This is a genomic window from Variovorax sp. GW821-FHT09B05, assembly GCF_059418265.1.
The window spans coordinates 1-54,810 of the sequence record NZ_JBWKPN010000011.1; the positions used below are offsets into that span (position 1 = coordinate 1).

Below are 54,810 nucleotides of genomic sequence, written 5' to 3' on the forward strand. Positions count from 1 at the left end.
CGAAATAAAGGAGGAGCCGAAGGCGGGGGACATTCGCGGAGGGAAGTACCCGCTGTCCTGTGCACGCGCCCCGAACCTTCGCACCCCGAAACTAGCGCCCGACACCAGCGAGAGACAGCGAGATGAACCTCCTCGCCTCCATGCGCTACCTCGTAGCCCTCAGCGAACACAAGCATTTCGGCCGCGCCGCCGCCGCCTGCCACATCACCCAGCCCGCGCTGTCGAACGCCCTGCGCGCACTCGAGTCCGAATTCGGCGTCGTCATCGTCAAGCGCGCCCGCGTCTACGTCGGCCTCACGCACGAGGGCGAGCGTGTGCTCGCCACCGCGCAACGCATGCTGCGCGACAACGAAGTGCTGCTGCAGGAATTGCGCAGCGAGGCCGGCGAGCCGCGCGGCAGCCTGCGCATGGCGGCCGTGCCCACGGCGATACCCATGCTCTCGCGCTTCGCGGCCATGCTGCACCAGCGCCATCCGGGCATCGTGCCCGGCGTCATCTCCATGAGTTCGCAGGAACTCGAGACCGGCCTCGAGAGCCTCTCGGTCGATCTCGCGCTCGGCTACACCGAACGCATGCACATGCCCGGCATCAAGCTCACTGCCTGGCCGCAGAGCATCGAGCATTACTTTCTTCTGCGCCGCGCCGCCGTGCCCTCCGACGACCAGCTGCGCATCGGCAAGCCCCTGGCCTGGGCCGAGGCCGCGAAGCTGCCGCTGTGCCTGCTCACGCCCGACATGCACAACCGCGCCATCGTCGACCAGGCGCTGCGCGAGGCCGTCGGCACCGTCGTGGCGCCGGCCATCGAGACCAACTCCGTGCTCGCGCTCGTGCTGGCCGTCATCGCCGGCACGGTCAGCAGCGTGCTGCCCGGCGCCATGGTCGCGGCCGTGCGCAGCTACCGCGAGCTCGAGGCCCTGCCGCTGGTGGCACCCGAGGTTCTCACCCCGATCGGCTTCATGACCCAGGACGGCGTGCGTGCCTCGCGTGCCCTCGAGGCCGCGCTGGCCTTCCTGCAGACGCCCGAGTGGCTCGCCCAGGCCGCGCTGCACAGCGGCACGCTGGGCGAATAGCGCGGATGGCGGTCGCCATTTAGTTCTTGAATCGGCCCATGCGCCGATCGAATTTGACGGCGCATGGCCGCGCCGCCCACACTCCGCCGCCGGAAATTTTCAACAGTCCGTTTTTCCAGATCCGGCAATTTAGGAGTGATATGGCAGGTTCAACTGCAGGCGTTCTCGAGGGAGATCGCATCCAAGGCTCGGGCGCCGCGCCCGGCTTCCTCGACAAGGAACGCATCATCGCCGGCCCCGGCTACAACCGCTGGCTGGTCCCGCCTGCAGCATTGGCCATCCATCTGTGCATCGGCATGGCCTATGGCTTCTCGGTGTTCTGGCTGCCGCTGTCGAAGGCGCTCGCCACCGCCGGCACCGGCGCCCAGGCCTGCGCGCGCGAGATGAGCTTCTTCGCCGAGCTGTTCGCCACGAACTGCGACTGGCGCGTCGCCACGCTGGGCTGGATGTACACCCTGTTCTTCGTCTTCCTCGGCTGCTCGGCGGCCCTGTGGGGCGGCTGGCTCGAACGCGCAGGTCCGCGCAAGGCCGGCGTGGTGTCGGCCCTGTGCTGGTGCGGCGGCATGCTGCTGTCGGCGCTGGGCATCCACCTGCACCAGTTCTGGCTCATGATCCTCGGCTCGGGCGTCATCGGCGGCATCGGGCTGGGCCTGGGCTATATCTCGCCGGTCAGCACGCTCATCAAGTGGTTCCCCGACCGCCGCGGCATGGCCACCGGCATGGCCATCATGGGCTTCGGCGGCGGCGCGATGATCGGTTCGCCGCTCGCGGTCGACCTCATGAAGCGCTTCTCGGACGCCCACGACGTCGGCGTGATGCAGACCTTCGTCGTGATGGCGATCGGCTACTTCGTCTTCATGATGGCCGGCGCGCTCGGCTACCGCGTGCCGCCCACGGGCTGGAAGCCGGCCGGCTGGACGCCGCCGCCCGCGCAGACCAGCAACGCCATGATCACGCAGCGCCACGTGCACGTGAAGAAGGTCTGGGGCATTCCGCAGTTCTGGCTCGTGTGGCTGGTCCTGTGCATGAACGTGAGCGCCGGCATCGGCGTGATCGGCATCTCCTCGCCGATGCTGCAGGAAGTGTTCGGCGGCGCGCTGATCGACCTGCCGGCAAAGTTTGGCGAACTCGACAAGACCCAGCTCGCGGCCATCGCGGTCGTGGCCGGCGGCTTCACCGCGCTGCTGTCGCTGTTCAACATCGGCGGGCGCTTCGTCTGGGCCAGCCTGTCCGACAAGCTCGGCCGCAAGCTCACCTACACCGTGTTCTTCGTGCTCGGCGCGGTGCTCTACGCGAGCATTCCCTCGTCGGCCGGCGCGGGCAGCAAGCTGCTGTTCGTGGGCGCGTGCTGCGTCATCGTCTCGATGTACGGCGGCGGCTTCGCCACCGTGCCGGCCTACCTGGCCGACCTGTTCGGCACCCAGTTCGTCGGTGCCATCCATGGCCGCCTGCTGACGGCCTGGGCCACGGCCGGCATCCTCGGCCCGGTGGTCGTGAACTACATGCGCGAGTACCAGCTCGGCCTGGGCTTGCCGCGCGAGCAGGTCTACAACCAGACCATGTACATCCTCGTGGGCATGCTGGTGATCGGCTTCATCGCCAACCTGCTGGTGCGCCCGGTGGCCGACAAGCACTTCATGAGCGACGCCGAGCTCGCCATCGAGAAGAAGCTCGCGCACGAGAAGGCCGCGGCCTCCGAAGTGGGCGAGGGCTCGGGCCGTGCCGACACGGTGAGCCCGGCGGTCGTGGTGCTGGCCTGGGCGGCGGTGGGCATTCCGCTGGCCTGGGGCGTCTACAAGACGCTGATCAGCGCGGCCAAGTTCTTCCACTGAACCCCCGCCGGGGCCCGCGGCCCCGGCTTCGTCGTCAGCGCCCCGAAGGCTGCGCCGCGAACACCTCGATCGCGGCCAGCCGCGCCACCGAACGGCCCGGCTTCTGGTCGCCGGCCACCACCAGGCGTGCCGCGCCGTTGCGGCCCAGCGGCGTGCCGTTGCGCGCATAGGCCAGCAGCGCCGTCCTGTTGCCGAACTCCGGCGACATCTCCCCCAGCGACACCACCGCGCGGTAGCCGTCGCTGCCGATCGCCACCACGTACATCGACAGCAGCGGGTTGCGCACGCGCGCATCGGCCTGCAGCCCGACCGCGGGGTCGTTGAGCAGCGACCACAGGCTCACGCCCGTGTAGGTGTCGGCACCGACCGTGAGCGTGGTCGCGGGCATGGCGCGCAGCTCGGCGAGGTCGAAGCGCGCGCTCCTGAGTACCGCCCCCGAGACCGTGAAGGCCGGCGAGGCCTCGTCGCTGGTTGAGGGGCCATGGCCCGTGGCCGCGGCCGGTGCGGTGGGCGGCGTGCCGGCGCAGCCCGCGAGCAGGGCGACGATCGCGGCGATGCCGAGCAGCCGGCGCGCGGTACTGCCGGGGGCTTCGAGGGACAGGGGGCGCATGGTTCGATTCCTCATCCGATGGCCAGCCGGCGTGGGTCGGCCCTGGCGCTGTGTTCATTCTGACATGACGACTTCGACGGGCGAGGCCGCGCCATCGGGTAATCCGGCGGCCGGCCCGGCCGCCGCATCGTTTACCCTTCTCGCCCACGTCCGCGCTTTTTCCGTCCGCCATGAAATCCAAAGTCCAGTTCCGCCTGCGCGTCTACCGCGACGACGTCATCGCCATCGGCCCCGGCAAGATCGCCGTGCTCGAGGCCGTGGCCGAGACCGGCTCGATCTCGGGCGCGGCCCGGCTGTTGGGCATGTCGTATCGCCGTGCCTGGATGCTGATCGACGAGATGAACCATGCGCTGAGCTCGCCCGCGGTGAACACCGCCGCCGGCGGTTCGCACGGCGGCGGCACGGCGCTCACGCCCGTGGGCGAGGAGATCGTCAAGCACTACCGCGCGATCGAGAATGCCGCGCGGCTGGCCACGGCCGCCGACATCCGCGCCCTCACGCGGCTGCTCGCGCCATGAGCGCCGAAGCGCGCGACGAGATCGTGCTGCGCCCCGTGGGCGTGGTGCGCAGCCGCTTCACCGAGGCCACCGGCATGCCGATCCAGACCGCGGGCGCGCCCGAGGAGACGGGCCGCGTCGAGGTCCACCCCGAATTCGCGCCGGGGCTGCGCGACATCGAGGGCTTCGACTACCTGATCCTGATCACGCGGCTGCATGCCTGCGAGAACGAGAAGCTCGAGGTCGTGCCCTTCCTCGACGATGCCTCGCACGGCGTCTTCGCCACCCGCGCGCCCGCGCGGCCCAACCGGCTCGGGCTGTCGATCGTGCGGCTCACGGCGGTGGAGGGCCGCATCCTGCATTTCAGCGGCAACGACATGATGGACGGCACCCCGGTGCTCGACATCAAGCCCTACGTGCCGCGCTTCGATGTGCGCGAGACCGAGCGCGTGGGCTGGTTCGGCGCGCGGCTCGAGCGCTTGCCCGACACGCGCTCCGACGACCGGATGCGCTAGCCGGCTTCCGGCGGCGGCGGCAGCGCGCCGGGCGACGCCACCCACGGCGCCTCGCCCTGCCAGCACGACCACACGTTCTGCGACAGCGTCTCGCGCGGCTGCGGCGGTGCCTCCGCGATCGTGCCCACGCTGATGAAGCCGACCAGCTCCTCGCCGGGCTGCACGCCGAGCTGGCGTGCCAGCGTCTCGTCGAAGCAGCGCTCGCCGCTCAGCACGATCGCGCCGTAGCCGAGTTGGTGCGCCGCGCTCAGGATGTTGCCGAGCGCCGCGCCGGCACTGAGCCACTGCTCGCGCGCGGGCACCTGGCTGCGCGGGCGCGGCGAGACCACGAAGGCCAGCAGCAGCGGCGGCCGCAACGCGTGCTCGCGCGCGCGGCGCAGGTCGACGGGGCTCGCGAGCGGGTCGCGGCGCAGCTTCTCCTGTTCGAAGCAGTCGGCCAGCGCCTCGCGGCTCGCGGGCCTGAACTCGATCACGCGCCAGGGGTGCAGCGCGCCATGGTCGGGCGCGCGCAGGCCGGCCTGCAGCAGGCCGTCGAGTTCCTCGGGATTGGGGCCGGGCGGCCGCAGCCGGCGCGGCGAGACCGAACGCCGCGTCAGCAGCACTTCGAGGATGCGCTCGGCACCCGTCATGTGGCGCCACCTCATGGTCAGCGCTGCGGTTCCCCGTGTTCGAGCCGCTCGACCCAGGCGGCCTTGCGGCGCAGCACCTCGCCGATGTCGTGCGCGTCGGCCTGGCCGACCAGGAAGGACTGGCTCTCGCCGCCCGGCGCCACGATCGACAGCACCACGCCGCCGTCGTCGTCGAGCGTGCGCTCGACGCGCCATTCCTGGACCTGCGTCACCTGGCGCAGCTCGGGCCGGCCGGAGATCGAGCGGACAACGGTGTCGTGGGCGGAGGCGCGCATGGTCGGCGGTCGGTCGGGGTCCTCGTGGGACATGGGGTGGATCTGGCGCCGCGGCCCCGGGGGTAAAGGTCTGCGACGCTGTATCTGCCAGTATATGGAGGAGCCTTGGGATGTGCACCCTTCGCACCCTCGATGCACACTGGATTTACCCTAATAAAACCTGGAACCCGTGTTCCATCGCCGAGCCGTGCCGGCGCGTCATGCAACAATTACGCCGTATCTTCATGAACACGACGCAATCGCTCATCACGCAGACCGACTGGCATCCGCTGGTGCTGTCGATCCAGGTCGCCAGCGTGGCGACGGTGCTCGCGCTGGTCGTCGGGCTGGCGCTGGGCTGGCTGTTCGCGCGCAAGCGCTTCTGGGGCCACAGCGTGCTCGAGGCGGTGTTCATGCTGCCGCTGGTGCTGCCGCCCACGGTCATCGGCTACGGCATCCTGGTGGTGGCGGGCCGGCGCAGCCCGCTCGGGGCCTGGCTGCGCGAGCACTTCGACTACACCATCATCTTCAGCTGGCATGGCGCCGTGGTGGCCTCGGCCGTGGTCGCACTGCCGCTGGTGCTCAAGTCGGCCAGCGCCGCCTTCGCGGGCGTCGACCGCTCGCTCGAGGCCGCGGCCAGCACCCTGCGGCAGTCGCGCTTCTCGGTGTTCGTGCGCGTCACCCTGCCGCTGGCCTGGCCCGGCATCCTGGCCGGCACGCTGCTGGCGTTCGCGCGCGCCATGGGCGAGTTCGGCGCCTCGCTGATGGTGGCCGGCTCGATTCCGCAACAGACCCAGACCCTGTCGATGGCGATCTACGACGCCGTGCAGGCCGGCCACGACGACCTCGCGCTGCTGCTGGTGATCGTGACCTCGCTGCTGTCGATCACGGTGCTGGTGCTGTCCAACCGTTTCTTTTCCCTTCGCTGATTCATCCAGGAGCTTCGCATGCGTTCCATCCGCGCCTTGTCGTCCCTCGCCCTCGCTTCCGTCCTCGCCCTCGCGATCCCGCTGGGCGCCGCCGCGCAGCAGATCACCGTGTCGGCCGCGGCCAGCCTGACCGACGCCTTCAAGGAGATCGGTCCCAAGTTCGAGGCCGCGAAGGCGGGCACCACGGTGCGCTTCAATTTCGCCGCCTCGGGCGTGCTGCTGCAGCAGATCGGCCAGGGCGCGCCGGTCGACGTGTTCGCGAGCGCGGACCAGGAGACCATGAACCGCGGCGTCGAGCAGAAGCACATCGACACCGACACGCGCAAGAACTTCGTCAGCAACAGCCTGGTGCTGATCGAGCCGTCGAAGGACGGCGTGGGCGTCAAGAGCCTGCAGGACCTGGCCGGCCCGGCCGTGAAGAAGATCGCCGTGGGCAAGACCGCCACCGTGCCGGTGGGCCGCTACACCAAGCAGGTGCTTGATGCCGCCAACCTCTGGACCACGCTCGAGCCCAAGTTCGTGCAGGCCGACAGCGTGCGCCAGGTGCTCGACTACGTGGGCCGCGGCGAGGTCGAGGCCGGCTTCGTCTACCGCACCGACGCGGCCGTGATGGGCGACAAGGTCAAGATCGTGCTCACGCCCAGCGGCAACAGCCCCGTGACCTACCCGATCGCCGTGGTGGCCGAGAGCAAGCAGAAGGCCGTGGCCAAGGACTTCATCGATTTCCTCTCGAGCGACGCGGCACAGGAGGTGCTCACGCGCTATGGTTTCGGCAAACCATGATTGATGTCGATCTGAAGCTCACGGTCACCGACGGCAGCCGCCGCTTCGACCTGGCCGCGCGCTTCTCGACCGACGTTCCCTTCGCCGCGCTCTACGGTCCCTCGGGGGCCGGCAAGTCGCTCACCCTGCAGGCCATCGCCGGCCTGCTGCGCCCCGCGGGCGGCCATGTGCGGCTCGACGGCCGCACGCTCTACGATGCCGCCGGCGGCATCGACGTGCCGGCCTCCGAGCGGCGCGTGGGCTACCTGTTCCAGAACTACGCGCTGTTCCCGCACCTCTCGGTGCGCGAGAACGTGGCCTTCGGCCTGACCTCCTGGCGCCGCCGTCGCCTGCCGCCCGACGAGGCCGACAACGTGCAGTCGCTGCTCGATCGCTTCGGCCTGGCCGCGCTGGCCGACAGCCGGCCGCAGAAGCTCTCGGGCGGCCAGCAGCAGCGCGTGGCGCTGGCGCGCGCGCTGGCCTGCCGGCCGCAGGTGCTGCTGCTCGACGAACCCTTCGCGGCGCTCAACCCGATGCTGCGCGCCGAGCTGCGCGAAGAACTCGCCGAGGTGCGCCGCGCCTGGGGCATTCCGGTGCTGATGATCACGCACGACATCGAGGACGTGCTCGCGCTGGCCGACGTGGCCTTCGTCTACAAGGACGGCCAGGTGGTGCGCGAGATCGACCTGCACACCGCCGAGAGCCGCGAGCTCTCGCTGCGTGAGGCGGCCGGCGTGCCGGTCGTGGCGGACACGCCGCTGCGCAGCAAGCTGCGCGGGCTGCTGATGCAGGACGCGCCGGGCGCCTGAAGCGGCTCACGCAGCCACGAGCTGGCGCACCACGTCCTCGAGCGTCACGCGCCCCTTGCGCACCGACGCGGCGTCGCCCTCGAATGCGATCCAGCCTTCGTTGAAGCCGTCGAGCATCTGGATGCGCGGTACCGGGTCGCGCATGCCCTGTTCGCGGAACAGCGCGCCCCAGGTCTGGCGCGGCACGGCCTCGGCCTGCACCGGCCGGCCGAGCACGCGTGCGAAGGTGGCGGCGATCTCGTGCTGCGTGACGCGCGCCGGCCCCTCGAGCTCGACCACGCGCCGGCCCTGCCAGTCCTCCTGCAGCAGCTCGGCCGCCACGCGGCCCACGTCGAGCGTCGAGACCATCGGCACCGCCCGATCGAGCGGTTGCAGGAAGCCGGGCAGCACGCCGCGCTCGCGCGCCGGTGCCACGTCCCAGGCCAGGTTGTCGAGGAACCAGGCCGGCCGCAGCAGCGCGAGCGGCAGCGGCAGGGGCGACAGGCCTTCCTCCATCAGCGAGCGCTGGCTCAGCAGGTTCGGCTGCGTGGCCTGCGCGCCCACGGTCGAGAGGCAGACCACGCGCGCGGGCCGCGCCGCCTCGAGCGCCTGGCGCACGGCCGCGATGACCGCGCGCGCTTCGGGAAAGCCCGGCAGCGGATCGAAGCACGGCGGCGGCAGCACGAACACGCCGGTGCAATCGGCGAAGGCGCGCGCCAGCGCGTCGGCGTCTTCCATCTCGGCGACGGCGACCTCGCAACCGAGCGCGGCCCAGGGCCGGGCCTTGTCGGCATCGCGCACGACGGCGCGGACTTTCTGGCCCGAAGCGAGCAGGGCGCGCGCGGCGGCGCCGCCGACCTTGCCCGTGATTCCAGTGATGGCATGCATGTGATTTCTCCTTGAACGAATGCGACGGGGTGAATGCTAGGAATCGCAGGCCTTTGAGTAAATGCCGGGCAGCTCATATCATTCATGACTCCAAATCACGGATGAATCCATGGCCCTCGACGGACGACTGCTTTCCAACGTCAGCGTGCTGGCCGCCGTCGTCGATAGCGGCAGCTTCGCCAAGGCGGCCGATGCGCTGGGCGTCACGCCCTCGGGCGTGAGCCGGGCCATCGCGCGGCTCGAGGCGCGCATCGGCGTGCGGCTGCTCGACCGCACCACGCGCTCGCTGGGCCTGACCGACGAGGGCCGCGAGCTCTACGCCAGCATCAATCCGCTGGTGCTCGGCATCGAGGACGCGGTGACGCGCGCCAGCGGTTCCGCGGGCGCGGTGCAGGGCCGGCTGCGCGTCAACGTCGACGCCTTCACCTCGCGGCTGCTGCTGGCGCCGCACATCCACCGCTTCGTCGAGCGGCATCCGCAGCTCTCGCTCGAGCTCATCGCGCGCGACCAGCTCGGCGACCTCGTGGGCGAGGGCTTCGACATCGCGCTGCGTTTCGGCACGCCGCCCGCCTCCTCGCTGGTGGCGCGCAAGCTGATCGAGACCCGCGTGGCGACCGTGGCCGCGCCCGGTTACCTCGCGCGCCATGGCCGGCCCGCGAAGCCGGCCGAGCTCGCCCGGCATGTCTGCATCCAGGTGCGCGATCCGCTGACCGGCCAGCCCTTCGCCTGGGAATTCCGCCGCGGCCGCAAGGCCATCGAGGTGCCGACCGCGGGCCGGCTGCTGCTGACCGATCCCGGCACGATCCTCGGCGCCTGCGTCGCGGGCGCGGGCATCGCGCAGATCAAGGCGCTGGGCATCCAGGAACTGCTCGATGCCGGGCAGCTGGTCGACCTCTTTCCCGACTGGCCCGACGAGCGCTTCTCGCTGCACGTGCTGTATCCCTCGCGCCACCTGCCGGCCGCCAAGGTGCGCGCCTTCATCGGCTTCGTCGAGGAGCTGCTGGCGCCGCGCGCCGCGGGCTGAACCGGCGCGGCGCGGGCCCCGTCATTTCCGTTTTGAATCGGAGCATGTCCCGATTCAATTTGACGCTCCCGGCGCGCGCGGCGAACACTCGGCCGCATGAGCATTGGCGATATCGGCGAACAGAAGATCGAGTTCTACAAGGGCCCCGCGGGCGGCTGGGGCGCGCTGCGCAGCGTGAAGAACACGCTGCTGCGGCAGGACATTCCCATCAAGGGTGCGAAGACCCTGCTGTCGGCCAACCAGCCCGACGGCTTCGACTGCCCGGGCTGCGCCTGGCCCGACCGCAACCATGCCTCGACCTTCGAGTTCTGCGAGAACGGCGTGAAGGCCGTGGCGGCCGAGGCCACCGCGCGTCGCGCCGGGCCCGAGCTGTTCGCGAAGCACACGGTGGCCGAGCTGATGCAGCAGAGCGACTTCTGGCTCGAGGACCAGGGCCGGCTCACGCACCCGATGGTCTACGACCGCGCGAGCGACAAGTACCGCCCGATCGAATGGGACGCGGCCTTCGAGCTGATCGCGCGTCATCTGAACGCGCTGCCCGATCCGAACCAGGCCATCTTCTACACCTCGGGCCGCGCCAGCAACGAGGCCGCCTTCCTCTACCAGCTGTTCGTGCGCGAGTACGGCACCAACAACTTCCCCGACTGCTCGAACATGTGCCACGAGCCCAGCGGCAGCGGCATGCGGCCGCAGATCGGCGTGGGCAAGGGCACGGTCACGCTCGACGACTTCGACAAGGCCGACGCGATCTTCATCTTCGGCCAGAACCCCGGCACCAACCATCCGCGCATGCTCGGCGAGCTGCGCGCGGCCTCCAGGCGCGGCGCGCGCATCGTGAGCTTCAACCCGCTGCGCGAACGCGGCCTCGAGCGCTTCCAGGATCCGCAGAGCAAGCTCGAGATGGCCACGCTGGGCTCGACGCCGATCAGCACCCACTACTACCAGCTGCGCGTGGGCGGCGACTTCGCGGCCCTCAAGGGCATGATGAAGCACGTCATCGAGCGCGACGACCAGTCCATCGCCGCCAACGGCGCCTCGCTGCTCGACCGCGAGTTCATCGCCACCCACACCACCGGCTTCGAGTCGTTGGCCGCCGACCTGCGCGCCGAGTCGTGGGAACTGCTCGAACAGGAATCGGGCCTGTCCGAGGCCGACATCCGCGCCGCGGCCGAGGTCTACCTGGGTGCCAAGCGCGTCATCGCCTGCTGGGGCATGGGCATCACGCAGCACCAGCATTCGGTGGCCACGATCCAGATGATCGTCAACCTGCTGATGCTGTGCGGCCACATGGGCCGCGAGGGCGCGGGCGCCTGCCCGGTGCGCGGCCACAGCAACGTGCAGGGCGACCGCACCATGGGCATCTGGGAGAAGCCGCCGGCCGCGCTGCTCGACCGGCTGCAGCAGGTGTTCGGCTTCGAGCCGCCGCGCGAGAACGGCTTCGACACCGTGGAGGCGATCCAGGCCATGCTCGACGGCAAGGGCCGCGTGTTCTTCGCGCTCGGCGGCAACTTCGCGGCCGCCACGCCCGACACCTACCAGACCTGGAAGGGCCTGCGCCAGTGCGACCTGACGGTGCACGTCGCGACCAAGCTCAACCGCAGCCACGTGGTGCACGGGCGCGAGGCGCTGATCCTGCCCTGCCTGGGCCGCACCGAGATCGACATGCAGGCCGCCGGCGCGCAGGGCGTGACGGTGGAGGACTCGATGAGCATGGTGCACATCTCGATGGGCATCAACCCGCCGGCCTCGGAGCAGCTGCTGTCGGAGCCCGCCATCGTCGCGCGCCTCGCGGCCGCCACGCTCGGTGCGCGCAGCCGCACGCCGTGGCTGTGGATGATCGAGGACTACGCGCGCATCCGCGACAAGATCGAGGCCGTGTTCGACGACTTCGCGGACTTCAACACGCGCGTCGCCACGCCCGGCGGCTTTCGCCTGCGCAACACCGCGAGCGAGCGGGTGTGGAACACGCCGCAGCACAAGGCCGTGTTCTTCACCCATGCGGTGCCGACCGACACGCCGGTGCACCGCGCCCGCGCGCGCCACAGCCGCAAGGGCGATGCGAAGGTCTTCACCCTGCTGACCACGCGTTCGCACGACCAGTACAACACCACCATCTACGGCATGGACGACCGCTACCGCGGCGTCTTCGGCCAGCGCCGCGTGGTGTTCATCCATGCCGAGGACATCCGCGCGCTGGGCTTCAAGGACGGCGACTGGGTCGACATCCTCACGGTGTGGGACGACGGCCAGGAGCGGCGCGCCGACCGCTTCAAGCTGGTGGCCTACGACATCCCGCGCGGCAACCTCGCGGCCTACTACCCCGAGACCAATCCGCTGGTGCCGCTGTCCTCGGTGGCCGAGAACGCGGGCACGCCGACTTCGAAGTCGATTCCCGTGATGCTGGTGGCGCACCTCGCGCAGGCCGAGGAAGGCCCGGCCTCGGTCACGGGCGAAGAGGTCGCGGCCTGAGGCTCGCGCGCGCCATGTCCGACGCAACGAACGACGCCCTGCCGCTGCCCGCCGCGATCCTGCTCGCGCTGGCCGAGTTCGAGGCCGAGGGCCTGGAGAGCGTCTCGCTGCCGCGCCTGGGCAAGCGGCTAGGCCAGGGCGCGAGCGTGCTGATGCGCCAGCTCGCGCTGATGGGCGACGCGGCCATCGGCGGCGTGCCGGGGCCGGGCTGGATCGCGGTCGAGCGCGATGGCGAGCGCTGGCTGGCGCGCCTCAGCGAAGCCGGTCGCGCGCTGGCCGAATCCCTCGTCAGCGACGCGCCCGCCGCCTGAGCCCCTGGCCCGCCGTGGCGGGCAGGCCCACAATAGGCGACCACCCCCTTCGCTCCCGCGCCATGTCCACCGACACCGAACTCGCACCGCTGCCCTCGATCTCGCGCCTGGGCGTGCGCGTCTATGGCGAGGCCGGCGCGCCGCCCGCCGGCATCGCGCGCGAGGACACGCTCGCGGCCGAGGTGCCGGTGGCGCTGGTGTTCAACGGCATCTCGCATGCCGTGATGATGGCCACGCCGCAGGAGCTCGAGGACTTCGCGCTGGGCTTCGCGCTCAGCGAGGGCATCCTCGACGCCGCCGACGACTGCCGCGGCATCGAGGTCGAGGCCGTCGATGCGCACGATGCCGGCCTGCCCGAGGGCATGCCCGGCGTGGAGGTGCGGCTCGAGATCTCCACGCGCGCCTTCGAGCGCCTCAAGGGCCGCCGGCGCAGCCTCGCGGGACGCACCGGCTGCGGCGTCTGCGGCGTCGAGAGCTTCGCCGCGCTCGACCTCGCGTCCGAACGGCTGCCCGCGCACGACTGGCTGGCGCGCATCGACCTGCCCACCGTGCTGCGCGCCTTCGCGGCGCTGCCCGCGCGCCAGCTGCTCAATGCCAGCGCCGGCGCGATCCATGCCGCGGGCTGGGCCACGCTCGAGGGCGAACTGGTCGAGGTGCTCGAGGACGTGGGCCGCCACAACGCGCTCGACAAGCTGCTGGGCCGGCTCGCGCGCACCGGGCGCCTCGGCGAGCCGGGCTTCGTGGTGCTGTCGAGCCGCGGCAGCCACGAGCTGGTGCGCAAGTGCGCGCGGCTCGGCATCGCGGCCATGGCCACCATCTCGGCGCCGACCGCGATGGGCGTGCGCATGGCCGAGCTCAGCGGGCTGCGGCTGTGGGGGCTGTGCCGCGCGCCGCGCGGCGTGCTCTATGCCGACGGGCTGGCGTCGCCCTCGAGCGCGCGCACCGCGTCGGCCAGCGCCTCGATGCCCTGATCGCCGAGGTCGGCCGCGGCCACGCGGCGCCGGGTGGCCCAGGTCTTGAAATGGCGCTCCTGCGACTTCTCGTAGTGCGGGTCGTAGTGCAGCGCCATCAGCTCGGCGAAGAGCAGCGGCAGCTGCGCCTCGTGCGCCCACTGCTGCCAGCGCGCCACCGTTTCCTTGCCCTGCAGTTCCTTGAGCAGGCCGAGCTGGCCGGCCAGCGCCGCGCGGTCGTCGCCGAGGTAGGCGTAGTCGCGCAGCAGGTAGGCCAGCCGCGCCTCGGGCGTGGCCACCACCTCGATGCAGGGCGCGGCGCGCATCTTCGCCACCAATGACAGCGGCAGCGAGAGCCGGCCGATGCGGATGCTCTCGCCCTCGACGTACAGCGGGCGTGTCAGATCCACGGTTTCGAGCACCGTCGCGATGCGGGTCTCGAAATGCTTCTGCGAGGGTTGCGCCACGCCCGGCAGCGAACCCAGCAGCGAGCCCTTGTGGTGCGCGAAGTCCTCGAGGTCGAGCACCTGCTCGCCGCGCGCGGCCAGCGCATGCAGCACGCGGGTCTTGGCGCTGCCGGTGGCGCCGCAGATCACGCGCAGGTCGAGCCGCGGCGTCAGCGCATCGAGCTGCGAGATCACGTGGCGCCGGAAGCTCTTGTAGCCGCCCGCGAGCTGCTGCGCGTCCCAGCCCACCAGCCGCAGCCAGGTCACCATCGAGCCGCTGCGCATGCCGCCGCGCCAGCAGTAGACCAGCGGCTTCCACTTCTCGGGCCGGTCGGCCAGCGTGTCGCGCAGATGTCTCGCGATGTTGGCCGCGACCATCGCGCCGCCGATGCGGCGCGCCTCGAAGGCGCCGGTCTGCACGTAGACGGTGCCGACGATGCGGCGCTCCTCGTCGTCGAGCACGGGGCAGTTGATGGCGCCCGGGATGCGGTCGAGCGCGAACTCGGCCGGCGAGCGGGCATCGATGATCGTGTCGAAGGCGTGGCGGTCGACGACCCGCACGGGCTGGCGGTGACTCATGGCGGGAACCTCATGCCCCCGATTGTCGCCCCGAGGCTTCAGGCGTAGGCGGGACCGAGTCCCCGGCGCAAGCGAGCGCTCGCGAAGTCCACCAGCGTGACCAGCACGAACATCGCGAGCAGCACCGTCATCGCCTGCTGCTGCTGGAAGATCGAGAGGTGGAAGTACAGCAGTTGCCCGAGCCCGCCGCCGCCCACGAAGCCCAGCACCGCGGCCATGCGGATGTTCATCTCCCAGCGGTAGAGCGTGTAGGCCACCCACTGCGGCAGCACGATCGGCAGGCTGGCATAGCTGAAGGCCGCGACCGGGCCGGCGCCCGAGAGCGTCAGCGCGTGCTCGGGTTCGCGCGGCGCGTTCTCGAGCGCCTCGGCGAACAGGCGGCCCAGCACGCCCGTGGTGTGCAGCGCCAGCGCGAGCGCGCCCGCGAAGGGCCCGATGCCCGCGGCCAGCACCATCAGCGCGGCCCAGACCAGCTCGGGCACGCTGCGCAGCAGGTTGAGGACGAAGCGCGCCGTGTGGCGCGGCAGCCAGCCGGCGCGGCCGGAAGCGGGCAGCGCGAGCAGGGCACCCGCCAGCGCCGCGAGCACCGTGCCGAGCGCCGACACCGCGAGCGTCTGCAGCGCGCCATGGACGACCTTGGCGAGGAAGCCGCCCGAGAGGTCGGGCGGGAAGAACTCGGCGATGAACTTGCCCATGAGCGCGAGCGACTCGGCTGAGCCCAGCGCGCGGTAATCGATGCCGAGGTAGACGAAGCTCGCGACCACCGCCGCCGCGATCAGCAGCAGCGCGATGCGGCAGCGCAGGCAGGGCGGTGGGCGTGGCGGCAGGTTCATGCGAGCAGCCTGCGCAGCGCGTTGCTCAGCACGTCCGCCAGCAGCACCAGCAGCAGGAACACCAGCAGGATGCTGCTGGCCTCGCCGCCGTTGAGCATCTTCATCGACTGGTCCATCAGCTGGCCCAGCCCGCCCGCGCCGACGAAGCCCATCACCACCGAGGCGCGCACCGCGCATTCCCAGCGGTACACGGTGTACGAGGCCAGCTCCTGCGCCGTGTGCGGCAAGAGGCCATAGCACAGCGCCGCGAGCCGGCCGCTGCCGGCCTCGAGCAGCGCGCGCGCGGGGCGGGTGTCGGTCGATTCGAGGATCTCGGCGTAGACCTTGCCGAGCATGCCGCCATAGGTGATGGCCAGCGCCAGCACGCCGGCCGCGGGACCCAGGCCCAGCGCGCGCACGAACAGCAGCGCCCAGACGATCTCGGGGATCGCGCGCAGCACCATCAGCAGCCAGCGCGCCGCCTGCCGCACGATGCCCGCGCGCACGCGGCCCGGACCGGGGCCGATGCGCGAGATCGACAGCGCGCGCGTCGTCACGAAGGCCAGCGGTGCGCCGATCAGCAGCGCGAGCGCGGTGCCGGCCGTGGCCATGGCCAGCGTCTCGAGCGTGGCCTTGGCGAGCAGCGCGAGAAAGGCGGGCGAGCCATCGGGCGGAAGGAAGCCCGCGAGAAAGCCGCCGATGACCGCGAGGTTGCCACTGCCGAACAGCGCCCAGGGCTTGAACTCGGCCAGCGTCAGCATCGGCCACGCGACGACCAGCGCGGCGAGCCCGAAGCCGAGCCGGCGCCGCGCCTGCGGATCGCGGTGGACGGCGCTCGCGGTCAAGCGCAGCCCGGCCGCTGGAAGGCCGCCTCGGCCGCGACGGGTTGCGGCGCGCGCTGCAGTGCCACGCCGCCCTCGCTGGCATAGAGCGCGTCGAGCAGCGCGGGCGTGAGCTCGGCGGTCGGCAGGTCGAACATCAGCTGCCCGTTGCGCATGCCGACCACGCGCGGAAACCAGCGCAGCGCCAGGTCCACCGCATGCAGCGAGGCGACCAGCGTCGCGCCCGTGCTTTCGCTCTGCGCGACCAGCTGGCCCACGGCGGCATCGGCCAGCGTGGGGTCGAGCGCGGAGACGGGCTCGTCGGCCAGCAGCAGCGCCGGCCGCTGGTAGAGCGCGCGCGCGATGCCCACGCGCTGCAACTGCCCGCCCGAGAGCCGGTCGCAGCGCTCGAACAGGCGGTCCTCGAGCGACAGGCGCGCCAGCACCTCGTGCGCGCCGGCCATGTCGGAAGGATGGAACAGCGAGGCCAGCGCGCGCCAGCTCGACCACTGGCCGAGCCGGCCCGCGAGCACGGCCGTGACCACGCGCAGCCGCGGCGCGATCGGCGGTGCCTGGTGCACGGTGGCGATGCGCGCGCGCAATTTCCTGAGCGCAGCGGCCGGCAGTTGCCAGGGCTGCGCGTCGAGCGTTCGCACCTCGCCTTCGCCGGGTCGCAGCGCGGCCCCGAGCACGCGCAGCAGCGTGGTCTTGCCCGCGCCCGAAGGGCCGATGACCGCGAGGCGTTCGCCGTCGCGCGCCGCGAGCGTCACCCCGGCCAGCGCGCGCTGGCCGTTGGGGTGCACCACGCCCACGCCGTCGAGCGAGAAACCCATGCGCGCTTTCTCTCCCTGGTGCTTACTTGATCAGGCCGGCCGACTTGCCCGCCGTCTCGATGCCGTCGTAGTTCGACGACTGGGTCGGGATGAACTTGCTCGCGCGCTGCAGCGCCATGATCTCCTTGTGCGCCGGGTTGGCCGGATCGAGCTTGAGGAAGGCGTCGGTGAGCTTCTTCGTGAGCGCCGCGTCGAGGCCCGGGCGCACGGTCCAGTTGTAGTCGTAGTAGGTCGGCGTGGTCGCGAGCACGCGCACCTTGAGCGCATTGGGGTTCTTGGCTTCCACCAGCTTGTCCCACACCGAGGCGTTGAGGACGCCGGCCTCGGCGCGCGAGGCGGCCACGAAGGCCACCGTGGCATCGTGCGCGCCCGAGAACGCGACCGTCTTGAAGTCCTTCTCGGGGTTGATGCCGGCCTGCAGCAGGAAGTAGCGCGGCATCAGGCTGCCCGAGGTGGAGGAGGGCGCGCCGAACGCGAAGGTCTTGCCCTTGAGGTCCGCGAGCGTCTTCGCGCTGCTGTCCAGCGGCACGATGAACTTGCTGGTGAAGACCTCGTCCTCGGCGCGCTGCACGATCGGCACCGCGCCGCCGTTGGTGCGGATGCGCGCCTGCACGAAGGTGAAGCCGCCGAGCCAGGCGAGGTCGATCTTGTTCGTCGCCAGGCCCTCGACCACGGCGGCATAGTCGGTCACGGGCGTGAACTGCACCTCCATGCCGGTTTCCTTCTTGAGGTAGTCGCCCAGCGGCGTGAACTTGCGCTGCAGCTCGGTCGGCGCCTCGTCGGGAATGGCCGAGACGCGCAGCACGCCCTGCGCGAAGGCGCCGACGGCGGCGAGGGAGAGCGTGAGCGCGAGCGCGAGACGCAGGGGCTTTTTCATGGGAAGACCTTCGGTTCGGGTGGGGGAAAAGGGGTGTGCGGCGGGCATGGAGCGGGGCGGCGCGGGCGCTTCGATAATGGCGCCTGCTCCATCCTCGACGGACTTCGACATGACCGATCCTGCCTCGACTTCATTGCTGAATCCGCTCGCGCCGCTGCGGCTCACGAGTTTCTCTCATGGCGGCGGCTGCGGCTGCAAGATCGCGCCCGGCGTGCTCTCGCAGATTCTCAAGAACCATGGCGGCGGCCTGATCCCGCCCGAGCTCATGGTGGGCATCGAGACCGCCGACGACGCGGCCGTCTACAAGCTCAACGACGAGCAGGCGCTGATCGCCACCACCGACTTCTTCATGCCGATCGTGGACGACCCCTACGAGTTCGGCCGCATCGCTGCGACCAACGCCATCAGCGACGTCTACGCCATGGGCGGGCGGCCGATCATGGCGCTGGCCATCCTCGCGATGCCGATCAACCAGTTGCCGGTGGAGGTCATTGCCGAGATCGTGCGCGGCGGCCAGGACGTCTGCCGCGCCGCCGGCATCCCGATCGCGGGCGGCCACACCATCGATTCGGTCGAGCCGATCTACGGGCTCGTCGCCATGGGCCTCGTGCATCCCGACCGCGTGCGACGCAATGCCGATGCGAAGGCGGGCGACGTGCTGGTGCTGGGCAAGCCGCTGGGCGTCGGCGTGCTCTCGGCCGCGCTCAAGAAGGAGCAGCTGTCCGAGACCGGCTACCGCCAGCTGATCGAGAACACGACGAAGCTCAACACCCCCGGCATCGCGCTGTCGGCGCTCGAGGGCGTGCATGCGCTGACCGACGTCACGGGCTTCGGCCTCGCGGGCCATGCGCTCGAGCTCGCGCGCGGCGCGAAGCTCTCGGCTGTCGTCGAATGGTCGCGCGTGCCGCTGCTCGACCGCGTCGAGGCCATGGTCGCCGAGGGTTTCGTCACCGGCGCTTCGGGCCGCAACTGGGCCGGCTACGGCGCCGAGGTCGAACTCGCCGCGGGCCTGCCGCCGACCGCGCAGGCGCTGCTCAGCGATCCGCAGACCTCGGGCGGCCTGCTCGTGAGCTGCGCGCCGGCGGCCGTCGATGCCGTGCTGAAGGTGTTCGGCGACGAGGGCTTCGACCGCGCCGCCGTCATCGGCCGCGTGGAAGCGAACGGCCCCTCGCTGCGCGTCGTCCCCTGACCATACAGTTGCCCATCGCCCAAGCTTTTGGTGGGCAGTCGCCGTAGCGAGCAGCCCGAGGTCGGTGCGAGAAGCGCAGACGTACATGGGTACGTCGAGCATCGCAGCGCCGAGATCGGGCTGCGCAGCAGGCGAATGCCCGCCAAAAGGCGGAAGGGGGAAGGAGTCGAACCTTCCCGGCGACGACTGGCGCCACCCACCGGGTTTGAAGCCCGGCCGCCCCACCAGGGACGATCCCCTCCCATGTGCACGGCTCTTCACGGCCGTGCCTCGAACAGCACCGTGTCGGGCCGCAGCAGGTGCGTGTCCTTCACGCGCCGCGTGAACCCGACCCGGTCGAAGAACTCCAGCAGCTGGATCGCGCGCTTGCGGCCCAGTCCGGTCGCGTCCCGGAAACTCGCGGCCTGCAGGCCCTCGGGCCCCTGCAGGCAATCGCGCGCGATCGCCGCCAGGCGTTCGACCGTCGCCTGCGGATAGTACAAGTCCTTGACCACCTGGAAGGCCTCGCCGCGCCGCGCGAGGCTCGCGAGCGTCTGGCGCACCACGGCCTCGCTCGCGCCGCAGTCCTTGGCGAGGTCGCGCACCCAGGGCGGATCGAAGCCGCCATCGGCCAGCTTCGGCAACAGCTTCTGCGCGAGCTTCTGCTCGGCCTCGCCGAGCCGCGCCGCATGGTCGGGGCGGTGCAGCCAGGTGCCGCTGCGCACCAGCGCGCCGCGCGCCACCAGCGATTCGACCGCATGCCGCCACAGCGCATCGCCGGTGCGCGGGCCGGCCAGGCGCTTGAGGCGGCGCGCGTCGGGGCCGACCTCGTCGGGCGCGTCGCGGTGGAAGTCGTCGAGCCGCGCCACGATCCGGGCCTCGAGCGCGTCGAGCTGCTCGCGCGCGATGGCGGTGCCGGCGACGCGCTGCGCATCGCCGGGCAGCGGCAGCGCGGCCTCGTCGGCCAGCGAGAGGGCGCGCGCCACCTGCGCGGTGTCGAGGCCCAGCGGCGCATGGCGCAGCAGGGCCGCGATGCGCTCGTCGCGCGCTGCGAGGCGCCAGGCCGCGAGCGTGTCCAGACGCTCGGGCGTGCGCCGGTAGCGCACCGGCGCGAAGGGATCGAGCACGCGCGCGCCGGCCATGGTGCGCGTGGCCGAGGCATCGCGCAGCACGCCGCGGTCGCCGTGCCAGGCGGCGATCTTCTCGCGCAGCACCAGCTGCGCGAGCGCGGTCTCGCCGGGCTGCAGCAGTTCGCGGTCGAGCAGCGCGAGCGAGGCCATGGTGTCGCTCGCGCCCAGGTGCGCATGCACCGTGGTGCCCGAGCGCAACGCCTTGGCCTCGCCGGGCCACAGGCTCAGTTCGATGTCGATGCGGTCGGTGGCCAGCGCGATCGAGGGTGCGCAGATCCACTCGCCGCGATGCACCTCGTCCCTGGCCACGCCCGCGAGCGCGAGCGCGCAGCGCTGGCCCGCCTGCGCCAGCTCGGCCTGCCGGTTCTGCGCATGGATGCCGCGCACCCGCACCACGCGGTCGCCGGGCGCGATGCGCAGCTCGTCGCCCACGCGCACCTCGCCGCTGAAGGCGGTGCCGGTCACCACCGTGCCGACGCCCGCGAGCGTGAAGGCGCGGTCGACCGCGAGGCGGAAGGCCAGGCCGGGCTCGCGCGCGCGCTCGTCGCGCGCCACGGCCACGAGCCGGGCGCGCAGCGCCTCGATGCCCTCGCCCGTGACGGCCGAGACCGCGAACACCGGCGCGCCCGCCAGCGGCGTCGGCGCCAGCAGCGCCTCGACCTCGGCGCCCACCTCGGCCAGCCGCGCCGCGCGCTGCGCGGGGTCGATGCGGTCGATCTTGGTGATCGCCACCGTGGCGCCGCGCACGCCGAGCAGCGCCACCACCGCGAGGTGCTCGCGCGTCTGTGGCATCACGCCGTCGTCGGCCGCCACCACCAGCAGCGCATGCTCGATGCCGGTGGCGCCGGCCAGCATGGTGTGCAGCAGGCGCTCGTGGCCCGGCACGTCGACGAAGCCCAGCGACACGCCCTCGGGCGCGTGCAGGTAGGCATAGCCGAGCTCGATCGAAATGCCGCGGCGCTTCTCCTCGGGCAGCCGGTCGGTGTCGACGCCGGTCAGCGCGCGCACCAGCGAGGTCTTGCCGTGGTCGATGTGGCCTGCGGTTCCGATGATCATGGCGCGAGCATCACATGAAATTGCGCGTGTGCAGTTCGGACAGCCGCTCGGCCTCGGCGCGCGCGAAGCCCAGCCGCGCGAGGCGCGCGCGCCGGCCCGCCGCCATGTCGCGCTGCAGCTGCTGCACGGCCGCGTGGCCGCGCGCGACGGCCACCGGCGACAGCGCCCCCGCGGCCAGCAGCACCAGCGCGTCGAACACTTCCTCGTTGAGGCCCGCGGTGGCGGCCAGCGCGTCGTAGCGCAGCTCGATCGCGTTGCGCAGCCGGGCCTGGAACTCGGGCTGTACCGACAGCCGGTACTCGAGGTGCGCCATGCCGAAGGCCACGTGGCGCGCCTCGTCGCGCGCGGCGAGCCGCGCGATCTGCCGCGTCACCGGGTCGGGCGCATGCGCCTGCAGGAAGTTGAGCAGGTTGACGAAGCTGCCCTCGCCGAGCACGGCCAGCAGGAAGGTGGCGATCGAGAAGTCGGGCGCCTCGAACAGCGTGCGCAGCGAGGCCTGGCCGCCGGCCGTCGACAGCGCGGGCTCGTGGCCGCGCAGCGTGGCACGCCGCGTGAAGACCTCGATGTGCCGCGCCTCGTCGGCGCACTGCAGCGCCAGCAGCTGCAGCACCTCGCGGAAGTGCGGATGGATCTGGCCCAGGTGGCGCGCGGGCACCAGCAGCGCGGCGTTCTCGTTCTCGATCAGGTAGGTCATCACCTGCACCACCGCGGCCTCGATGGCCGGCGGCAGTTCGAACGGCGCCGCCCAGTCGATGGCGGTGGCCGGGTCCCACTGGGCCGCCGCGGCCTGCGCGTAGAGCTCGCCCGCGGTGGCGGCCCAGAGCTCGTGGCGCCGGTGCAGCGAGAAGAAGAAGTCGGGACTGCCGGCCTCGACCGTCGCGCCGCGCGCGGCCAGTCCCCAGCCCGGCAAGGCATCGGCCTCGGTGCCGCCAATCGCATGGCCGGTGGGCTGCGCGCCGCGCCAGCGGCCCTCGGCATGCGGGCCGCGCGTGATGCGGGCGAGCGTCATGCCCTCGTCGTCCTGCTCGAAGCGCAGCGGATGGCCCTGGCCGCGGCACCAGGCCTCCAGGTGCAACTCCCAGGCCGGCGCCGTGCCGCGCACGCGCAACTCGCCGCCCACGGGCCGCTCGGCCAGCGCGCGGCGTATGAGCAGCAGGGCGCCCTGGTCGAGGCCCAGCGACTCAATATCGATAGCCGGTGGCGGTGATGCGGCCATCGCCGTCGTAGAAACGCTCGTCGTCGACCGCGCGCTCGAGCAGCGCATAGCCGCTGGTGCGGCCGGCGCGCCATTCGCGCAGGCCCTCGAGCTCGAGCAGCGGGCGCACCTGCGGGTCGTCCCAGCGCATCGCCATCAGCAGCGACACGAAGCGCTCGATGAGCGCGGCCGGCGCGTCGGGACTGGTGGTGAAGTTGCAGTGGTCGTAGGCGCCGGTGCGCGCCAGCACGCGCGTGCTGCCCGCGGGCAGGGTGCCGTCGAGGCCGAAGGCCAGCAGGTTGCCGTCGATCAGGCAGCAGGCGTCGATCTCGCCAGCGCGCAGCGCCACGGCCGCGTCGCGCTCGCCGCCGATGTGGTCGCCATGCTTGCCGCCGAGCACGTCGAACAGGCGGGGATGGAAGTCGCGCGACTGCACCAGGCCCGCGCCGCGCAGGTGGTCGAGCGGGATCAGCGTGGCCTGCGGCGAATCGGCCGCGCCGAAGCCGATGGTCTTGCCGCGCAGCTGGTCGAGCGACTGCACCGGGCTGTCGGCGCGCACCACGATGGCCGAGCGCAGGTCGCAGTCGGTGTCGCGCATGGCCACGGCGCGCACCTGCTGGCCGCGCGAACGTGCGATGCGATCGGCGCGCACCCAGGCCAGCGGCGAGTTCCAGGCCAGGTGGATGCTGCCGTCGAACTGCGCCTCGACCTGGCGCTCGTAGTTCGAATACAGCAGGTAGTCGAAGGCCAGGCCGTGCTGCGCGAAGAAGGCCTTGAAGCCTTCCCAGATGGTGACGACCTTGGGCGCGTAGGCCACGGCGCCCATGATCAGCGTCGGTTCGGACACGGGCGCCTCCTCAGAACAGCGGCAGGCCGGTGATGGCCTTGCCGATGAAGTCGTAGAGCACGTCGGAGGTCGGCGCCATCACGCTCGAGGCGCGCGCGTCGCGGAACAGCCGCTCGATGCCCGCCTCCTTGCGGAAGGCCGCGCCGCCGCACACGCGCATCGCGGTGTCGGTGACCGTCAGCGCGGACTCGGCCGCGGCGGCCTTGACCTCGAGCACGCGCAGCATGGTGTCGGCACGGCCCGCGCCGATGGCGGCGATGGTGTCGTCGAGCAGGGCCTGCGCCATGTCGGCCTGGATGCGGGCGCGCGCGAGGTAGGCGCGGATGGTGGGCAGGTCGGCCAGCGAGCTGTCGAGGTGCACGTGCTTCGTCTGGCTCACGTGGCCGATGGCGCGCGCCAGGGCGCCGTTCATCAGGCCCACCGAGCAGGCGGCGCTGAGCACCGAGAACCAGGGCAGCACCACGCCCATCATGGTGTCGAAGCCCTTGCCGTCCTCGCCGAGGCGATCGCTCGCGGCGACGCGCACGCCCTTCGCCGCGATCGGCGTGGAGGCGTTGCCGCGCAGGCCCAGGCCGTCGAAGCGTCCGGGCTGGCTCAACCCCTCGGCCTTGGCGCCGACCAGCCACAGCGTGCTCGCGCCTTCGGCGGCCAGCGGCTTGCTCGACCACACATAGCTGTCGGCCTCGAAGGCCGAGGTGACCCAGCTCTTGCGCGCATCGAGCACCACGCCGTCGCCGTCGGCGCGCGCGGTGCCGGTGGGAGCCCAGAAGTGGCTGCGCGAGTCGGCCTCGGAGAAGGCCAGCGTGCTCAGGTGGCGGCCTTCGGCGACCGCCTTGCGCACGGCCTCGGGGCCCTGCTGCTCGAGCACCGCGGTGGCGCAGTAGTGCATGCAGACCACCATCGCGGTGGAGGGGCAGGTCTGCGCGAGCTGCGCGACCACCTGCGCGGCCTCCTTGAGGCCCAGGCCCTGGCCGCCCACCGCGGTGGCCGAGACCAGGCCGAGCAGGCCGGCCTTGCCGAGCGCCTCGATCGCCTCGCGCGGGAACCGCGCCTCGGCATCGGTGCGGGGGGCCAGCGGCTGGAGGACTTCCTTGTCGATATCGGCGAGCGCGTCGAGCGGGTTCATCGCATTCTCCTGAGGTCGGGGTTGAGGGACATCACTGGAGCCGCTCGCGCAACAGGGCGAGCTGGGCCGAGAAGGGGGCGCTGTCTTCCAGGCAGCGCAGGTCGAGCAGCAGCCGGTCCTCGGCGATGCGGCCGATGACCGGCAAGGGCAGGCCGCGCAGTGCGGTGGCGAGCGCATCGAGCGCGGTGCCGAGGCCTTTCTTCGCGGTGCCGGCCGGCGCCAGCGCGAGGCCGGCCGAGGGCAGGCGCTCGATGGGCAGCGAGCCCGAGCCGATCTGCCCGAGCAGCGGCACCACCTCGACCGTGAAGCGCGGCGCCACGGCCTCGCGCACGGCGGGCAGCAGCGCCTGCGCCAGCTCGCGGATCGCATCGGCCGGGCGCGTGAGCAGGCGCAGCGTCGGCAGGTCCTTCGCGAGGCGCTCGGGCCGCAGGTAGAGCGACAGCGTGGCCTCGAGCGCGGCCAGCGGCAGCTTGCTCATGCGCAGCGCGCGCTTCATCGGGAACTTGCGGATGCGGCCCACGGCCTCCTTGCTGCCGACGATGAGGCCGGCCTGCGGGCCACCGAGCAGCTTGTCGCCCGAGAAGGTGACCACGTCGCAGCCGGCCGCGAGCATCTCCTGCGGCAGCGGCTCGCGCGGCAGGCCGTAGTGCGCGAGGTCGACCAGCGAGCCGCTGCCGAGGTCGGTGGCCAGCGGCACGCCGCGCGCATGGGCGATGCCGGCCAGCGTGGCCTCGTCGACCGCGGCGGTGAAGCCCTGCACCGCGTAGTTGCTGGTATGGACCTTCATCACGAGCGCGGTGCGCGCGTTGATGGCGCGCTCGTAGTCCTGCGGATGGGTGCGGTTGGTGGTGCCGACCTCGACCATCTGCGCGCCCGCGCTGGCCATCACGTCGGGCATGCGGAAGGCGCCGCCGATCTCGACCAGCTCGCCGCGCGAGACGATCACCTCGCGCTCGCGCGCCAGCGCCGCGATGGTCAAGAGCACCGCGGCCGCGTTGTTGTTGACCACGGTCGCGGCCTCGGCGCCGGTGATGGTGCGCAGCAGGTCTTCGACCAGCGAGTCGCGGTCGCCACGGCTGCCGGTGGCGAGGTCGTACTCGAGGTTGTTGGGCGAGGTCATGACCTCGAGCAGCCGCTGCAGCGCGGCATCGGCCAGCAGCGCGCGGCCGAGGTTGGTGTGGATGACGGTGCCGGTGAGGTTGAGCACGCTGCGCATGCGCGGCGCGAGGCGTTGCGCGATGCGCTGCGCGAGCGTGGCGTCGAGCGCGCCGGCCTGCACCTCGGCGGCGGGCAACTGGCCGGCCAGGGCACGCGCGCGCAAGGCATCGAGCAGTGCGCGGGCCTCGCCGGCCACCAGCGTGTGGCCATGCTCGGCCACGAGGGCCTGCGCGGCGGGAGCGCGCAGCAGTCGATCGACAGAAGGCAGATCCTGGGGCCTTGCCGTCGAGCCGTGGACCACGGACTCTTCGGGCGCTGCCATCAGCCGCCTCCGCCGTCGTCGGGGATTTCGGGGTCGCCGAACAGCAGCATCAGGTTGTGGCCGCTGCGCTGGTGGCCGTTCTCCGACACCAGCAGGTCGAGCGTGACGCTCGCGAGGTCGTCGGCCACCGGTTCGACCTCGGGGTCTTTCTCCATCGCGATCTGCTTGAGGTAGTGGCCGCAGGTGTCGCAGCACTCGGCCTTGACCGCGCCCTCGCGCGCGCCGGTGGCAGGCAGCGCGACACCGGGCTCGGGCGTCAGCGATTCGAAGTGGATGCCCTTGGTGCTCTCGCAATGCGTGCACTTGATGCGCACGTAGTGCCACTCGGTGCCGCACAGCGCGCAGTGCAGGTAGCGGAAGCCCGCCTCGTCGGCGCCGATGCGCGTGATGCTCGCGGTGGGCGCGCTGCCGCAGCAGGGGCAGAGGTTGCCGGGGTCGGTGCGGCCGAAGATGTTCTCGCCATGCCGTTGCGCCACCTGCAGCACGAGCTGCGTCCAGTAGACCTGCAGGCCGGCCGCGATCAGCGGCGCGGCCGCGAGGTCGAGGCCGAACATGATGCGGCGCGACAGCCTGTCGGCCTGCTGCTCGAGCCAGTCGTCGTCCGCCGCGACCACGCGGTCGAGCGTGTCGCGTGCCGGGCCGTCGGACAGCCGCGCGCGGAACAGGCCGAGCAGGCGGCGCAGCTCGGCGCGCCAGACCGGATCGCGCGGCCAGCCGAAGGCCGGCAGCGGCGGCTTGAGCGCGCGCGACGCGGCCTCGAGCGCCTCGGCCTCGGGCAGCGCGACCGGCGCGTGGTCCTGCAGCACCTGGTGCTGGGCCTGCGCGAGGTCGGCGATGAAGATCAGGTACTCGCGCATCGGGTGCGAGGCCGCGAGCTGGCGCAGCCGCAGCTGCCGGTCGGAGAAGGCCGCGGCGCGCACCGGCAGCCGCAGGAAGGGCATCTGCCGCCCCGCCTGCATGGCGATCTGCTCGGGCTCGAGGACGCGCGTGGTGCGGATCGGTGGGCTGCTGCTCATCCGGACGACTCTACAGCGAATCGCCCGGATCGCAATGCAGGGTGGATGCTCATTCGCCGCGCGTCATCTTGCGATGCCACAGCGGATGATTGAGCTTGGCCCAGCCTTCGGTGACGGTGCCGCGCGTCATCGCGCGCAGGGTGCCCTTGACCCAGATGGCGGCATAGATGTGCGTGATCACCGAGAGGATCAGCACCACGGCCGAGGCCGCATGCACCACCACCGCGATGCGCCGCACGAGGATCGGGAAGAAGTGGACGAACCACGGGCTCCAGAACATGAAGCCCGTGACCAGCAGCAGGAGCAGGCTGATGCCGAAGGCCCAGAACACCAGCTTCTGGCCCGCGTTGTACTTGCCCACCGGCGGCATGCTCGACTTGTCGCCCTTGAGCATCTTCGGCGCGTTGGCGATCCATTCGCGGTCGCCGCGGTCGAGCATGTTCTCGCGCCACATGGTGAAGAACAGGAACGCGAAGCCCAGCACCATCAGCACACCGAGGAAGGGATGCAGGATGCGCGTCCACGGCCCGCCGCCGAACAGGTTGGTGAGGAAGAACAGCGCCGGATGGAAGAAGGCCAGCCCCGAGAGCGCGGCCGCGAAGAACATGATCGCGACGAACCAGTGGTTCATGCGCGTGGCATCGCGGTAGCGGCGAAGGTAGTAGCGGGTCATCGCGTCTCTCCTCGGGTCTCTCCTCGGGCCGATGCCGGCGGTTCCTCGATCACCACCACCTCGTCGGGCTTGCCGTCGAGGTCGGCGTCCGGATGGTCTTCCTTGGGCTCGATCGGGCCGGTCTTCATGTAGTGGAAGAAGCTGCCGACCACCGCGCCGATCATCGCCACCATGGCGAGCGGCTTGGCCACGCCCTTCCACAGCGAGACCAGCGGGCTGATCTGCGGATCCTTCGGCAGGCCGGCATAGAGGCCGGGCCGGTCGGCATGCTGCAGCACGTACATGACGTGCGTGCCGCCGACGCCGGCCGGGTCGTAGACGCCGGCGTTCGAGAAGCCGCGTTCCTTGAGGTCGACGATGCGTTCCGAGGCGTACTCGTGCATGTCCTCCTTGGTGCCGAAGTGCAGCGCGCCCGTGGGGCAGGCCTTCACGCAGGCCGGTTCGAGGCCCACGCCCACGCGGTCGGAGCACAGCGAGCACTTGTAGGCCTTGTTGTCGGCCTTGCTGATGCGCGGCACGTCGAAGGGGCAGCCGGTGACGCAGTTGCCGCAGCCCACGCAATGCTCGCTGATGAAGTCGACGATGCCGTTGGCGTACTTGACGATCGCGCCCGGCGAGGGGCACGACTTCAGGCAGCCGGGGTCGTCGCAGTGCATGCAGCCGTCCTTGCGGATCAGCCACTCGAGCTTGCCGGCCTCGGGCTCGACCTCGGAGAACTTCATCACCGTCCATGAGGAGGGCGTGAGGTCGACCGGGTTGTCGTAGGTGCCGTGCGTGGTGCCGACCTCGTCGCGCAGGTCGTTCCACTGCATGCACGCGACCTGGCAGGCCTTGCAGCCGATGCAGGTCGACACGTCGATCAGCTTCGCGACCTGCTGCACCTGCGGGCGGTTGCGGACCTCGGGCGAGGGCGTGGTGGTGGCCGAGCGGGCGAGGATGTCTAGGGTTTGAAGAGAGGACATCGGTCAGGCCTTCTCGATGTTCACGGTGAAGGACTTGTATTCCGGGGTCTGCGTGTTCGCATCGCCCACGAACGGGGTCAGCGTGTTCACCAGATACCCGGGCTTCGCGATGCCGACGAAGCCCCAGTGGTTCGGCAGCCCCACGGTGTGGACCGTGCGGCCGTCGACCTGCAGCCCGACGATGCGCTTGGTGACGACGGCCACGGCCTTGATGAAGCCGCGCTTGCTCGACACCTTGACCATGTCGCCATGGCCGATGCCCTTCTCCTTCGCGAGCTCCTCGCCGATCTCGACGAACTGCTGCGGCTGGATGATGGCCGAGGTGCGCACGTTCTTGGTCCAGTAGTGGAAGTGCTCGGTGAGCCGGTAGCTGGTGGCCACGTACGGGAAGTCCTTCGGCACGCCGAGCCGCTCGAGGTCGCCCTTGAAGATGCGCGCGGCCGGGTTGGCGCGTGCCTTCTCGTTGTTCGGGTGCATCAGGTTGTTGACCAGCGGCGACTCGAAGGGCTCGTAGTGCTCGGGCAGCGGACCCTCGGCCATGCCGGTGGGCGCGAACAGCCGCGCCACGCCCTCGGCCGTCATGATGAAGGGCCGCACCGCGTCGGCCTCCATCGGGTTGGCGTCGGGGCGGATGTCGGGCACGTCGGCGCCGGCCCACTGCTTGCCGTTCCACGCGACCAGCGGCCGCTTGGCGATCCAGGGCTTGCCGGTGGCCGGGTCGGTGGAGGCGCCGTTGTAGAGGATGCGCCGGTTGGCGGGCCAGGCCCAGGCCCAGTTCTGCACCATGCCGATGCCGAAGGGATCGGCATTGTCGCGCCGCGCCATCTGGTTGCCGGCCTGGGTCCAGGCGCCCGCGTAGATCCAGCAGCCGCTGGCGGTGCTGCCGTCGTCGCGCAGCAGGCCGAAGCCCGCGAGCTGCTCGCCGGCCTTGGCCGTTGGCGGCTTGGTCGGGTCCTTCGGATCGAGCAGGTCGGTCAGCGCGCGGCCGTTGTATTCCATCGCCAGTTCCTGCGCGGACGGCGAGTGTGGAATCTTGTAGGGCCAGGTCAGCTTGACGATCGGATCGGGGAAGGCGCCGCCGTCCTTGATGTAGGCCTGGCGCATGCGGTTGAAGATGCCGGCCACGATCTCGATGTCGCCCTTGGCCTCGCCCGGCGGCTCCGCGCCCTTCCAGTGCCACTGCAGCCAGCGGCTGGAATTGGTGAGCGAGCCGTCCTCTTCCGCGAAGCAGGTGGAGGGCAGGCGGAACACCGTGGTCTGGATGTCGGCGGTCTTGACGTCGTGGAACTCGCCGAAGTTGCGCCAGAACTCGCTGGTCTCGGTCTGCAGCGGATCGATGGTGACCAGGAACTTGAGCTTGGAGAGCCCGTCGACGATCTTCTTCTTGTCGGGGAACGAGCCCACCGGGTTGAAGCCCTGGCAGATGTAGCCGTTGAGCTTGCCCTGGTTCATGAGCTCGAAGGCCTGCAGCACGTCGTAGAGCTTGTCGATCTTCGGCAGGTAGTGGAAGGCCCACTCGTTGTCGGCCGTGGCCGCGTCGCCCCACCACGATTTCTGCATGCTGACGAAGAACTTGGGGTAGTTCTGCCAGAAGCTCATCTGGTTGGGCCGCAGCGCCTTGAGCGCGCGGGTCTTGTAGTAGTCGGGCAGGTTCTGCTCGCTGTCACGCGCGAGCGACATGTAGCCCGGCAGCGAGTTCGACAGCAGCCCCAGGTCGGTCAGGCCCTGGATGTTGCTGTGGCCGCGCAGCGCGTTCATGCCGCCGCCCGGCACGCCGATGTTGCCCAGCAGCAGCTGCACGATGGCGCCGGTGCGGATCATCTGCGAGCCCTGGCTGTGCTGCGTCCAGCCCAGCGCGTACATGATGGTCATGGTGCGCGTGGGCACGCTGGTGCTCGCGATGTACTCGCAGACCTTGAGGAACTTGTCCTGCGGCGTGCCCGTGATGCGGCTCACCAGCTCGGGCGTGTAGCGCGAGTAGTGCCGCTTCATCACCTGCAGCACGCAGTTCGGGTCCTGCATGCTCATGTCGACCTTGGCCATGCCGGCCTCGTCGAGCGCGTAGCCCCACGACTTGGGGTCGTAGTTGCGCTTCTCGGCGTTGTAGCCGCTGAACAGGCCGTCCTCGAACTTGTAGTCGGGCCCGACGATGAAGGGCGCGTTGGTGTAGTTGCGGACGTACTCGGTCTGGATCTTGTCGTTGCTCAGCAGGTAGTTGATGACCCCGGCGAGGAAGGCGATGTCGGACCCCGCGCGCACCGGCGCGTAGTAGTCGGCCATCGCGGCCGAGCGCGTGAAGCGCGGGTCGACCACCACCAGGCGGGCCTTGTTCTGTTTCTTGGCTTCGATGACCCACTTGAAGCCGCAGGGATGCGCCTCCGCGGCATTGCCGCCCATGATCAGCACGACGTCCGCGTTCTGGATGTCCTGCCAATGGTTGGTCATCGCGCCTCTGCCGAACGTCGGGGCCAGACTGGCCACCGTCGGTCCGTGTCAGACGCGTGCCTGGTTGTCGAACACCAGCATTCCGGTCGAGCGGAATGCCTTGTGCGTGATGTAGCCGGTTTCGTTGGACGAGGCCGAGGCACAGAGCATGCCCGAGCTGGTCCATCGGTTGACGGTCTTGCCTTCGGCGTTGGTGGTCTGGAAGTTGGCGTCGCGGTCGGCCTTCAGCAGCTTGGCGATGCGGTCGAGCGCCTCGTTCCAGCCGATGCGCTTCCACTCGGTGCTGCCGGGCTCGCGCACCTCGGGGTACTTCAGCCGCATCGGGCTGTGCACGAAGTCCAGCAGGCCCGCGCCCTTGGGGCACAGCGTGCCGCGGTTCACGGGGTGGTCGGCATCGCCCTCGATGTGGAGGATGTCGGACACCACGTTCTTCGCCTTGTCGCCCAGGCTGTACATGATGAGCCCGCAGCCCACCGAGCAGTAGGGGCAGGTGTTGCGGGTCTCGGTGGTGCGCGCGAGCTTGAAGTTGCGGGCCTCGGCCAGCGCGGCGGTCGGCGAGAAGCCGAGCGCCACGATGCTGGAGCCGACCAGCCCCGCGCTGCTCACGCGGAAGAATTGCCGGCGGTTCATGTCCATGACGGAACCTCCGGCGACGCTGAAGTGGGTTGTCGTTTCATCGTGGTCTTCTTCTGTGGGGTGGGAAGCGAAAGCGGATCTTCTTTTCTTATTTGGGTGCGGCGCCGTCACCACCCGTCGGAGGTGGAGTACCGCCCCCCGATGAGCCGCCGCCCTGGCCGCTCATGCCGCCGATGGCCGCGCCGCCTTCGGACGGGCCCTTGTGGGCGGAGGAGGCATCGACCGCATCGCCCGATGCGGCGGGCGTGACGCCCGTGGGGCTGGCACCGGAGGCTGCGGCGCCGGGTGCGGCACTCGCACTGGGCTTGGGATCGCAGGCGGCGAGCAGCACGCCCAGCGCGAGGCACAGGGCGAGAGTGGGCAGACGCTGACATCGTGTCATCGAGACTCCTTGGGGGAAGGGGGTCCGGCGATGGATTCTTCTTGTTCCGGCCGGCCCGGACCTGGCGCCATTGCCGGTCCGTGGAGGCTGGATGTTTGTTGCATCATGCTTCAGCAACTGTCCGCGATCAAGGCCGCGGCGGGTAGGAGAGGGCCGCAATAACCCTCGGATGCGCGGCCCGCCGGGTCGCTCGGCTATCGTCGCGGCCATGAACGCTTCCCTCCGCCTGGGTTGGCGCACGCTCTGGCGCGACCTGCGCGCCGGCGAGCTGCGCCTGTTGATCGTCGCCGTGCTGCTGGCCGTGGCCGCGCTCACGGCCGTCGGCTTCTTCGCCGACCGGTTGCAGGGCGGCCTGAAGCGCGACGCGCGCCAGCTGCTGGGCGGCGACGCGGTGATCGTCAGCGACAACCCGACGCCCGAGGCCTTCGTGGCGCAGGCCCGCTCGCTGGGGCTGCAGTCCGCGGGCACCTACGGATTTCCGACCATGGCGCGGGCCGACGATGCGCAGGGCGGCGCGAGCAAGCTGGTGGCGCTGAAGGCGGTGGCCGAGGGCTATCCGCTGCGCGGCAACGTGCAGACCGCCACCGCCCTCGGCGCGCCGGGCGCGGTCACGCGCGACGTGCCGGCACCGGGCGAGGTCTGGGTCGATGCCTCGCTGCTCGACTCGCTGGCGCTGAAGGTCGGCGACACGCTGCTCTTGGGCGACACCGGCCTGCGCGTGGGTCGCGTCATCACGCTCGAGCCCGATCGCGGCGCGGGCTTCATGAGCTTCTCGCCGCGCGTGATGCTCAACCAGGCCGACGTGCCGCGCACCGGCCTCGTGCAGCCGGCCAGCCGCGTGGGCTACCGGCTCGCGGTGGCGGGGCCCGATGCGGCGGTGAAGCGCTTCGTCGACTGGTCCGAGGCGCAGATCAAGAAGGGCGAGCTGCGCGGCGTGCGGCTCGACTCCTTCGAGAGCGGCCGGCCCGAGATGCGCCAGACGCTGGACCGCGCCGAGAAATTCCTGAGTCTGGTGGCGCTGCTGGCGGCGCTGCTGTCGGCGGTGGCGGTGGCGCTGGCCGCGCGCGGCTTCGCGGCCAATCACCTCGACGACTGCGCGATGCTGCGCGTGCTGGGCCAGAGCCAGCGCACCATCGCCTGGGCCTATGCCTTCGAGTTCGCGGTGGTCGGGCTGGTGGCCAGTGCGCTCGGCGTGGCGATCGGCTTCGGCGTGCACTACGTGTTCGTGCTGCTGCTCGCGGGCCTGGTCGAGACCGCGCTGCCCTCGGCCACGCTGTGGCCCGCGGCCTTCGGTCTCGGCATGGGCCTCACGCTGCTGTTCGCCTTCGGGCTGCCGCCGGTGCTGCAGCTCGCGCGCGTGCCGCCGCTGCGCGTGATCCGGCGCGACGTGGGCGGGCTCAAGCCGGCCTCGCTGGCGGTGCTGGGCATCGGCGTGGCGGGCTTCGCGGCGCTGCTGATGGCGGCCAGCAGCGACATCAAGCTGGGCCTGATCGCGGTCGGCGGCTTCGCGGGCGCGGTGGCGGTGTTCGCGCTGCTGAGCTGGCTCGCGGTCAAGCTGCTGCGGCGCAGCGTCAACGAGACCACCGCGCCGCGCTGGCTGGTGCTGGCCACGCGGCAGATCTCGGCGCGGCCGGCCTATGCGGTGGTGCAGGTCAGCGCGCTCGCGGTCGGCCTGCTGGCGCTGGTGCTGCTGGTGCTCTTGCGCACCGACCTGGTGGCGAGCTGGCGCAAGGCCACGCCGCCCGATGCGCCCAACCGCTTCGTCATCAACGTGATGCCCGACCAGAGCGAGGCCTTCCAGAAGGCGCTGCGCGGCGGCGGCGTCGACAAGTTCGACTGGTACCCGATGATCCGCGGCCGCCTGATCGCGATCAACGACAAGCCCGTGACGCCCGACGACTACAGCGAGGACCGCGCCAAGCGGCTGGTGGACCGCGAGTTCAACCTCAGCAACAGCGCCGAGGCGCCCGCGCACAACAGCATCGTGGCCGGCCGCTGGACGCCCGGCGCGCAGGGCGAGGCGAGCGTGGAGGAAGGCCTGGCCGAGACGCTGGGCCTGAAGCTCGGCGACCGCCTGCGCTTCGACATCGGCGGCATGCAGAACGACGCGCGCATCACCTCGCTGCGCAAGGTCGACTGGGGCTCGCTGCACGCCAACTTCTTCGTGATGTACACGGTGCCCTCGCTGCCCGACGTGCCGACCACCTACATGGGTGCCTTCCGCGCGCCCGAGACCAAGGGCTTCGACAACGCGCTGGTGCGCGCCTTCCCGAACGTGACCAACGTCGACATGAGCGCCACCATCAACCAGGTGCAGACGGTGCTCGACCAGGTGATCCGCGCGGTCGAGTTCCTGTTCGGCTTCACGCTCGCGGCCGGGCTGGTGGTGCTGTTCGCGGCCGTCACCGCCACGCGCGAGGAGCGCGCGCGCGAATTCGCCGTGATGCGCGCGGTGGGCGCGCGCGCCAGCCTGCTGCGCCAGGTGCAGCGCGCCGAGCTCGCGGGCGTGGGGCTGCTCGCGGGCTTCCTCGCGAGCATCGTGGCCTCGGTGATCGGCTGGGGCCTGGCGCGCTTCGTGTTCGAATTCACCTGGACCGCCTCGCCGCTCGTGCCGGTGGCCGGTGCGCTCGCCGGTGCGGTGCTCGCGCTGGGCGCGGGCTGGTGGGGGCTGCGCGAGGTGCTGCGCCGGCCCGTGGTCGAGACGCTGCGGCGCGCGGCCGAATGAGCTGAGTCGCAAGCAAGCCATCGCGCCGATTTTTTTCGCGCGCTGATCGGAAAGGGGCCGGGAGTGCACTACATTCCCCGGCCCTGCTTTTTTGTGAATCGACTTTCCCGCATGCGCCTGGCGTCCTTCCAGATCACCCACTTTCGCTCGATCAACGACAGCGGTCCCATCGAACTCTCCCGGATCACCACGATCCTCGGCCGCAACGACACCGGCAAATCCAACCTGCTGCGCGCGCTGCACAGCCTGAACCCGGCCGAAGGGCCGGTGAGCGCGCTGAGCCCGATCAAGAACTTTCCGCGCCACCGCCGCCTGAGCGAGTGCACGGCCGACACGCCCGTGGTCCACACGCGCTGGCGCCTCGAGCCGCAGGAGCAGGCCGAGCTGGTGCGCATGCTGCCGCGCGCCTCGGGCGTGAGCCACGTGACGGCGGGCCGCGGCTATGGCCCGGCGCGCTGGGCCGGGCTCGAGGGCCTGGGCGACCTGTCGATCGACGTCGGCGATGCCAAGGGCAAGATCCGCAAGATCGTGCCGGCCGTGAAGGCCGCGGCAGAGAAGCTGGCCGACGAACTGCGCGCGCCGCTCGAGCAGGCGGCCGACGCCTTCGATGGCGCGATGATCCTCAACCCCGACCTGCTCAAGTGGTCCGAGGGCGCGCAGCTCGCCCTGGCAGCGCTGCGCCAGGCGCTGGCCACGGCCGGTGCCGAGCTGGCCGACAAGCCCGCGCAGATGGTGACGGAGCTCGAGGAGCTGTCGCTGTCGATCGTCAGCGACGGGCCCGCGCTCGCACGCGCCAAGGCGTGGATCCTCGAACGGTTGCCGCGCTTCGTGTTCGTCGACGAGTACCCCGCGCTGCAGGGCCGCCAGAACATCGCCGACTACCTATCGAGCGAGGCGCGCGACCATCTCTCGAGCGCGCAGCGCAGCTTCGGCACCCTGTGCCGCGCCGCCGGCCTCGATCCGCGCGAGCTGCATGCGCTGCACGAGCGCGGCGACCAGGCCACGCGCAACCAGCTCGTGAACCGCGCGGGTGCGGCGATGACCGCCGAGATCCGCCGGCTGTGGAAGGACCGGCCGCTCAAGGTGCGCTTCAACCTCGACGGCGACGAGTTCGACACGCTGGTGTCCGATCCGGGCGGCGCCTACGAGGTCGAGGTCGGGCTCGACGAGCGCAGCCGCGGCTTCCAATGGTTCTTCGCGTTCCACGTGGCCTTCTTCGCGGGCCTGCGCGGCGAGGCCGGCGAGCAGGGTGACGGCGCCATCGTGCTGCTGCTCGACGAGCCCGGCCTGCACCTGCATCCGCGCTCGCAGGCCGACCTGCTCGCGCACTTCGAGCAGGACTTCGCGCAGCAGATCGTCTACACCACGCACTCGCCCTTCATGGTGCCGGCCGGCGAGAAGGCCTCGGTGCGGATCGCGCAGCTCGAGGGCGGCGCGGGCACCACGCTGAGCAGCCGCGAGCTGGCGGCGATCACCGGCAACGCGCGGATCGGTGCGCTGTTCGATCTGGCGCAGGAGCCGCCGGTCGCAGTGGCCGAGTCGGCCGCAGCGACCGTGCCAGCCGAACCGGCGGTCGCCGCCGTGCCCGCCTGAGTCAGTCCCGCCTGTCGCCTTCGTCGGTCGGCGGCGGAAACATCCGCTCGACCGCGAAGTCCACGAAGGCCCGCACCTTCGGCGACAGCTGCCGGCTCGACGGCCACAGCGCCGAGAACTGGCCGCGGTGCGTGACGTGGGGCGCGAGCACGCGCTGCAGCTCGCCGCGCGCCAGCGCATCGCGCGCGAGGAAGTCGGGCATGAAGCCGATGCCGAGCCCGGCGATGGCGGCGCCGAGCATGGCCTCCATGTTGTTGCACAGCATCGTGCAGGGCAGCCGCTCGGGCAGGCCCGGCAGGGTCCAGTCCTCGATGCGCGTGCCGGTCACGAACTTGTAGCGCAGGCAGGCATGGCCGGCGAGCTCGGCCGGCTGCTGCGGCACCCCATGGCGCGCGAGGTAGGCCGGCGCGGCCACCAGCAGGAAGCGGAACGGCCCGAGCCCGCGCGCCACCAGCCCCGAATCGACCAGCTCGCCGCTGCGGATCGCCACGTCCACGCCCTCGGCGATCACGTCGACCAGCCGGTCGTTGAAGTCGAGGTCGAGCTCGATCTGCGGATAGCGGGCCTGGAAGTCCGGCAGCATCGGCAGCAGGAAGCGGTAGCCGATGGTCGGCAGGCTCACGCGCAGCCGGCCGCGCGGCTGGGCGACGGCGTCCTGCATCATCGCGCGCGCATCGTCGAGCTCGTCGAGGATGCGGCGGCAGCGCTCGTGGAACATCGCGCCTTCCTGCGTGAGCCGCACCTGGCGCGTGGTGCGGTTGAACAGCCGCAGGCCCAGCTGCTGCTCGAGCCGCGCCACGTTCTTGCCGACCGCCGAGGCGGAGATGCCGAGCAGGCGCCCCGCCTTGGCGAAGCTCAGAAGGTCGGCCGCCCGCACGAAGGATTCGAGGCCGCTGAAACTGTCCATCGATTGGCAACCTCAGGTTGGGAGTGAGTGGAGCAATGCGCCCATTCTCTTTGCATTCAATCATTTTTATCTTCTCTTCACGCCGAGGAGGGCGTCGGCCGGGCCTCCGGGCCGGCGCCGCCCGGCCCTGTCTTCGGTCCTGCGTGAAGGGTGTCCATGTCTTCTTCCTTGTCTTCGTCGGCGTCTTCGTCTTCCCCGGCGCCGCATCCGTACTGGCTGCTCGCCGCCGTCTGCCTGGCCGCGATCGGCATGCCGCTGAGCTTCACCGGCCCGGCCGTGGCGCTGCCCGCCATCCATGCCGCGCTGGGCGGCAGCCCGGTGCAGCTCAACTGGGTCACCAATGCCTTCATGCTGAGCTTCGGCGGCACGCTGATGGCGGCCGGCGCGCTGGCCGATGCCTACGGGCGCAAGCGCGTGTTCGTGCTCGGGCTGCTGCTGATCCTGCTCGGCAGCCTGTTCGCGGTGTGCGCGCCGGGCATCGTGTGGTTCGACCTCGCGCGCGCCGCGCAGGGGCTCGGTGCGGCCGCGGCCTTCGCCGCCGGCACCGCCGCGCTGGCGCAGGTCTTCGACGGCGCGGCGCGCACGCGCGCCTTCAGCCTGATCGGCACCTCGTTCGGCGCCGGCCTCGCCTCGGGCGCGCTGCTCGCGGGCTGGCTCGGCGAGCGCTTCGGCTGGCAGGCCGTGATGTGGAGCCCGGCGCTCGTGAGCCTGGCGGCGCTGCTCATCGGCGCGGCGTGCATGCGCGAGTCGCGCAACCCGCAGGCCATGGGCCTCGACGTGCCCGGCACCCTGAGCTTCACCGGCGCGCTGAGCCTGCTGACGCTGGGCGTGCTGCAGGCGCCCGACAGCGGCTGGGGCAGCCCCTGGGTGATGGGCGCGCTGGCCGGCGCCGTGCTGCTGGGCCTCGTCTTCGTCGCGATCGAGCGCCGCGTCGCGCATCCGATGCTCGACCTGACGCTGTTCCGCTATCCGCGCTTCGTCGGCGTGCAACTGCTCGCGAGCGCGCCGGCCTATGCCTTCGTCGTGCTGCTGGTGCTGCTGCCGATCCGCTTCGTCGGGCTCGAGGGGCGCGACGTGGCCGAGACCGGCCGGCTGATGCTCGCGCTGTCGGGGCCGATCCTCGTCGTGCCGACCCTGGCCGCGTGGCTCGCGCACCGCTTCTCGGCCGGTGCCATCTCGGCCGTGGGGCTGCTGGTCTGCGCCGTGGGCCTCTATGCGCTGGGCCGCTGCGCGCCGGGTGCGGCACCGCGCGAACTGCTGCTGCCCCTGCTGCTGATCGGCGGCGGCATCGGCCTGCCCTGGGGCCTGATGGACGGCCTCGCGGTCGGCGTGGTGCCGCGCGAGCGCGCGGGCATGGCCTCGGGCATCTTCAACACCGTGCGCGTGGCGGGCGAGGGCATCGCGCTCGCGCTGGTGGGGGCGGCACTGACGGCGCTGGTGGCGGCGCGGCTGGCGCACCTGCCGGGCGTGTCGGAATCGTCGGCCGCCTCGCAGGCCGCGCAGCAGGTCACGACCGGCGGCCTGCAGCAGGCGCTCGTGCTGCTGCCGGGCCTGGACCGCGCCGCGGTGCTGCAGGTGTATGGCGATGCCTTCGCCACGCTGCTGCTGGGGCTCGCGGCCGTGACGGTGCTGACGGCGGTGGTGGTGTTCGCGTTCCTGCGCGGCGAGGAGCAAGCGCAGGGGGCCGAGGCGGCGCTGAACTGCCCGGCGTCCTAGCTAGCCGCCACCTTGGTGAAGCCGTCGCGCGGGCGTCACAGCGCGGCCGCCTCGAACACCTCGCGCAGCCACTGCGTGAACACGCGCACGCGCGCCGACAGCTGCCGGTGCTGCGAATACAGCACCGACACCGGCATCGGCGGCGGCGCGAAGCCGTCGAGCACCACCTGGAGCCGCCCGTCGGCCAGCTCCGCGGCCACGCGGTAGCGCGGCACCTGCACCAGCCCCAGGCCCGCGACGGCCGAGCCGGTGTAGAGGTCGGTGCCGGTGACCGACACGGTGGCCGGCAGCTGCAGCGTGCTCACGCGGCCGTCGACGGTGAATTCGAGCGGCACCGGCTTGCCGGTGGCGCTCGAGAGGTAGTCGACCGCGCGGTGCGTCGAGCCGGGCGCGGCCAGCGCCGCGGGATCGGCCGGCTCGCCGTGCCGCGCCAGGTAATCGGGGCTCGCCACCGTGACCTGCGGCAGCAGCGCGATGCGGCGCCCGACCATCGAGGAGTCCTGCAGCGTGCCCGCGCGCAGCACGCAGTCGACGCCCTCGCGCACCAGGTCGATCAGCCGGTCGTCCTCGCCGATGTGCAGCGTCAGCTCGGGATGGCGCGCCAGGAAGTCCGGCAGCGCCGGCACCACGAAATGCCGCGCCAGCGTGCCCTGCAGGTTGACGCGCAGCAGCCCCTTGGGCGCCGTGTCGCGGAACAGCCCCTCGGCTTCCTCCATGTCGGCCAGCAGCCGCACGCAGCGGCGGTAGTAGGCCTCGCCGTCCTGCGTGAGCCGCACGGTTCGCGTGGTGCGCTCGAGCAGCCGGGTGCCGATGCGCTGCTCGACGCGCTTGATCAGGTTGGTGACGGTGGCGCGCGGAATCTGGAGGTCTTCCGAGGCCTGGGTGAAGCTCTGGCGCTCGGCGATGCGCACGAAGGCCTGCATTTCCTGGAAGCGGTCCATGGCGGTGTCGCCGGTCTATTGTTGAAGTAAATGGAATGGTAATGGCTGTTTGGCGGTGATTATCTTTTGGACGGAACGATCGAAGATTCGTCTCACCAACCACCCACCGCAAGGAAACACGCCATGAACCCCTCTTCCAACCCCAAGGTCGCGATCGTCACCGGCGCATCGCGCGGCATCGGCGCCGCCATCGCGCAGCGCCTGTCGGCCGACGGTTTCGCCGTCGCCGTCAACTACGCCTCGAGCCCGGCGCTGGCCGAGGCGCTGGTCGCCCAGCTGCAGGCCGCGGGCGGCCGCGCCATCGCCGTGCGCGCCGACGTCGCCAGCGCCGACGACGTGCGCCGCATGTTCGACACCGTCGAGCAGCAGCTCGGCCGCGTCGACGTGCTGGTCAACAACGCCGGCATCCTCAAGACCGTGCCGCTGGCCGAGCACGACGACGCGCTCTACGACCAGGTCTTCGACATCAACGTGCGCGGCACCTTCAACACGCTGCGCGAAGCCGCCAAGCGCCTCGCCGAGGGCGGCCGCATCGTCAACTTCTCGAGCACCACGCTGGCGCTGAACATGCCCGGCTATGCGATCTACAACGCCACCAAGGCCTCGGTCGAAGCCTTCACGCACGTGTTCGCGAAGGAGCTGCGCGGCCGCAACGTGACGGTGAATGCGGTCGCGCCGGGCCCGATCGCCACCTCGCTGTTCCTCGACGGCAAGACCGAGGAACAGATCCAGGCCTTCGCCAAGATGCCGCCGCTGCAACGCCTGGGCCAGCCCGAGGACATCGCCTCGGTGGTCTCGTTCCTCGCCGGTCCCGACGCGGGCTGGGTCAACGGCCAGATCCTGCGAGCCAACGGCGGCCTCGCCTGATTCCTTCCATCCATCGACGGAGAACCCTCATGAACAAGCAGATCATCCTCGTCACGGGCGCCGGCACCGGCATCGGCAAGCTCAGCGCCCGGTCGCTCGCCGAGGCGGGCCACATCGTCTACGCCTCGATGCGCGACATCGCGGGACGCAACGCGCCGCGCGCGGCCGAACTGCGCGCGCTGGCGGCGGCCAAGGGGCTCGAGCTGCATCCGCTCGAACTCGACGTGCTGTCGCAGGACTCGGCCGATGCCGCCGCCGCGACGATCGTGCGCGAGCAGGGCCAGCTCGACGTGGTGATGCAGAACGCCGGCCACCTGGTGGTCGGCCCGACCGAGGCCTTCACGCCCGAGGAGATCGTGAAGGTGTTCGACACCAACGTGCTCGGCGCGCAGCGCGTCAACCGCGCGGTGCTGCCCTACCTGCGGCGGCAGGAATCGGGGCTGATGCTGTGGATCAGCAGCACCACCACCAAGGGCGGCTTCCCGCCGTTCATGGGCCCCTACGGCGCGGCCAAGGCGGCGATGGATTCGCTCGCCGTGACCCTGGCCTACGAGATCGCGCGCTTCGGCATCGAGACCTCGATCGTGGTGCCGGGCGCGTTCACGCGCGGCACCGACCACTTCCCGAGCGCGGGCAAGCCGGCCGATGCGGCCACGGCCGCGGCCTATGGCCGCTACGACGGGCTGATGGACCAGATCGGCGCCAAGCTCTCGGCGCTGACGCCCGAGCACGCCGATCCGCAGGCGGTGGCCGACGAGATCGTGCGCATCGTGGGCCTGCCCGCGGGCCAGCGGCCGATGCGGCCGGTGATCGACTTCGTGAACGACGGCGCGGCCGAGGTGTTCGAGGTGTCGGAGCGCGTGCGCATCGAGTTCGCGCACCGCATCGGCATGGCCGACCTGCTCGAGGCGAAGGTGCGGCGCTGAGCCATGCGGCAGGCCCGGGCCGGCCGCATGGAATCGTCACGAAACCGCGGCCGGTCTTCCTGTCCAATAGCGCCATGGAACATTCGCCCCACGACGTCACCGAGCGGCTCGACGCGCTCGAGATCAAGGCCAGCTATGCCGAGGACCTGCTCGAGCAGCTCAACCTCACGATCTACCGCCAGCAGCAGCAGATCGACGGCCTGCTGGCCCAGCTGGGCCAGCTGCGCGAGCAGGTGCAGGCCGCGGGCCAGGGCGGCGCGTCGCGCAACCTGCGCGACGAGCTGCCGCCGCACTACTGAAGCCGAATCGCCAGCTCAGCCGTGCGCGTGCCAGAGCACGGCGAAGAAGTGGCAGGTGCTGCCCGCGAGCACGAACAGGTGCCAGACGAAGTGGGCGAAGCGCACCTTGGAATCGAACAGGAAGACCACCGCGCCCGCGGTGTAGAACAGGCCGCCGGCCACCAGCCAGCCCAGGCCCGCGCCCGACATGCGCTCCACCAGCGGCACCGCCGCCATCAGCGCCATCCAGCCCATCGCCACGTAGAGGCCGGTGGACCACAGCGGATGCTTGAGCCGGTCGAACAGCTTGGCGCCCACGCCCAGCGCCGCCGCGGCCCAGATCGCGCCGAACAGCGTCCAGCCCCAGGGCCCGCGCAGCACGCCGAGCACGAAGGGCATGTAGCTGCCCGCGATGAACAGATAGATCGCGGCATGGTCGAAGCGGTTGAACCAGGCCTTGGCGCGGCCCATCGGCAGCGCGTGATACAGCGTGGAGATCAGGTACAGCACGATCGCGGTGCCGGCGAACAGGCTGGCGCCGACGATGCCGGCCGCGGTGCCCTTCTGCGCCGCGCTGTAGACCAGGATCGGCAGCGAGGCGATCGCCAGCAGCAGCCCGAGGCCATGGCTCAGCGCGTTGAAGATCTCCTCGAGCGTGGTCTGGTCGCGCACCACGGGCGCGACGCGGCGGGCGGCGACAGGGGCGGGCGTTGGTGTCGGGTGCATGGTCATCCCAAGAAAGAGTGTCGGTGCTTGCCGTGGGTTCCTCGATGTCGCGCCGCCGGGGCCGCTACTTGACCTGCTGCTTGCCGAGCTTGCGCGCGAGCGTTCGCCGGTGCATGCCGAGCCGGCGCGCGGTCTCGGAGATGTTGAAGCCGGTCTCGGCCAGGGTCTCGTGGATGCGTTCCCATTCGAGGGTCTTGATCGAGGTCGAGCGGTTGGTCAGCTCGACCTCGGTGGTGCCGACCGCGCGGCCGAAGGCGGCTTCGATGTCGTCGGTGTTCGAGGGCTTGGCCAGGTAGTGGCAGGCGCCGAGCTTGATCGCCTCGACCGCGGTGGCGATGCTCGCGAAGCCGGTCAGCACCACGATCAGCGTCTTGGCGTCGTGCCGGTGCAGCGTCTGCACGCAGGCCAGGCCCGAGGCCTCGCCGTTGAGCTTGAGGTCGACCACCGCGTAGCCCGGCGCATGGTGGCGCAGCAGGTCCTCGACGTCCTCGAGGTTGCTCGCGTGCAGCACGGTGTAGCCGCGGCGCTCGAACGAGCGGCCCAGGGTGCGCGCGAAGGCCGCGTCGTCCTCGACGATCAGCAGCTGGCGTTCGGCCTCGGCCTTGGCGCCGGTGTCAGTGGGGGATTCCGTCATGGCCATGCATCCCGATGTTCTCTTCCTCGTCGTCCTCTTCTTCCAGCACGATGGCCGAGAGCGGCAGCGCCAGCGTGACCGCGGCGCCGCCCTCGGGTCGGTTGCGCGCGGCCACGCGGCCGCCCACGGTGCGCGCCACGTTGACCACCAGGAACAGGCCCAGGCCGCCGCCGGGGCGGCCCTTGCTCGACTGGTAGGGCTTGCCGAACTGCGCCAGCATCGCGGGCGCGAAGCCCGGGCCGGCATCGGTGACGACCAGCTGCAGGTCGTCGCCCTCGTGCGCCACCTCGAGCCGCACCCAGTGCGGCGAGGCTTCGAGCGCATTGTCGAGCACGTTGCAGATCATCTGCTTGAGCGCCGAGTCGGAGACCATCGGCAGGTCGCGGCCGAAGCGGTTGTCGTAGACGAAGGTGCCGACCGGCCGCGTGGTGCGCCACTCCTCGACCAGGTCGTCGAGGAAGGTGCTGACCGTGGTCTCCTCCGACGACTCGCCGCGCGCCTCGCCGGCCGACAGCAGGATGCCGCTGACGATCGACTTGCAGCGCTGGATCTGGATCTCCATCTCGCTGACTTCCTGCAGCAGCTCGGGGTCGGAGCTGAAGTGCGGCAGCCGGCGCCAGTCGCCGAGGATCACGGCCAGCGTGGCCAGCGGCGTGCCGAGCTCGTGCGCCGCGCCCGAAGCGAGCAGGCCCATGCGCACGATGTGCTCCTCCTCGGCGGCGCGCTGGCGCAGGCCCGCGAGCTTGGCGTCGCGCTCGCGCAGGTTGCCGCTGATGCGCGTGATGAACACCACCAGCAGCGCCGCGTTGAGCGCGAAGCACACCAGCGTGCCCTGGATGTAGGGGCTCCACAGGCCGCGGTCGTGGTCGGGCGGCAGCGAGAGCGGGCGCGAGAACAGCGCCAGCCCCGCGAAGCACAGGGTGGTGACGCCCACCACGGTCCAGGTCGACCAGGGCTTGAGCAGCACCGCGCCCAGGATCACCTGCAGCAGGTAGAGGAAGACGAAGGGGTTGCTGGCGCCGCCGCTCAGGTAGAGCAGCGAGGTCAGGATCGCCACGTCGACCAGCAGCGCGAGCATCAGCTCGCCGTTGGTCACGCGACGGTGGGTGCGCCAGCGCAGCAGGCTCGCGAGATTGAACAGCGCCAGGCAGGTCAGCGCCTGCAGCATCTGGTTGAGCGGCAGGTGGATGCGGTAGCCGTAGTGCACCACCAGGATCGTCACCACCTGCCCCACCACGGCGAACCAGCGCAGCTGGATCAGCTGCTGCATGTTCTTGTGGCCGGTCGCGTTGTCCAGGCTGGCCACGCCCGCGCGCGGGGCCTGCAGCGTGCCGGCGACCGCGACCGCGTCAGCCGCGGTCGGCATCGCGATGGGAAGCGGGGGCGGCGTGCGGCTGTCCGTCGGCATGGCGCGCATTGTCGCCGCCGCCGCGGCGTCGGCGCTCGTCGCGCCAGACGAAGACCGCGCCCGCGGCGACCATCAGCGCCAGCCCGTACCACGTGAGCGCGTACACCAGGTGGCTGTTGTGGAAGGCGATGACGGTGAGGCCGGGCGCGGGCCAGGCGGGCGCGCCGTCGAGCGCGCGCGGGATGCCGGGCTCGGCCTCGGCGTCGATGAAGTAGGGCGCCACCGCGTCGGCCGCGATGCCGTGCGCCGCGGCGATCGCCGCCACGTCGCGCGAGTACCAGCGCCCGCCGGCCGGATCGTTGCTGCGCAGGAAGCCGCCGCGCGGCTCGCTGATGCGCAGCAGGCCCGTCACCTGGGTCTCGCCCATGGGCTCGGGCGCGGTGCGCGCGGCGCGCTCGCGAGCCTCGGGCGGCACGAAGCCGCGGTTGACCATCACCACGCCGCGCGCGGTCTGCAGCGGCGTCAGCACCCAGAAGCCGGCGCCGAGGTTGGTGCTGGCCTGCACCAGGGTCTCTTTCTCGTGGAGGAAGGTGCCCGAGAGCCGCACGTGGCGGTATTCATCGTCGGCGGCATTGACGCGCGGCCAGTCGGCGCGCGCCGGGGGCGCGACCGGCACGGCATGCACGCGCTGCTCGACGCGCTCGATCAGGGCCAGCTTCCAGGCCCGGCGCTCGACCTGCCAGGTGCCGAGCGCGAAGAAAGCGGCGAACAGCACGGCCCCGAGGACCGCCAGCACCACGAGCCCGGCTGCGGAGCGCTGGCGGCCGGCGGGCGTGCGGTCGGTGGCCGGCGCACTCAAGGCATGTTCTTCATGTCGTGCATCGACGGCGGCATCATGTTGGTGTTCATGTGGTACATGACCCACAGCGAACCGGCCAGCGTGATGACCACGAGCACCAGCGTGAAGATCAGCGCCAGCATGTTCCAGCCGCCCTCGGACTTGGTGTCCATGTGCAGGAAGTAGACCATGTGCACCACGATCTGCACCACGGCGAAGCCGAGGATGATCAGCGCGGTCGTGCTCTTGCTGTCGAGCACCTTGCCCATCACGAGCCAGAACGGAATGGCGGTGAGGATCACGGCCAGCACGAAGCCGGTCATGTAGCCCTTGAAGGTGCTGTGGCTCACCGGGCCGTCGTCGTGGTGCTCGCCGTGGCCGTGGTCGTCATGGCCGTGGCCATGGGTGTCGTGGGGTGCTGCGCTCATGCCATGGATCCCATCAGGTACACGAAGGTGAAGACGCCGATCCAGACGACGTCCAGGAAGTGCCAGAACATCGACAGGCACATCAGGCGGCGGCGGTTGGCGGCGGTGAAGCCGTGCTTGGGCAACTGGAACAGCAGCACGATCAGCCAGACGATGCCGAAGGTGACGTGCAGCCCGTGGGTGCCGACCAGCGCGAAGAACGAGGACAGGAAGGCGCTGCGCTGCGGGCCCGCGCCCTCGTGGATCAGGTGCGCGAATTCGTAGAGCTCGAGGCCGATGAAGCCCGCGCCCAGCAGGCCGGTGATGGCCAGCCATACCAGCGTGCCGCCCATGCGCCGCTTCTGCATCTCGAGCATCGCGAAGCCGTAGGTGATCGACGACAGCAGCAGCAGCGAGGTGTTGATCGCCACCAGCGGCAGGTCGAACAGGTCGGCGCCCGAGGGGCCGGCCGCGTAGCTGCGGCCCAGCACGCCGTACACCGCGAACAGGCAGGCGAAGATGAGGCAGTCGCTCATCAGATAGAGCCAGAACCCGAGCAGGGTGCCGTTCTCCGGATGGTGGTCCTCGTTGCGGACGTTGAACAGCTCGAAGGTCGGCACGCTCGGCGCGTTGCCCACGGTGTGGGTGCCGGCGGGGCTGGAGGGGAGGGCGGTACTGTTAGACATGGGCGGCCAGGAGGCGCGTGCGAGCGTCTTCGGTGCGGACGACTTCGTCCGCGGGGATGTGGTAGTCGCGCTTGTAGTTGAAGGTGTGGACGATGATGGCCACGAGCATCACGAAGAAGCTCACGCCGGCCACCAGCCACATCTGCCAGATCATGGCGAAGCCGAAGGCCGCGCTCAGCGCCGCGATGATGAAGCCGGCGGCCGTGTTCTTGGGCATGTGGATCGGGCTGAAGCCTTCCAGCGGACGCTGGTAGCCGCGTGCCTTCATGTCGGACCAGGCGTCGTTGTCATGGATGCGCGGCGTGAACGCGAAGTTGTAGGCCGGCGGCGGCGACGAGGTCGACCATTCGAGCGTGCGGCCGTCCCACGGGTCGCCCGTGGTGTCGCGCAGCGAGTCGCGGCGGATGTAGCTCACCACGATCTGGATCAGGAACGAGGCGATGCCCAGCGCGATCAGCACGGCGCCGAAGGCGGCGACCTGGAACCAGATCTGCAGCGACATGTCCTGGAAGTGGCTCATGCGGCGGGTCACGCCCATCAGGCCCAGGATGTACAGCGGCATGAAGGCGAACCAGAAGCCGACGATCCAGAACCAGAACGAGCACTTGCCCCAGAACGGATCGAGCTTGTAGCCGAAGGCCTTCGGGAACCAGTAGGTGATGCCCGCCAGCATGCCGAACAGCACGCCGCCGATGATCACGTTGTGGAAGTGGGCGATCAGGAACAGGCTGTTGTGCAGCACGAAGTCGGCCGGGGGCACGGCCAGCAGCACGCCGGTCATGCCGCCGATCACGAAGGTGATCATGAAGCCGATGGTCCACATCATCGGCAGCTCGAAGCGGATGCGGCCGCGGTACATGGTGAAGAGCCAGTTGAAGATCTTCGCCCCGGTCGGGATCGAGATGATCATCGTCGTGATCCCGAAGAAGGAGTTCACGCTGGCGCCCGAGCCCATGGTGAAGAAGTGGTGCAGCCACACCAGGTACGACAGGATCGTGATCACGACCGTGGCGTAGACCATCGAGGCGTAGCCGAACAGGCGCTTGCCCGAGAAGGTGGAGACCACCTCCGAGAAGATGCCGAAGGCCGGCAGGATCAGGATGTAGACCTCGGGGTGGCCCCAGATCCAGATCAGGTTCACGTACATCATGGCGTTGCCGCCCATGTCGTTCGTGAAGAAGTTGGTGCCGACGTAGCGGTCGAGCGACAGCAGGGCCAGCACGGCGGTCAGCACCGGGAAGGCGGCGACGATCAGCACGTTGGTGCACAGCGCGGTCCAGGTGAAGACGGGCATCTTCATCATGGTCATGCCGGGCGCGCGCATCTTCACGATGGTCGCCAGCAGGTTCACGCCCGAGAGCAACGTGCCCACCCCCGCTATCTGCAACGACCAGATGTAGTAGTCGACCCCCACGTCGGGGCTGAAGAGGATGCCCGACAGCGGCGGGTAGGCCAGCCAGCCGGTCTTGGCGAACTCGCCGACGAACAGCGAGGCCATCACGAGGCCGGCGCCGAAGGTGGTCATCCAGAAGCTGAAGTTGTTCAGGAACGGGAAGGCCACGTCGCGCGCGCCGATCTGCAGCGGCACCACGAAGTTCATCAGGCCCGTGACCAGCGGCATCGCCACGAAGAAGATCATGATCACGCCGTGGGCCGTGAAGATCTGGTCGTAGTGGTGCGGCGGCAGGAAGCCCGCGTTGTCGCCGAAGGCCACCGCCTGCTGGGCGCGCATCATCAGCGCGTCGGCGAAGCCGCGCAGCAGCATCACCAGGCCCAGCACGATGTACATGATGCCGATCTTCTTGTGGTCGATGCTGGTGATCCAGTCGTGCCACAGCGTGCTCCACAGCTTGAAGTAGGTGATCGCGCCGAGCAGCGCGACACCGCCGAGCACGACGGCGGCGAAGGTCACCAGCAGGATCGGTTCGTGGTAGGGGATCGCCTCCCACGTGAGGCGGCCGAAGACGAGCTTCGTCAGGTCGAGGTTCTGGAGCATCGTCATTCTTCGGTGGTGCACATCGCCGTGACGTACTTGCCGTACGCACGCTTGGGCGAATTGATGTCGTCGGGTTGCCAGGGCTGCGCGGTCGCGACGTTGTAGGCGCCGGGCTTGCCCAGGCCGCCGTCGGCGTCGATCGCCATCATCTGGCTCATGCACATCTTGCTGCGGTCGACGCAGCGGTTGAGGATGGCGCCGTAGAGGTCGGGCGACACGCTCGCGAAATGCCTGGCCGGCTCACGCTCGCTCGGCACTTCGAGCTTCTGGTAGCGCTCGCGGCTGAGTTCGCCTTCGGGGCTGGACTTGACCTTCTGCACCCACTTGTCGAAGTCGGCGTTGCTCAGGCCGTGGAACTTGAAGCGCATGCCCGAGAAGCCGGCGCCGCTGTAGTTGGCCGAGAAGCCGTCGAACTCGCCGGGCGCGTTGATGACCGCGTGCAGCTTGGTCTCCATGCCGGGCATGGCGTAGATCTGGCCGGCCAGCGCGGGGATGAAGAAGGAGTTCATCACCGACGAGGCAGTGATCTTGAAGGTGATCGGGCGGTCCACCGGGGCCGCGAGTTCGTTCACCGTGGCGAAGCCCTGCTCGGGGTAGATGAACAGCCACTTCCAGTCGAGCGCCACCACTTCCACGGTCAGCGGCTTGATGTCGGCCGTGACCGGGCGCTGCGCGTCGATGCGGCTGAGCGGGCGGTAGGGGTCGAGCGTGTGGGTGCTGATCCAGGTGATGGCGCCCAGCGCGATGATGATCAAGAGCGGCGCGGCCCAGATCGCGAGCTCGAGCTGGGTCGAGTGGTCCCAGTTCGGCTTGTAGATGGCTTCCTTGTTCGAGGCGCGGTAGCGCCAGGCGAAGAAGACCGTCAGCGCGATCACCGGGATGATGATGATCAGCATCAGCACGGTCGAGACGACGATCAGCCGTCCTTGCTGGTTGGCGATGTCGCCGGAGGGATTCAGGAGCACCGTGTTGCAGCCCGCCAGGAAGGCGAGGGGCAACAGCAGGAGCCATCGGCGAAGGGTGTGGAGGATGGGCATGCCGAGAGACGGAAGGGCGGAAGGGTGGCCAGGGCCGCGCGAAAGACCCCACAATCTACGACCAAAGGTTCCCGCAGGCTATTGGACGTTTTGTCCTATGGCGGGAATCCTCGTTCGGTGAGACGCTCGGAGTCTGTTTCATGGCCTACCTTTGTCACGCTTCGTGACAACCGAATTACATAACCCAATGACGACGTCCAGCATCAGTCCGCAAGGCGCATCGCCTGTGCCGCACACGTCCGACACCGGCGCCCCGGAGGACGACCACTCGCGCATCGACCCGGGCGAGATCGCCGTCGGCGTGGTCATCGGCCGCGCCTCGGAATATTTCGACTTCTTCGTCTACGGCATCGCCTCGGTGCTGGTGTTCCCGGCGGTCTTCTTCCCGTTCGAGCAGCGGCTCGAGGGAACCCTCTGGGCCTTCGTGGTCTTTTCCTTCGCCTTCATCGCACGGCCGTTCGGAACTGTCATCTCGATGGAGATCCAGCGACGTTTCGGCCGCGAGACCAAGCTCACGCTGGCGCTGTTCGTGCTCGGCACCTCGACCGCCGGCATCGCCTTCCTGCCGGGCTACGCGAGCCTGGGCTTCACCTCGATCGTGCTGCTGTCGATCTTCCGTTTCGGCCAGGGCCTGGCCTTCGGCGGCTCGTGGGACGGCCTGCCCTCGCTGCTCGCGCTCAACGCCCCGGCCAACCGCCGCGGCTGGTACGCCATGCTGGGCCAGCTCGGCGCGCCGATCGGCTTCTTCGTGGCCAGCGCGCTGTTCGCGTACCTCTATTCGAGCCTGACGCTCGAGGACTTCCTCGACTGGGGCTGGCGCTACACCTTCTACGTGGCCTTCGCGATCAACGTGGTGGCGCTGTTCGCACGCCTGCGCCTGGTGGCGGCCGACGAGTACGCGCGCCTGCTCGAGGAGCGCGAGCTGCAGCCCACCAGCGTGGTCGAGCTGGTGCGCTCGCAGGGCTCGAACCTGCTGATCGGCGCCTTCGCGGCGCTGGCCAGCTATGCGCTGTTCCACCTGATCACCGTGTTCCCGCTGTCGTGGATCACGCTGTACTCGAACCAGGCCATCACCGAGTTCCTGGTGATCCAGATGATCGGCGCCGTGCTCGGTGCCGGCGGCATCGTGGCCTCGGGCCTGATCGCCGACCGCATCGGCCGCCGCTCCACGCTGGGCGGCCTCGCGGGCCTGATCGCCGTGTTCAGCGGCTTCGCGCCCACGCTGCTCGATGGCGGCAAGATCGGCCAGGACGTGTTCATCCTGCTGGGCTTCATCCTGCTGGGCCTGTCGTACGGCCAGGCGGCCGGTGCCGTCACCGGCAACTTCGAGGCCAAGTACCGCTACACCGGCGCCGCGCTGACCACCGACCTGGCCTGGCTGATCGGCGCCGCCTTCGCGCCGCTGGTCGCGCTGGGGCTGTCGGCCCATTTCGGGCTGGCCTACGTGAGCGTGTACCTGCTGTCGGGCGCGGCGGGAACGCTGGCGGCGCTGGGGTTGAACCGGGCGCTGGTGCGCGACTGACCTCGCCGAAGCTGTCGATGAAAAGGGGCCTCTGGCCCCTTTTTTTTTCACGCCGCGCCGTTCTTCCGCTCGCGCGTTGGCCCCGCGTTGCCGCGCACGTGCGAGGCCACCAGCAGATCGTGAAAGGCCTGCGCCGCGGGCATCAGCGGCCGCGCGCGGCGCTTGATCACGCCGATGGTGCGTGCGACCTCGGGCTCGACCAGCGGCACGCTCGCGAGCGTCGCGCCCTGGCCGCCGCGCATCGCGAAGCGCGGCACGGCGCCCACGCCGATGCCTGCCTCGATCAGGCTCAGCAGCGCCGGCACGTGGCGCACCTCGCAGGTCCAGTTGGGCGGCGAGGCGACGGTGGAGAGCGCCTGATCGATCAGCACCCGGTTGCCGGTGCCGGGCGCGAGCACCACGCACTGGTGCTCGGCCAGGTCTGCCCACTTCACGCGGCGCCTGCGCGCCAGCGGATGGCTCGGCAGGCAGGCGAGCACGAAGCGCTCCTCGGCCAGCGCCTGGAACTCCAGGTCGGGCTCCTGCGCGCCCCAGTAGCTCACGCCGAAGTCCGCCTCCGAGCGCGCCACCGCCAGCAGGATCTCGGCGGCCGTCTCGTCGATCAGGCGCACCCGGATGCGCGGAAATTTCTTCTGGAAGGCCTCCACCGCCCCGGCCAGGAAGTTGGGCACGGACGAGGGCACGCAGGCCACGGTGACCTGCCCGCGCAGCCGGTCCGACAGGTCGGTCATGCCCAGCAGCGCGTTTTCCAGTTCGTTCAGCACATGCCGCGCCCTCGGCACGAAGCTGCGCCCCATCGCGTTGAGCTCGACCTTGCGCGTGGTGCGCTCGAAGAGCCTGAAGCCGAGCGCCTGCTCCAGCTTGTCGACGCGGCGCGAGAGCGCGGGTTGCGAGATGTGCAGCGTTTCCGCCGCGGCGCGGAAGCTGCCGAGGTCCGCGACGGCGACGAAGGCGCGCATGTCCGAGAGGTCGAAATTCATGCGTTGATCGTATCAATCGACACGATTTTTGCAATTTACAGCAGCCCATGCATTGCCGATGATTCATCGACAGGCGCCGTCCGGCCGGACACCAGCGCGCCGCAGGCACGAGACCAACGAGACAAATCCGACCATGAAGATTTCCCTTCGCGCCGCAACGATCGCCGCGGTGATCGCGCTGCCCTTCGCAGCGGTGGCGCAACCCGCATACCCCACCAGGCCGATCACCATGATCGTGCCCTTCGCCCCCGGCGGCGGCACCGACAGCATTGCGCGCGACATCGCCAGGAACATGGCCGACCGCCTGGGCCAGCCTGTTGTCATCGACAACCGCGGCGGGGCCGGCGGCGCCATCGGCGCGGACATGGTCGCCAAGGCCAGGCCCGACGGCTACACGGTGCTGTTCGCCACCTCCACGTTCGCCACCAACGCGGCCATCGAAGCCAGGCTGCCCTACGACCCGGTCAAGTCCTTCGCGCCCGTCGCGATGATCGGGCGCGGTCCGTTGCTGGTGGTCGCCTCCCCGCAGCTGGGCGTGAAAAGCATGGCCGACGCCATCGCGGCCGCGAAGTCCAGGCCGGAAGGGCTGAACTTCTGTTCGGCCGGCAACGGCAGCATCAACCACCTGGCCGGCGAGATGTTCCGCCAGAAGGCCGGTCTGAACATGACGCACGTACCGTTCAAGGGCAGCGGACCGGCCACGGTGGAGCTGCTGTCGGGGCGCATCGATCTTTTCTTTTCCACGGTGCCGACCATCCTGCCGTTCGTGCGCGACGGCAAGCTCCCGCTGCTGGCGGTGACCAGCGCGAAGCGCTCGCCGCTGTTCCCCGGCGTGCCCACCATGGCCGAGGCGGGCATCCCCGGCTTCGACGTGAGCACGTGGTGGGGCGTGCTGGTTCCCGCGAAAACACCACCGGCCATCGTCGATGCGCTCAACCGCGCCGTGAACGATGCGGCCGCGGCGGAGCCGGTGAAGGGGCGCCTGTTGAGCGAAGGCGCCGACCCCGTGCGGCTCGCGCCCGCCGCCTTCGGCCAGGAGCTCAACAAGGAACTGGCGCTGTGGCGCAAGGTCGCGAGCAACCCCGGCATGCAACTGCGCTGATGGCGCTGAAAGAAAAGAGACTCCGATGAGGTTCGACACCATCTGGCCGGAAGTTCGCTGCGGCCGCCGCCAATTCCTCGGCACCGGCATGGCCGCCACTGCCTGCGCCCTGGCCGGCAACGCCTGGGGCAAGGAGGACTACCCTTCGCGGCCCATCACCGTCATCGTTCCCTACGCACCGGGCGGGCAGGGCGACGTGTTCGCGCGCCTGGTCGGCGACCGGCTCTCGCGCTCGCTGGGGCAGCCGGTTCTCGTCGACAACCGCCCCGGCGCCACGGGCGCGCTGGGCGCGCGGCTGGTGGCCAAGGCCCGCGGCGACGGCTATACGCTGCTGCTCGGGCAGACGGGCGAGATGGCGGTCAACGGCTCGGCGATGAAGAGCCCGGGGTACGACGCGATCAAGGACTTTCGCGCCGTGGCGCTCGTGGGCAATGCGCCACTGATCATGGCGGCGCCGGCCGGTGCGCCGTTCAACACGCTGGCCGAGCTGCTGCAGCTCGCGCGCACCAAGCCCGGCAGCGTTTCCTACGCCTCGTCGGGCACCGCCACGCCGGGGCACCTTGCTGCGGCCGCGCTGGCGCTGGGCACCCGCACCGAGATGGTCCACATCCCCTACAAGGGCGCGGGCCAGGCCATCACCGACCTGATCGGCGGCCAGGTGCAGTTCTTTTTCGCGAGCGCATCGGCAGTCACGGCGCACCTGAAGGGCGGCAAGGTCAAGGCGCTGGCCGTGTCCTCGCCGCGCCGCATGGCGGCGCTGCCGCAGGTGCCCACGGTGGCGGAAGCGGCCGTGGCCGGCTTCGACTTCAGCCTGTGGGGCGGCTTCTTCGCGCCGCGCGACACGCCTGACGCGATCGTTGCGGCGCTGAACGCGGAGATCAACAAGGTCGTTGCCGAGCCCGCCATGCACGCGCGCTTGGAGGCCGACGGCAGCGCCGTCGAGCCGCTTTCGCAGGAGCGCTTCACCGCTTTCGTGCGCGGCGAGAACGACAAGTACGCGCGCCTCATCAAGGCCGTCGGTGCGCACATCGACTGAGCGGCCCGTCCGTCAATCCTTCCTTCATCCTTCCTTCCAGGTTCCCTCATGAAAATCGTCGTTCTTCCCGGTGATGGCATCGGCCCCGAGACCATGGCCGCCACCGTTCAGGTGCTCGAGGCCGCGTCGACGCGCTTTGCGCTCGGCCTCGCGTTCGACCACGACATCGCGGGCCACGAGAGCCTGCGCCGCCACGGAGCGACCGTGACGCCGGCGCTGCTGGCCAAGGTCAAGGCCGCCGACGGCCTGATGCTCGGCCCCATGGCCACCTACGACTTCAAGGACGAGGCCCGGGGCGAGATCAATCCGTCGAAGTTCTTCCGCAAGGAACTCGATCTCTACGCCAACATCCGCCCGTCGCGCACCTTCCCGGGCATGGACCACCGCGTGGGCGAGTTCGACCTGGTGGTGGTGCGCGAGAACACCGAGGGCTTCTACGCCGACCGCAACATCGAATCGGGGTCCAGCGAAATGCTGGTCACGCCGGACGTGGTCATCTCGCTGCGCCGCATCACGCGGCTGTGCTGCGAGCG

51 protein-coding genes and 1 tRNA gene (1 of these 52 only partly in view) are annotated in these 54,810 nt (G+C 70.5%); 22 read left to right on the forward strand and 30 right to left on the reverse strand.

Annotated elements, in window-relative coordinates; translation table 11 throughout:
- Positions 1-122: 122 nt before the first annotated feature.
- Both AC07RM_RS25985 and AC07RM_RS25990 read left to right on the forward strand, forming a co-directional pair.
- On the forward strand, positions 123-1,070 hold the full coding sequence (locus AC07RM_RS25985; protein WP_093340911.1) for a LysR family transcriptional regulator: 948 nt from the start codon (positions 123-125) through the stop codon (positions 1,068-1,070).
- Between the two features lie 140 nt (positions 1,071-1,210).
- Complete coding sequence (locus tag AC07RM_RS25990; protein ID WP_490878356.1) at positions 1,211-2,902, forward strand: OFA family MFS transporter; 1,692 nt, start codon at positions 1,211-1,213, stop codon at positions 2,900-2,902.
- Between the two features lie 34 nt (positions 2,903-2,936).
- On the opposite strand, the gene AC07RM_RS25995 is transcribed toward AC07RM_RS25990, so the two are convergent.
- Positions 2,937-3,512, reverse strand: coding sequence for a hypothetical protein (locus tag AC07RM_RS25995; protein WP_495336403.1), 576 nt, complete (start codon positions 3,510-3,512; stop codon positions 2,937-2,939).
- Positions 3,513-3,682: 170 nt separating this feature from the next.
- Between AC07RM_RS25995 and AC07RM_RS26000 the strand changes: the two genes are divergently transcribed.
- Complete coding sequence (locus AC07RM_RS26000; RefSeq protein ID WP_057592932.1) at positions 3,683-4,030, forward strand: winged helix-turn-helix domain-containing protein; 348 nt, start codon at positions 3,683-3,685, stop codon at positions 4,028-4,030.
- Positions 4,027-4,524 (forward strand): tRNA (N6-threonylcarbamoyladenosine(37)-N6)-methyltransferase TrmO, encoded by a 498-nt coding sequence (gene tsaA / locus AC07RM_RS26005; protein WP_495336404.1) that lies wholly within the window; start codon positions 4,027-4,029, stop codon positions 4,522-4,524. The genes AC07RM_RS26000 and tsaA overlap by 4 nt, the downstream gene beginning before the upstream one ends.
- Here the strand turns inward: tsaA and AC07RM_RS26010 are convergent.
- Positions 4,521-5,168 (reverse strand): nitroreductase family protein, encoded by a 648-nt coding sequence (locus tag AC07RM_RS26010; RefSeq protein ID WP_296778861.1) that lies wholly within the window; start codon positions 5,166-5,168, stop codon positions 4,521-4,523. The two genes, tsaA and AC07RM_RS26010, sit on opposite strands and share 4 nt — an antisense overlap.
- Before the next feature lie 2 nt (positions 5,169-5,170).
- Positions 5,171-5,428, reverse strand: a complete 258-nt coding sequence (locus AC07RM_RS26015) for a hypothetical protein (RefSeq protein ID WP_093341257.1) — start codon at positions 5,426-5,428, stop codon at positions 5,171-5,173.
- Between the two features lie 224 nt (positions 5,429-5,652).
- Here AC07RM_RS26015 and modB point away from each other — a divergent pair, with 224 nt between their 5' ends.
- The 3 genes from modB to AC07RM_RS26030 are packed head-to-tail and all read left to right on the forward strand — an operon-like array spanning position 5,653 to position 7,907.
- On the forward strand, positions 5,653-6,336 hold the full coding sequence (gene modB / locus AC07RM_RS26020) for a molybdate ABC transporter permease subunit (protein ID WP_093340902.1): 684 nt from the start codon (positions 5,653-5,655) through the stop codon (positions 6,334-6,336).
- A gap of 18 nt (positions 6,337-6,354) precedes the next feature.
- Positions 6,355-7,119, forward strand: coding sequence for a molybdate ABC transporter substrate-binding protein (gene modA, locus AC07RM_RS26025; RefSeq protein WP_296778854.1), 765 nt, complete (start codon positions 6,355-6,357; stop codon positions 7,117-7,119).
- On the forward strand, positions 7,116-7,907 hold the full coding sequence (locus AC07RM_RS26030; RefSeq protein WP_495336405.1) for an ABC transporter ATP-binding protein: 792 nt from the start codon (positions 7,116-7,118) through the stop codon (positions 7,905-7,907). Before modA ends, AC07RM_RS26030 begins: the two co-directional genes overlap by 4 nt.
- A gap of 6 nt (positions 7,908-7,913) precedes the next feature.
- Here the strand turns inward: AC07RM_RS26030 and AC07RM_RS26035 are convergent, their stop codons facing one another.
- Positions 7,914-8,774: an NmrA family NAD(P)-binding protein gene (locus tag AC07RM_RS26035; RefSeq protein WP_495336406.1), complete on the reverse strand. Its 861-nt coding sequence runs from the start codon at positions 8,772-8,774 to the stop codon at positions 7,914-7,916.
- Positions 8,775-8,883: 109 nt separating this feature from the next.
- Here AC07RM_RS26035 and AC07RM_RS26040 point away from each other — a divergent pair, with 109 nt between their 5' ends.
- The 4 genes from AC07RM_RS26040 (at position 8,884) to fdhD (ending at position 13,549) form a co-directional block, all read left to right on the forward strand.
- Entirely contained in the window at positions 8,884-9,798 is a 915-nt protein-coding gene (locus AC07RM_RS26040) for a LysR family transcriptional regulator (RefSeq protein WP_495336407.1), read from the forward strand.
- Between the two features lie 111 nt (positions 9,799-9,909).
- Positions 9,910-12,267: an FdhF/YdeP family oxidoreductase gene (locus tag AC07RM_RS26045; RefSeq protein ID WP_495336575.1), complete on the forward strand. Its 2,358-nt coding sequence runs from the start codon at positions 9,910-9,912 to the stop codon at positions 12,265-12,267.
- A 14-nt stretch (positions 12,268-12,281) separates the two neighbouring features.
- The gene (locus tag AC07RM_RS26050) at positions 12,282-12,578 is read left to right on the forward strand and encodes a hypothetical protein (protein WP_495336408.1); all 297 of its coding nucleotides are present in this window, start codon (positions 12,282-12,284) and stop codon (positions 12,576-12,578) included.
- 62 nt (positions 12,579-12,640) lie between these two features.
- Positions 12,641-13,549, forward strand: coding sequence for a formate dehydrogenase accessory sulfurtransferase FdhD (fdhD, locus tag AC07RM_RS26055; RefSeq protein ID WP_395350430.1), 909 nt, complete (start codon positions 12,641-12,643; stop codon positions 13,547-13,549).
- Here fdhD and mnmH read toward each other — a convergent pair.
- Genes mnmH through AC07RM_RS26080 form a run of 5 tightly spaced genes read right to left on the reverse strand, consistent with a single transcriptional unit; the run spans position 13,483 to position 17,896 of the window.
- Positions 13,483-14,553, reverse strand: coding sequence for a tRNA 2-selenouridine(34) synthase MnmH (gene mnmH / locus AC07RM_RS26060; RefSeq protein ID WP_495336409.1), 1,071 nt, complete (start codon positions 14,551-14,553; stop codon positions 13,483-13,485). The genes fdhD and mnmH overlap by 67 nt on opposite strands.
- A gap of 38 nt (positions 14,554-14,591) precedes the next feature.
- Positions 14,592-15,386 carry a phosphonate ABC transporter, permease protein PhnE gene (gene phnE / locus AC07RM_RS26065; RefSeq protein WP_495336410.1) on the reverse strand — a complete coding sequence of 265 codons (795 nt, stop codon included), beginning with the start codon at positions 15,384-15,386 and terminating at the stop codon, positions 14,592-14,594.
- Entirely contained in the window at positions 15,383-16,210 is an 828-nt protein-coding gene (locus AC07RM_RS26070; protein WP_495336411.1) for a PhnE/PtxC family ABC transporter permease, read from the reverse strand. The genes phnE and AC07RM_RS26070 overlap by 4 nt, the downstream gene beginning before the upstream one ends.
- Positions 16,207-17,019 carry a phosphonate ABC transporter ATP-binding protein gene (locus AC07RM_RS26075; RefSeq protein WP_495336412.1) on the reverse strand — a complete coding sequence of 271 codons (813 nt, stop codon included), beginning with the start codon at positions 17,017-17,019 and terminating at the stop codon, positions 16,207-16,209. The genes AC07RM_RS26070 and AC07RM_RS26075 overlap by 4 nt, the downstream gene beginning before the upstream one ends.
- Positions 17,020-17,041: 22 nt before the next feature.
- Positions 17,042-17,896: a putative selenate ABC transporter substrate-binding protein gene (locus tag AC07RM_RS26080; RefSeq protein WP_495336413.1), complete on the reverse strand. Its 855-nt coding sequence runs from the start codon at positions 17,894-17,896 to the stop codon at positions 17,042-17,044.
- Positions 17,897-18,005: 109 nt separating this feature from the next.
- Here AC07RM_RS26080 and selD point away from each other — a divergent pair, with 109 nt between their 5' ends.
- Positions 18,006-19,085, forward strand: coding sequence for a selenide, water dikinase SelD (gene selD, locus AC07RM_RS26085; protein ID WP_495336414.1), 1,080 nt, complete (start codon positions 18,006-18,008; stop codon positions 19,083-19,085).
- A gap of 150 nt (positions 19,086-19,235) precedes the next feature.
- On the opposite strand, the gene AC07RM_RS26090 is transcribed toward selD, so the two are convergent.
- The 10 genes from AC07RM_RS26090 to fdnG form a co-directional block, all read right to left on the reverse strand.
- A tRNA-Sec gene (locus AC07RM_RS26090) sits at positions 19,236-19,328 on the reverse strand.
- 14 nt (positions 19,329-19,342) lie between these two features.
- Positions 19,343-21,250, reverse strand: coding sequence for a selenocysteine-specific translation elongation factor (gene selB, locus AC07RM_RS26095; protein WP_495336415.1), 1,908 nt, complete (start codon positions 21,248-21,250; stop codon positions 19,343-19,345).
- Between the two features lie 10 nt (positions 21,251-21,260).
- Positions 21,261-22,466 carry a ferritin-like domain-containing protein gene (locus AC07RM_RS26100; protein ID WP_495336416.1) on the reverse strand — a complete coding sequence of 402 codons (1,206 nt, stop codon included), beginning with the start codon at positions 22,464-22,466 and terminating at the stop codon, positions 21,261-21,263.
- Positions 22,432-23,292, reverse strand: coding sequence for a phosphate/phosphite/phosphonate ABC transporter substrate-binding protein (locus AC07RM_RS26105; protein WP_495336417.1), 861 nt, complete (start codon positions 23,290-23,292; stop codon positions 22,432-22,434). Before AC07RM_RS26105 ends, AC07RM_RS26100 begins: the two co-directional genes overlap by 35 nt.
- A 10-nt stretch (positions 23,293-23,302) precedes the next feature.
- A complete protein-coding gene (locus AC07RM_RS26110; RefSeq protein WP_495336418.1) occupies positions 23,303-24,418 on the reverse strand; it encodes an acyl-CoA dehydrogenase family protein in 1,116 nt (371 codons plus the stop codon).
- Between the two features lie 31 nt (positions 24,419-24,449).
- On the reverse strand, positions 24,450-25,898 hold the full coding sequence (gene selA, locus AC07RM_RS26115) for an L-seryl-tRNA(Sec) selenium transferase (protein ID WP_495336419.1): 1,449 nt from the start codon (positions 25,896-25,898) through the stop codon (positions 24,450-24,452).
- Positions 25,898-26,914 (reverse strand): formate dehydrogenase accessory protein FdhE, encoded by a 1,017-nt coding sequence (gene fdhE, locus AC07RM_RS26120; RefSeq protein ID WP_495336420.1) that lies wholly within the window; start codon positions 26,912-26,914, stop codon positions 25,898-25,900. The genes selA and fdhE overlap by 1 nt, the downstream gene beginning before the upstream one ends.
- 49 nt (positions 26,915-26,963) lie before the next feature.
- A complete protein-coding gene (locus tag AC07RM_RS26125) occupies positions 26,964-27,587 on the reverse strand; it encodes a formate dehydrogenase subunit gamma (RefSeq protein WP_093340870.1) in 624 nt (207 codons plus the stop codon).
- The gene (gene fdxH, locus AC07RM_RS26130) at positions 27,584-28,549 is read right to left on the reverse strand and encodes a formate dehydrogenase subunit beta (protein ID WP_296791915.1); all 966 of its coding nucleotides are present in this window, start codon (positions 28,547-28,549) and stop codon (positions 27,584-27,586) included. The genes AC07RM_RS26125 and fdxH overlap by 4 nt, the downstream gene beginning before the upstream one ends.
- Before the next feature lie 3 nt (positions 28,550-28,552).
- Positions 28,553-31,630 carry a formate dehydrogenase-N subunit alpha gene (gene fdnG / locus AC07RM_RS26135; RefSeq protein WP_495336421.1) on the reverse strand — a complete coding sequence of 1,026 codons (3,078 nt, stop codon included), beginning with the start codon at positions 31,628-31,630 and terminating at the stop codon, positions 28,553-28,555.
- 590 nt (positions 31,631-32,220) lie between these two features.
- Between fdnG and AC07RM_RS26140 the strand changes: the two genes are divergently transcribed.
- Complete coding sequence (locus AC07RM_RS26140; protein WP_296778798.1) at positions 32,221-34,737, forward strand: ABC transporter permease; 2,517 nt, start codon at positions 32,221-32,223, stop codon at positions 34,735-34,737.
- A 111-nt stretch (positions 34,738-34,848) separates the two neighbouring features.
- A complete protein-coding gene (locus tag AC07RM_RS26145) occupies positions 34,849-36,330 on the forward strand; it encodes an AAA family ATPase (protein WP_495336422.1) in 1,482 nt (493 codons plus the stop codon).
- 1 nt (position 36,331) lies between these two features.
- Here the strand turns inward: AC07RM_RS26145 and AC07RM_RS26150 are convergent, their stop codons facing one another.
- Positions 36,332-37,237 carry a LysR family transcriptional regulator gene (locus tag AC07RM_RS26150; protein WP_495336423.1) on the reverse strand — a complete coding sequence of 302 codons (906 nt, stop codon included), beginning with the start codon at positions 37,235-37,237 and terminating at the stop codon, positions 36,332-36,334.
- Between the two features lie 156 nt (positions 37,238-37,393).
- On the opposite strand from AC07RM_RS26150, the gene AC07RM_RS26155 reads away from it, so the two are divergent.
- Positions 37,394-38,953 (forward strand): MFS transporter, encoded by a 1,560-nt coding sequence (locus AC07RM_RS26155; RefSeq protein WP_495336424.1) that lies wholly within the window; start codon positions 37,394-37,396, stop codon positions 38,951-38,953.
- A gap of 35 nt (positions 38,954-38,988) precedes the next feature.
- Here the strand turns inward: AC07RM_RS26155 and AC07RM_RS26160 are convergent, their stop codons facing one another.
- Entirely contained in the window at positions 38,989-39,894 is a 906-nt protein-coding gene (locus tag AC07RM_RS26160; RefSeq protein ID WP_495336425.1) for a LysR family transcriptional regulator, read from the reverse strand.
- Between the two features lie 123 nt (positions 39,895-40,017).
- Between AC07RM_RS26160 and AC07RM_RS26165 the strand changes: the two genes are divergently transcribed.
- From AC07RM_RS26165 to AC07RM_RS26175, 3 genes are all read left to right on the forward strand, one after another.
- Positions 40,018-40,761, forward strand: a complete 744-nt coding sequence (locus AC07RM_RS26165; protein ID WP_296791894.1) for an SDR family oxidoreductase — start codon at positions 40,018-40,020, stop codon at positions 40,759-40,761.
- A gap of 29 nt (positions 40,762-40,790) precedes the next feature.
- The gene (locus AC07RM_RS26170) at positions 40,791-41,687 is read left to right on the forward strand and encodes an SDR family NAD(P)-dependent oxidoreductase (RefSeq protein ID WP_495336426.1); all 897 of its coding nucleotides are present in this window, start codon (positions 40,791-40,793) and stop codon (positions 41,685-41,687) included.
- A 74-nt stretch (positions 41,688-41,761) separates the two neighbouring features.
- Positions 41,762-41,986, forward strand: coding sequence for a SlyX family protein (locus AC07RM_RS26175; protein ID WP_495336427.1), 225 nt, complete (start codon positions 41,762-41,764; stop codon positions 41,984-41,986).
- Positions 41,987-42,001: 15 nt separating this feature from the next.
- On the opposite strand, the gene trhA is transcribed toward AC07RM_RS26175, so the two are convergent.
- The 8 genes from trhA to cyoA all read right to left on the reverse strand — a co-directional run bounded on the left by trhA (position 42,002) and on the right by cyoA (position 49,637).
- Positions 42,002-42,691 (reverse strand): PAQR family membrane homeostasis protein TrhA, encoded by a 690-nt coding sequence (gene trhA / locus AC07RM_RS26180; protein WP_495336428.1) that lies wholly within the window; start codon positions 42,689-42,691, stop codon positions 42,002-42,004.
- A 64-nt stretch (positions 42,692-42,755) separates the two neighbouring features.
- Positions 42,756-43,325: a response regulator transcription factor gene (locus AC07RM_RS26185; protein ID WP_495336429.1), complete on the reverse strand. Its 570-nt coding sequence runs from the start codon at positions 43,323-43,325 to the stop codon at positions 42,756-42,758.
- Positions 43,306-44,691, reverse strand: coding sequence for an ATP-binding protein (locus AC07RM_RS26190; protein ID WP_495336430.1), 1,386 nt, complete (start codon positions 44,689-44,691; stop codon positions 43,306-43,308). The genes AC07RM_RS26185 and AC07RM_RS26190 overlap by 20 nt, the downstream gene beginning before the upstream one ends.
- Positions 44,675-45,532, reverse strand: coding sequence for an SURF1 family protein (locus AC07RM_RS26195; protein WP_495336431.1), 858 nt, complete (start codon positions 45,530-45,532; stop codon positions 44,675-44,677). The genes AC07RM_RS26190 and AC07RM_RS26195 overlap by 17 nt, the downstream gene beginning before the upstream one ends.
- Positions 45,529-45,939, reverse strand: a complete 411-nt coding sequence (cyoD, locus tag AC07RM_RS26200) for a cytochrome o ubiquinol oxidase subunit IV (protein WP_093340843.1) — start codon at positions 45,937-45,939, stop codon at positions 45,529-45,531. The genes AC07RM_RS26195 and cyoD overlap by 4 nt, the downstream gene beginning before the upstream one ends.
- The gene (gene cyoC / locus AC07RM_RS26205) at positions 45,936-46,604 is read right to left on the reverse strand and encodes a cytochrome o ubiquinol oxidase subunit III (protein ID WP_093340841.1); all 669 of its coding nucleotides are present in this window, start codon (positions 46,602-46,604) and stop codon (positions 45,936-45,938) included. Before cyoC ends, cyoD begins: the two co-directional genes overlap by 4 nt.
- A complete protein-coding gene (gene cyoB, locus AC07RM_RS26210; protein WP_093340839.1) occupies positions 46,597-48,600 on the reverse strand; it encodes a cytochrome o ubiquinol oxidase subunit I in 2,004 nt (667 codons plus the stop codon). Before cyoB ends, cyoC begins: the two co-directional genes overlap by 8 nt.
- A gap of 2 nt (positions 48,601-48,602) precedes the next feature.
- Positions 48,603-49,637, reverse strand: coding sequence for a ubiquinol oxidase subunit II (cyoA, locus tag AC07RM_RS26215; protein ID WP_495336432.1), 1,035 nt, complete (start codon positions 49,635-49,637; stop codon positions 48,603-48,605).
- A 187-nt stretch (positions 49,638-49,824) separates the two neighbouring features.
- Between cyoA and AC07RM_RS26220 the strand changes: the two genes are divergently transcribed.
- Positions 49,825-51,159, forward strand: coding sequence for an MFS transporter (locus tag AC07RM_RS26220; protein ID WP_093340836.1), 1,335 nt, complete (start codon positions 49,825-49,827; stop codon positions 51,157-51,159).
- Positions 51,160-51,206: 47 nt separating this feature from the next.
- On the opposite strand, the gene AC07RM_RS26225 is transcribed toward AC07RM_RS26220, so the two are convergent.
- Positions 51,207-52,139, reverse strand: a complete 933-nt coding sequence (locus tag AC07RM_RS26225; RefSeq protein WP_495336433.1) for a LysR family transcriptional regulator — start codon at positions 52,137-52,139, stop codon at positions 51,207-51,209.
- A gap of 133 nt (positions 52,140-52,272) precedes the next feature.
- Here AC07RM_RS26225 and AC07RM_RS26230 point away from each other — a divergent pair, with 133 nt between their 5' ends.
- The 3 genes in view from AC07RM_RS26230 to AC07RM_RS26240 are tightly spaced (at most 48 nt apart) and all read left to right on the forward strand, a layout consistent with a single transcriptional unit that may run on beyond the window.
- On the forward strand, positions 52,273-53,241 hold the full coding sequence (locus tag AC07RM_RS26230) for a tripartite tricarboxylate transporter substrate binding protein (RefSeq protein ID WP_495336434.1): 969 nt from the start codon (positions 52,273-52,275) through the stop codon (positions 53,239-53,241).
- Positions 53,242-53,266: 25 nt separating this feature from the next.
- Positions 53,267-54,277: a Bug family tripartite tricarboxylate transporter substrate binding protein gene (locus tag AC07RM_RS26235; protein ID WP_495336435.1), complete on the forward strand. Its 1,011-nt coding sequence runs from the start codon at positions 53,267-53,269 to the stop codon at positions 54,275-54,277.
- A gap of 48 nt (positions 54,278-54,325) precedes the next feature.
- Positions 54,326-54,810, forward strand: the 5' portion of a protein-coding gene (locus tag AC07RM_RS26240) for an isocitrate/isopropylmalate dehydrogenase family protein (protein ID WP_495336436.1). Its footprint extends 577 nt past the window's final position; the window shows 485 of its 1,062 coding nt (coding positions 1-485); the start codon lies at positions 54,326-54,328; its stop codon lies off the right edge, out of view.

Excerpts from the sequence above, each read along its gene's own strand:
- AC07RM_RS26050 (WP_495336408.1), top strand. The coding sequence starts at position 12,282 with ATGTCCGACGCAACGAACGACGCCCTGCCGCTGCCCGCCGCGATCCTG.
- selA (WP_495336419.1), bottom strand. The coding sequence starts at position 25,898 with ATGGCAGCGCCCGAAGAGTCCGTGGTCCACGGCTCGACGGCAAGGCCC.
- AC07RM_RS26185 (WP_495336429.1), bottom strand. The coding sequence starts at position 43,325 with ATGACGGAATCCCCCACTGACACCGGCGCCAAGGCCGAGGCCGAACGC.
- phnE (WP_495336410.1), bottom strand. The coding sequence starts at position 15,386 with ATGAACCTGCCGCCACGCCCACCGCCCTGCCTGCGCTGCCGCATCGCG.
- AC07RM_RS25995 (WP_495336403.1), bottom strand. The coding sequence starts at position 3,512 with ATGCGCCCCCTGTCCCTCGAAGCCCCCGGCAGTACCGCGCGCCGGCTG.
- AC07RM_RS26015 (WP_093341257.1), bottom strand. The coding sequence starts at position 5,428 with ATGCGCGCCTCCGCCCACGACACCGTTGTCCGCTCGATCTCCGGCCGG.
- AC07RM_RS26145 (WP_495336422.1), top strand. The coding sequence starts at position 34,849 with ATGCGCCTGGCGTCCTTCCAGATCACCCACTTTCGCTCGATCAACGAC.
- AC07RM_RS26030 (WP_495336405.1), top strand. The coding sequence starts at position 7,116 with ATGATTGATGTCGATCTGAAGCTCACGGTCACCGACGGCAGCCGCCGC.
- AC07RM_RS26000 (WP_057592932.1), top strand. The coding sequence starts at position 3,683 with ATGAAATCCAAAGTCCAGTTCCGCCTGCGCGTCTACCGCGACGACGTC.
- AC07RM_RS26100 (WP_495336416.1), bottom strand. The coding sequence starts at position 22,466 with ATGGCCGCATCACCGCCACCGGCTATCGATATTGAGTCGCTGGGCCTC.
- AC07RM_RS26165 (WP_296791894.1), top strand. The coding sequence starts at position 40,018 with ATGAACCCCTCTTCCAACCCCAAGGTCGCGATCGTCACCGGCGCATCG.
- AC07RM_RS26110 (WP_495336418.1), bottom strand. The coding sequence starts at position 24,418 with ATGAACCCGCTCGACGCGCTCGCCGATATCGACAAGGAAGTCCTCCAG.
- AC07RM_RS26040 (WP_495336407.1), top strand. The coding sequence starts at position 8,884 with ATGGCCCTCGACGGACGACTGCTTTCCAACGTCAGCGTGCTGGCCGCC.
- fdhE (WP_495336420.1), bottom strand. The coding sequence starts at position 26,914 with ATGAGCAGCAGCCCACCGATCCGCACCACGCGCGTCCTCGAGCCCGAG.
- AC07RM_RS26150 (WP_495336423.1), bottom strand. The coding sequence starts at position 37,237 with ATGGACAGTTTCAGCGGCCTCGAATCCTTCGTGCGGGCGGCCGACCTT.
- modB (WP_093340902.1), top strand. The coding sequence starts at position 5,653 with ATGAACACGACGCAATCGCTCATCACGCAGACCGACTGGCATCCGCTG.
- cyoB (WP_093340839.1), bottom strand. The coding sequence starts at position 48,600 with ATGCTCCAGAACCTCGACCTGACGAAGCTCGTCTTCGGCCGCCTCACG.
- AC07RM_RS26190 (WP_495336430.1), bottom strand. The coding sequence starts at position 44,691 with ATGCCGACCGCGGCTGACGCGGTCGCGGTCGCCGGCACGCTGCAGGCC.
- AC07RM_RS26225 (WP_495336433.1), bottom strand. The coding sequence starts at position 52,139 with ATGAATTTCGACCTCTCGGACATGCGCGCCTTCGTCGCCGTCGCGGAC.
- AC07RM_RS26075 (WP_495336412.1), bottom strand. The coding sequence starts at position 17,019 with ATGGGTTTCTCGCTCGACGGCGTGGGCGTGGTGCACCCCAACGGCCAG.
- AC07RM_RS26080 (WP_495336413.1), bottom strand. The coding sequence starts at position 17,896 with ATGAAAAAGCCCCTGCGTCTCGCGCTCGCGCTCACGCTCTCCCTCGCC.
- selD (WP_495336414.1), top strand. The coding sequence starts at position 18,006 with ATGACCGATCCTGCCTCGACTTCATTGCTGAATCCGCTCGCGCCGCTG.
- AC07RM_RS26160 (WP_495336425.1), bottom strand. The coding sequence starts at position 39,894 with ATGGACCGCTTCCAGGAAATGCAGGCCTTCGTGCGCATCGCCGAGCGC.
- AC07RM_RS26175 (WP_495336427.1), top strand. The coding sequence starts at position 41,762 with ATGGAACATTCGCCCCACGACGTCACCGAGCGGCTCGACGCGCTCGAG.
- selB (WP_495336415.1), bottom strand. The coding sequence starts at position 21,250 with ATGATCATCGGAACCGCAGGCCACATCGACCACGGCAAGACCTCGCTG.
- cyoD (WP_093340843.1), bottom strand. The coding sequence starts at position 45,939 with ATGAGCGCAGCACCCCACGACACCCATGGCCACGGCCATGACGACCAC.
- AC07RM_RS26170 (WP_495336426.1), top strand. The coding sequence starts at position 40,791 with ATGAACAAGCAGATCATCCTCGTCACGGGCGCCGGCACCGGCATCGGC.
- mnmH (WP_495336409.1), bottom strand. The coding sequence starts at position 14,553 with ATGAGTCACCGCCAGCCCGTGCGGGTCGTCGACCGCCACGCCTTCGAC.
- AC07RM_RS26140 (WP_296778798.1), top strand. The coding sequence starts at position 32,221 with ATGAACGCTTCCCTCCGCCTGGGTTGGCGCACGCTCTGGCGCGACCTG.
- AC07RM_RS26010 (WP_296778861.1), bottom strand. The coding sequence starts at position 5,168 with ATGAGGTGGCGCCACATGACGGGTGCCGAGCGCATCCTCGAAGTGCTG.
- AC07RM_RS26155 (WP_495336424.1), top strand. The coding sequence starts at position 37,394 with ATGTCTTCTTCCTTGTCTTCGTCGGCGTCTTCGTCTTCCCCGGCGCCG.
- AC07RM_RS25990 (WP_490878356.1), top strand. The coding sequence starts at position 1,211 with ATGGCAGGTTCAACTGCAGGCGTTCTCGAGGGAGATCGCATCCAAGGC.
- trhA (WP_495336428.1), bottom strand. The coding sequence starts at position 42,691 with ATGCACCCGACACCAACGCCCGCCCCTGTCGCCGCCCGCCGCGTCGCG.
- fdxH (WP_296791915.1), bottom strand. The coding sequence starts at position 28,549 with ATGTCCTCTCTTCAAACCCTAGACATCCTCGCCCGCTCGGCCACCACC.
- tsaA (WP_495336404.1), top strand. The coding sequence starts at position 4,027 with ATGAGCGCCGAAGCGCGCGACGAGATCGTGCTGCGCCCCGTGGGCGTG.
- AC07RM_RS26230 (WP_495336434.1), top strand. The coding sequence starts at position 52,273 with ATGAAGATTTCCCTTCGCGCCGCAACGATCGCCGCGGTGATCGCGCTG.
- AC07RM_RS25985 (WP_093340911.1), top strand. The coding sequence starts at position 123 with ATGAACCTCCTCGCCTCCATGCGCTACCTCGTAGCCCTCAGCGAACAC.
- AC07RM_RS26125 (WP_093340870.1), bottom strand. The coding sequence starts at position 27,587 with ATGACCCGCTACTACCTTCGCCGCTACCGCGATGCCACGCGCATGAAC.
- cyoA (WP_495336432.1), bottom strand. The coding sequence starts at position 49,637 with ATGCCCATCCTCCACACCCTTCGCCGATGGCTCCTGCTGTTGCCCCTC.
- AC07RM_RS26035 (WP_495336406.1), bottom strand. The coding sequence starts at position 8,774 with ATGCATGCCATCACTGGAATCACGGGCAAGGTCGGCGGCGCCGCCGCG.
- AC07RM_RS26220 (WP_093340836.1), top strand. The coding sequence starts at position 49,825 with ATGACGACGTCCAGCATCAGTCCGCAAGGCGCATCGCCTGTGCCGCAC.
- AC07RM_RS26235 (WP_495336435.1), top strand. The coding sequence starts at position 53,267 with ATGAGGTTCGACACCATCTGGCCGGAAGTTCGCTGCGGCCGCCGCCAA.
- modA (WP_296778854.1), top strand. The coding sequence starts at position 6,355 with ATGCGTTCCATCCGCGCCTTGTCGTCCCTCGCCCTCGCTTCCGTCCTC.
- fdhD (WP_395350430.1), top strand. The coding sequence starts at position 12,641 with ATGTCCACCGACACCGAACTCGCACCGCTGCCCTCGATCTCGCGCCTG.
- cyoC (WP_093340841.1), bottom strand. The coding sequence starts at position 46,604 with ATGTCTAACAGTACCGCCCTCCCCTCCAGCCCCGCCGGCACCCACACC.